Here is a 53,255-nt window from a genome sequence, read left to right as displayed (position 1 = left end):
GCTTGGATACAATCTATCGGCGATACGCAGGAAGCAGCTGATTTCGAATGCATGGCCCATGCCGGGAGCTTCAGGCTTAGCCATTTTTAATCATTCCCGGTTATCATCGCCCCATGAGCGCCACGTAAGCAGTCGCGCCGCCGTGAGCAGATGCAACCGGCCTTCCCGTGCTTTACCGAGGTAAAGCGCAAGGATTTCCTTGAGTCCTTTGAAACGCTTGGAGCCATTTCTTCGAGAGTTGAGTCCGGGTCTTCAAAGGTTGATTCAAGAACCTCCGGCAAAGAATCTAGGCGGCGACAATCCGATTCCGCCCGAAGCCTCAACCCGTTGAAATGGCTGGCGAGAGGCCGGGCGGTGCGGCCTTCACGCTCAGATCGGCTCGCGGACGGCGGCTTTGGTCTCGTAGTCGGCAGCGATCCGCATTTCGCGCAACGGACGCACCCGCTCGATGGAGCGCTGATAGTTGGGATGAGCCTTGTAGGCGGCCAGCGCCGCCTCGTCGTCGAATTCGCCGTACACAACCAGATCGACGTCGGTTCCGAGCTGATCGGTCTTCACGTTCGCGCCGATCTCCAGCAACCGCGCATGTGGAATGGCCGTCAGAATCGAGAGGCCGGAGCGAACCTCCTCAAGGTTGGCGCGATCAGGAACGGTGAAGAAGACGATATGGCGGATCACGCGGCGGCTCCTTGTTCATATGCGGAAGCATGGCGCGATATCATGCACGCAGGTTCAATTCAATGAACGGACCGCTCCCTTGCGGGGCCGTTTCGTCGCAGGCCATGCGCGCCTCCATTACCGTGTGGCTATGGAGCGTGATATTATCGCCGCCATGACGGACGAGGAACTCGTGACCATTGCCCTCGGCCTGCCGGAAGCGACGGAGGGCTCTCATTTCGGAACCCGCGACTTTCGCGTGCGGGGCAAGATCTTTATGACCCTTCCGGGTTTGGATTTCTGCGTCGTCAAGCTGACACCCGATCAGCAGCAGATGGCATTGGCGACCATGCCTGGCCACGTTGCGGCCGTGCCGGGCGGCTGGGGCCTCAAGGGCTCTACACGGCTTTTTCATCACGCTGCCGCTCCGGACGCGATCGAGACGCTGGTGCGAAGGGCATGGCGAAACGCGGCGCCGAAATCTATGGCTTTGCCGGAGGATTAGGCTCCATGTCGTCTTCGACCGTCAGCGGCCAATCGACGACGTAGTCCTCGAAATCGTCAAGATCGACGTCGTTTTCGCTGACCGTGCGCCCGCGGGCGGAAACACGGGCGATATGCACCGTTTCCGGATCGCCCGAGATCAACGGATGCCACCAGTAGAGATCGCGGCCATCATTGACGAGGCGGTAGGCGCAAGTGGGCGGCAGCCACTCCAGTTCCGACACCTTCTCCGGCGTCAGCTGAACGCAGTCCGGCACGAAATCCCAGCGGTTCGGATAGCTCGTGCAACGACAGCTCTCGCCATCCATCAGCTTGCAGCGGATCGAGGTGAAATAGACATCGCCGCTATCCCACTCCTCCAGCTTGTTGAGACAACAGAGACCACAGCCGTCGCAAAGGCTTTCCCACTCGGACGGGCTCATTTCCGTCAGGGCCTTGCTTTTCCAGAAAGGTATCTCGTCTGTCATCATCGTCGTCCTCGCCACCCGACGGAAGGGGGAATTCGGGCTGCGGCATGCATGTCTCTTGTTCTTTTCTCTAAATCAACCAATTATTCAATTCGCCGTTCTATGAGATAATGGGCTTTGCGTGTGCCACAAGCAAACACGCAGCAATATTGTGGTCGGGAAGTAGAGCGTGGAAGACCCATCCAATCCAGAAAACGGGCCGAAAGCGGAGCCCGAGACGCGGAAGGACAGCGGGGCCGAAAAGCCGCGGCGGCGGAAACGCTATTTCTTCCTGCGCCTTGATTCATGGATCGACTCCACCCTCTGGAACGCCGGTTTCCGTCTTGCCGAAGCCTGGGAAGACATCACCATTTTCTTTCGCCGCTTCCGTGTGCGCGGCTGGAAACGCATCGTTTTCGAACTGCTCGGCGAAGGCCTGACGCTGGGTGCCGCCGGCTCCGTCGTCATGCTGATGCTCGCCATGCCGGCCTTCGAGGCGACGCAGGGCGACTGGCGCAATCGCGGCAACTTCGCCGTCACCTTCCTTGACCGCTATGGCAACGTCATCGGCCATCGCGGCATCATTCACGAGAATTCCGTGCCGGTCGACCAGTTGCCGGATTATTTCATCAAGGCCGTGCTTGCGACCGAGGACCGGCGCTTCTTCGATCATTTCGGCATCGACGTCATCGGCCTGTTCCGCGCCGTGACCGTCAATGCGCAGGCGGGCGGGGTCGTCCAGGGCGGCTCGACGCTGACGCAGCAGCTCGCCAAGAACATCTTCCTCAGCAACGAGCGCTCCATCGACCGCAAGATCAAGGAAGCCTTCCTGGCGATCTGGCTCGAAGCCAATCTCTCCAAGAAGGAAATCCTGAGCCTCTATCTCGACCGCACCTATATGGGCGGCGGCACGTTCGGCGCGGCGGCGGCCGCCCAATTCTACTTCGGCAAGAGCATTACCGACGTCAACCTGGCCGAGGCGGCCATGCTGGCCGGCCTCTTCAAGGCGCCGGCGAAATATGCCCCGCATGTCAACCTGCCGGCGGCGCGCGCCCGCGCCAACGACGTGCTGTCCAATCTCGTCCAAAGCGGCCTGATGACCGAGGGCCAGGTGATTGCCGCGCGGCGCAACCCCGCCTCCGTGGTCGATCGCGCCCAGATCGAATCTCCCGACTATTTCCTCGATTGGGCCTTCGATGAGGTCCAGCGGCTCGCCGTGAAGTTCCCCGAGCGCTCGCTGATCGTGCGCACCACCATCGACATGGGATTGCAGAAGGCAGCCGAGGATTCCGTCCAGTCCAGCCTGATGGAATTCGGCGAGCGCTACCACGCCAAGCAGGGCGCGAGCGTCATCATCGAAAACGGCGGCGCCGTGCGCGCCATGGTCGGTGGCAGCGATTACGGCGAAAGCCAGTTCAACCGCGCCACCAAGGCGCTGCGCCAGCCGGGCTCGTCGTTCAAGATCTATACCTATTCCGTGGCGATGGAGAACGGCATGACGCCGACGTCCACCATCGTCGACGCGCCGATCACCTGGGGCAACTGGAGCCCGCACAATTACGAGAACCGCTACGAAGGCAAGGTGACGCTGACGCAGGCGATCGCGCAGTCGATCAACACGGTGCCGGTGCGTCTCGCCAAGGAGAAGTTCGGCATCCAGCCGATCCGCGACATGGCCAAGGCCCTGGGCGTGGAGACCCCGATCCGCAACGACAAGACCATTCCAATCGGCACGTCGGAAGTGACGGTGCTCGACCAGGCTACGGCCTACGCCGTCTTTCCGGCCGACGGCATGCAGTCGCGGCGGCACGGCATCGATCAGATCACCAGCTACGGCGGCAAGGTGCTCTACGATTTCAATCGCGACGAGCCGGCCGCCAAGCGGGTTCTCAGCGAAAAAGCCACCTCCTACATGAACCAGATGCTGACGCAGGTTCCCGTGATCGGCACCGGCCGCAAGGCCGCGCTCGACAACGGCATCGTGATCGGCGGCAAGACCGGCACCACGCAGGCCTATCGCGACGCCTGGTTCATCGGCTTTACCGGCAACTACACCTGCGCCGTCTGGTTCGGCAACGACGACTACACGTCCACGAACAACATGACGGGCGGCACGCTCCCCGCCATGACCTTCAAGAAGATCATGGATTATGCGCATCAGGGCGTCGTGCTGAAGCCAATACCGGGCATCAGCAACCCATTCCCGGTGCAGAAGCCGCAAGCCGTCGCGGCCAAGAAGCCGGCGGATGCAGCCAATGGCGGGCTGCCGCCGCTCGTGCGTCCGCGCTCGCTCTCGGTCGATTCCACGAATATCCTGCGTGATATCGGTGAACGGCTGAAAGCCGCGGCACCGCTCGGTGCGCAGAAGGTGGCGACGGCCGAATAGCGATCATCCCGGCAAGGAAGAAAACGGAGAGCGTATCGGCGCCCTCCGACCACTTTCCAACGACGATATCAGGCGATCCGCCGCGTCGTGTCCAAACCGGCCGAGAGGCCAACGAGGCGATGACGACGGGGGTTTCGACCGTGGAATGCCGTGCCCGGCCATCGATGACACTCTGTATGGAGGTCGCCTGAAAGCACCCTGCCCTTCCCCCTGTGGTCAGAATCAGGAATAAATCGATACTGATTTGTCACGAGGACGATCCCAGGGTGTTCCGAGTTCCCCTTCTTGTCGCGCTTTCGCTTCTCATCGCCTTTGGCGGCGGTATCGTGTTCACGCTCTTGGCGCTGGACGCGACCTCCGGCTTCGGCGCGATCAAGCTCGGCGCCTGGCAGGCTTTTCCGGAAATGCAGACGGCGGACGCGGATCCCTATGCGAAATCCCACAGGGCCCGTGCGGGACGGCTGCTCTACGGCACGGCGGAGGGGCTGGTATTCACCGCTTCCGACGACGATGCCGGCGCGCGCCTGACGGCAGGCTGCAGCTATCGCATCAGCGGCCAGACACCGCCGGCAAGGCTCTGGACCTTGTTCATCGCTGGCAATGACGGCCGGCCGATCGAAGGGCTCGCCGGGCGCCCTTCCACGATCAATTCGTGGGTTGTGCTGCGCAATCCGGACTCGAGCTTCAGCATTACGGTTTCACCCAATGCTCAGGCGGGCAACTGGCTCGCCTTGCCTTCCTCCGGTAATTTTCGCCTGGTCTGGACACTGCTGGATTCGCCGGCGGCCAGCAATTCCGGCCTGATCGATCTCAGTATGCCGAAACTCGAAAAGATCGGGTGCGGCAATGTTTAGATTTGTTTTCGCAATCCTCACCGGCATATTCGGCGCAGCGCTGCTGCATATCGTCATTATATTGTCGCTGCCCCACTTTTCCGACCGCGACGCCTATACGCGGGTATCGGACGAAGGCGACGAGAACCATTTCTACATGCTCGACGACAAGGACGACGAGGCGGGGCTTTCCAACACCGATCCCTATATCCGCACCGCCGTCTGCGCGTTCGACATCGAGGACAAGCCCGTTCACCTGATCGCCAAGGGCAAGGTGCCGTTCTGGTCGCTCGCCGTCTACGATGCTGCGTCGAACGAAGTGTTCAGCATGAGCGATCGCACGTCGGTCGGCGGCGCGCTGGATCTGCTTCTCGCTTCCCCCGTCCAGCTGACGGGCATCCGCAAGGCCCTGCCGCCGGCCCTCGCCCAATCGATTCTGGTGGAAGTGCCGCGTGCCCAGGGCTACGCAGTGCTGCGCACGATGGCGCCTCAAACGAGCTTCGATGACGCCGCCCGAGAGTTTCTCACGGAAGCCGGCTGCGACGAATTTAACAATGACTGAAATCCGCCCCTGACATGGGCTGCCGCGAAAGCGGGACAAGGCATCCCCATAAGTCGCGACGGTGCGATAGGAAACCCGCCGGCTTGCCGCAGCAATCGGCGACTGCCGCCTCGGCGCGTATAGGGCCGCATATGACGGGCGCTATTTTCCCTTTGCCCGCTTCGATCCCGTTCCGGGACGATGGTCGGGCGTATCCAGGTGTTCATAGCGTACGCCGGTGAACAACAATATCTTTGCTTCCACCTGCTCCTTTCGGACGCGCGGCGGCATACGCAATCGCCAATCCGAAAGAGATATGATCTTTGCCATTCTCGTCTCCATCGACATCTCGAGACGGATGAACCTGCGACTTGATTTCACCCTGCCCGTCCCTGAAACGGGCTAGCGCTTCCCTCCATCCCAGCCCTGTTCTTTCGGCTGCAACAGAGGCATTTACGCCTTCTCACGGCATTTCCTGCACACCGTGGCATGGGCGCCGCTTCCGGCTTCCATGCTGTCATTACACTCGAACACATTCTGCCAATCGCTGCTTTCATCGGAATTCAGACATATCGCAGTTAACAGAATGCTAATTCTCGTCGCACCTCGTCCTTGGCATGAAGCTGTCATACTCTATTAACGCTGATGGAGCGGTTTTGGTTTCATCGGCCATGGAAAAATCGGCGAAAACAGTTTCGCCATGAAATCAAGCAATATCATATTCTTAGGTAAACAAATCACGCTGCGGGCGAATAGATCGAAAATGGCAGCGTTGCATAAAAGCGTCACGCAAATATTATTTGCGCTCACAAAAAATTAACGTATTGTGAGGCGCGAATCGAGGGCGATCAATGTTTGCAACGGGCAATTCTATCTTCTCTCCAGAGGATGTCATCGTCCTGCGCGACGCGCTGGACGAATGGTGCCAGGAGAAGCGGGTCGATATCAAAAGCGCCGAAGCCCAGTTCGCGGCAACGGCGGCGCTCGGTCTCTTTCAGTCCGGCTACAACACCTCGGAAAAGCTGCTTGCCGCCATGCGCGAGCACCGAGGCATCTGAGAGATTTCCGACCTCAGCAGAACGCCAGCCGATGCTGGAAGCACGCTTCCCGAGCGGGACGGCATGCCCTGCGGCTAACTTTTCAGCAAAACTCTCATAGGTTGAGTATCGATTTGGACGCGCGTCCGGGGAAAGGTTGTCCACAGGAGGCCTAGCCCATGAAACCAGGGCGGATGCGGCCAACATCCGCCTGATGTTCCCACGCAAGCTTAACGCGCAATTTTTATTCGGATTTTAATAAAGTTTTCACGAACCGTTAACTCTGACGGCCTTAGTCTCCTGGTGAAAGCCAGATAAGGACGACCGTGTCCAAACCCGTTTCGACAATCGCCGCCAGAGAAGCCCTCTCCAAACAAAGGGTCGTTCGGCACGACCCGAACGGGGGGCAGCGGGATCCATGGTCGACCATCCGGCTCCCTGCTTTTTTGTTCAGCGTATCAGTATGGGTGTTGGCGTGCGTGACCGGTTTCGAGACCTTGAAGAGCCTGCGACTGTCCGTAAGAAAGACGTGGTTCTGATGGCGACGATCACCAGCTTCGAAGGCATGGGACACCCATCCAGATCCGAACTCCGCCAGTTCGCCGAGCTTTTCACCCCCGTCTTCCAAGCGTCCTCGGAGGAGGCGAAGCGACAGGCGGTCGCTGCTCTTTCCCAATGCGCGACCGTGCCGCAAGCGGTTGCCCTCTTCATCGGCTGTCAGCCGATCGCCATCGCCGCTCCGTTCCTCACCAGCTCGCAAGCGATCGACGACGATACGCTCATCACCATTGCCCGCACGCAAGGGGCCGCTCATGCGCGGGCGATCGTCGGCCGGCCGGCACTCTCGCCCAAGGTCATCGACGCTCTCGTCGGCCTGCATCAGGCAGAGCCGGAACGCGGCATGACGGTGCAGGAAGAGCGGGCAGAAGCCGTATCGACGCTCGCCGAAACGGTGGAAACCGAACGGCTGTCGCGCGAAGAGGTCTTGCGCCAGCAGATCAAGCAGGCCGCCCGTCATCTGGCGCGCGACGACAAGGATCGGCTCGGCCTGCGCAGCCTCAGCGAAACGCAGGAAGCCCTGCTTGTTCGCTTCGCGCGCGAGCGCGACGCGATACAATTTGCAACGACGCTGGCCGACGCGCTTTCCTCCAGCTACTGGCTCGCCGAACGCATCCTGCTCGACACGTCGGGCCAGCAGCTCGCCGTCACGCTCGTCAGCCTCGGCATGAGCATTGCGGATGCCGTCTACTCGCTCGAGCGTTTCTATCCGCATCTGGCCGAACGGCACGGCAGCGTGAGCCGGGCGTGGCTGGTGCTGGACGGCATCGACGCCGAAGAGAGCCAGGCCCGCGTCGAGGCGTGGCGCCGCGCCGACAACTATACCTACCTGCCGCAGGAAAAAATTGCCCAGCGTCCGGCAACACCGCTGTTCGGCGCGAAATCGGGTTCCATCCGCGAATTGCGGGTGGCAAACCGGCGGTAAGGACGGCTCAATCCAGCGGATTGCCGCGCAAACCGGCTAAAGGGACGATATCGCCGATATCGTCCGTCTCCAGCTCGACGATCCACAAATCCGGATCGAATTTCAGTTCGCGGTCGAGGGTCGCGCGGATGTCCTGCGCGTCCTTGCGCTCGATCCGGATTTCGAAGAGCCGCATTCCGCTCTCCTCCTCGTCGAACAGGCTTTGCGGAGCGGGCCCATAAAGGGTTTCCAATCCGTCACGGAAACGCTGTCGGATGAAGATCGCGCCGGCGTGTTCCTCGCCTTTGCGCTCGACGGCGGCAAAATCGCCGCGGGCGAACAGGCGGCGGACAAGAGCGGAAACAAAGATGTCGCTGCGCAATCTCATATGCGAGCTATAGCGGCGCCCGACGGCCAAGGCAATTGAAGCCGCCGTAAAGCGCTCGGCAATCCTCAGGTCGAACCCTGCGCTTCAGGTTCCCTGATCTACGGCATGTCATGCAAAGCTCTGCGCGGCATCGTCAAAGCGCGCCGATATCCTGCAGCTTCCTGAGAACCGCCATGTTCGGCTCCCCGGTTTCCGGCAGGCGATAGTGCTTCTGGAACCGGCGGATGGCCGCTTTCGTCTGCTCTCCGGCAACCCCGTCGATGCTGACATTGCTGTAGGCAATGTTGCTGAGGCCCTTCTGGATCTGCATGACGATGTTGACCTTGTCGACCGCATCGCTCGGCCCAGCCTTCGCCGCAACGGCACCGGTCCTCAGGTTCTTGTCGGCATTCTGGATGGCGGCCGCGACCGGGTCTATGGCATCGGCCGTGGCGGAAACGTTGACAGGGCGCTCGGCAGGGACGGCGGCGGCCGTGCTGGTCCTGCCAGTCGCAGGCGGGGCGCTGGCGGCATTGCTGGCCTTCAGAGCCGCCAGAAGCTCCGGCGTCGGCACACCGGTCTGCGCCAGGCCGGACGCTTCCTGGAAGAAGAGAATGGCTGATGTCGTGCGCGACCCCGGCTTTCCATCGGCGGCGCCGTCATAGAGGCCGTGACGGATGAGCTCGGCCTGCACGTCGGCGACCAGCTTCGATGGAGCGGCGGACGGCTGCGTCGCGGCCGGGTTTGCAGGCTGTCCCGCCAGCGCGGGCGTTGCGGGATCGGAGACCGAATCCTGCCTTTCGATCCGGAAGGTGGTGACGTTGCCGGCATCGGCCTGCTGCGCATGCAGGAAGGATTTTCGACCGGGAATCTGGTAGGGCGAGCCGGGATCGCGGGTGCGCAGAATGGGCGACGGATGCGTGCCCGTCTGATACCAGAGCGCGTTGGCGGTCACGAAGCCGAAAATTCCGAAGAAGAGAGCGACACCGCCGACAATGGCGGGATGGCGGCCGACCGCGCCGCCGACAAGACCCGCGAGCGCACCCACGCCGCGAAGACCAAGGCCGCCCAGCGCAGTGCTGCCGCGCAGGCTCAGGCTGCCCAGGGCAACCGCTCCACGGGAAGCGAGGCCGGGCTGCTTGCGCTTGCCCTTTCCTCTTCCCTTAGGCGATTTTCGCTTTTGCGGGGCCATTCATCCCTTCCTTGTTTCGCCCTTCATCTATCTCCACAGTATGTTTCAGGCGCGGCGGAAAATCGACAGTGCGATTGACATCCACAGGCTGCATCGCCGCGACACCGGAGCCGTCGAATGGAATCAAGATGGTAATGACCGTGCCCTCGCCCGGCGCACTGGCAATGGAAAAGCTTCCGCCGTGCAGGCCGACGAGACCCTTGACCAGCGACAGGCCGAGACCGGTGCCGGCGTACCGGCGGGTATAATCGTTCTGGATCTGCACGAATGGCTGCCCCAGTGAGGCCAGCCGCTCGCTTGCAATCCCGATCCCGGTATCGCCGATCGACAGCTTCAGCATGCCATCCGTCAGAGCCGCATCGATGGTGATCGCGCCGCCGGTGTCGGTGAACTTGATGGCGTTGCCGACGAGGTTGATGAGGATCTGCTGCAGGGCCCGCTGGTCGGCGACAATGTCACCGAGACCGCGCTGGATGCGGCTCGTCAGGGTCAGCCCTTTTTCCTTCGCCTGCAGGCCCAGCATGGCTTCGCAGGTTGAGATCGAATCTTCGATCGAGAAGGATTCGAGCAGCAGCTCATAGCGACCTGCCTCGATCTTGCTCATGTCGAGCATGGTGTTGACCACCGACAGCAGATGCGCACCCGACTGGCGGATCAGGCCGACATATTCGCGCTGGCGGTCGTTTTCCAGCTTGCCGAAATATTCGCCGCTGAGAATATCCGAGAAGCCGAGGATCGCATTGAGCGGGGTGCGCAGTTCATGGCTGACGGCGGCCAGGAAACGCGACTTGGCGTCATTGGCCGATTCCGCCTCGGCGGTCTTGCGCGCCGCGTCCTCGCGAAGCTTCTGATCCTGTGAAATATCGCGCAGCTGGGCGATGATCGCCGTCAGGCGCCCCTCGCCGTCCCGACGGGCGGTCAGCTCCATGCGAATATGGACGAACTGTTCGTCGCCGCCAACGACCGCGGACCGCTCCAGGCGCAAATCGGCGCCATAGGCATCCCTGCCCTGGCGCAGCACATCGATCGCCTGCAGGAAGACGATTCTGTCGGAAACGTGGATCTGCTCGACGAAGCCGCGCCCCGTCGGATCGTGCATCCAGCTGAGGAATTCCGCGCGATCGCGACCGCCGACGGTGGTCACGTTGCCTTGGGGATCGAGCAGCAGAACGAGACCGAATGCGGCTTCGAGCATAAGATCCCGATGCTCGACAACGACGGCCTCCGGCGAACGGGCGAGTGGCCGCTGGCGCGACAGCGCGATGCTGCCGACGGCCGAAAACAGGAAGCCGGCGCAAACGGTGGCCACGCCGGCAGGCAGGGCAACCGCGGGGCTGGTGATGAAAGAAAGCCCGGCCGGAACGACGAAGAGCGCGACCGAGGAGATGAGCGCGAGCCGGCGCAAGATCGCCAGCTCCTGTCCACGGACCTTGCCATTGCCGCTCGTCCGGGAGAGCCAGCTTTGGCCCACACGGTCAACGAGGGCTGCGGCCCCGACAGAAATGTCACTCAATACGCGCACACGACTATCCGTCAAAACGGTCTCTTATTGGACTGCACAATAGGCCTTGCGGACTTAAGGAAAGAATAAAGACAGAACGGGCCGGCCGGCCGAAAAGGCGGCAAAATCCCGTTTTGGCGCAGAAAGCGGGACCTTTGTTTTTTGTGGTTAACAGCGGGTAAGCAACGGATTTTATTCGTATTTCCGTCACTCGTTAACTTTTGCGGCAAAGCCATCCGCCGCAAAGCCCTGCTTATCAACAGCATCGAGCGAGACATGCTTAACATCAATCGCTACAATTTGAACCAAATGCTGCTCAAAGTCGGAAAGCTAAAATTTGAATCAAAATTGCCGAAAATGCCGCCGAGTTTTGAAAAGCGCTGTTGTCCTCTGCCGGATAGGGTTCGAACCAGATCGGACAAGCAAGTCCGAATCGGCGAGCGAGCCGAGCGACGAAGAGGATGGGCTAGGCAATGTGGTTTCTGATTAGAACAGGGTTCTGGTTTTCGCTGGTTCTCATGTTTCTGCCGATCTTTGCGAAGCCCGAGGGCGCCCCGCGGCCGGCCAGCGAAACGACGCTACAGGTTTCCGACGCAATTTCAGCCGCTTCCGGCGTCGTTCAATATGTCGGCGCCATGTGCAGCGAAAAGCCGGACGTCTGCGTGAAGGGTGGCGAAACGCTGACCGCTCTCGGCAATCAAGTCGGCGACGGTGCTCGCGTCGCCTACGATATGCTCGGCCGTCACTTCAAGGATCAGCCCTCAAACCTCCAGGCCGACGCAGCAACTGTACAAGCAAACACCGCCCAGGTTGCCGCGCTGGTCCAGCCGATGCCGGCCAAGCGCGTGATCGGCACGGAAACGGCCGATGTCGTCATCACCGGCACCGTCAAGCTGCCATCCTCCATTCCGCTGCCGATGCCCCGTCCGCGCAGCTAAGACTTCTTCATTGGCCCAACTTCAGCGCCGCAGACCTGTCGATGGTCGGCGGCGTTCTTTATTGTCGCGGGTTCAAATCGCGCGTCGTTTGGCCTATATCCAACACAATGGACAATCTGGACTGTTGCAATGACATCGCTTGACAAGATCATCGAGGACTTTTCCTTCCTGGACGAGTGGGAGGATCGCTATCGCTACGTGATCGAACTCGGCAAGGAGCTGCCTGACCTGCCCGAGGACAAGCGGACGCTGCAAAACAAGGTGCAGGGCTGCGCCAGCCAAGTCTGGCTCGTAACCCATGCCTCCGGCAACCCTGAAAACCCGATATTGACCTTTGAAGGCGATTCCGACGCGCATATCGTGCGCGGGCTGGTGGCGATCGTGCTTGCCACCTATTCAGGAAAACCGGCTTCGGAAATCGCTGCCCTCGATGCGCTCGACGTATTCGGTAAGATCGGCCTGGTCGAACACCTCTCCTCGCAGAGGGCGAATGGATTGCGTTCGATGATCAAACGCATTCGCGAGGAAGCCCGGATCAGGGCGGCTGCCTAATTTTGCAAAAGCAGCGGTAAGACAAAACCCGGCTCGAAAGCCGGGTTTTTCTTTAGCTCAACGGTGGAACTCTCAGCGGCTGCCACGCTTGCGGCGCTGACCGAGGCCCATTTCCTTTGCAAGGCGCGAACGCGCTTCGGCATAGGCGGGCGCCACCATCGGATAGTCGGCGGCCAGATCCCATTTCTCGCGATATTCTTCCGGCGAGAGACCATGGTGGGTCATGAGATGGCGCTTCAGCGACTTGAAGCTGCCACCACATTCCAGGCAAGTGATCTGGTCATCCTGCACGGATTTACGGACGGATACGGCCGGCTTCTGCTTTTCGACCACGGTTACGGCAGGAGCCGGAGCCGAGGTGTTGCTCAAGGCGGAATGTACGTCGGAAATCAAGTTCGGAAGGTCGCTGACCGGTACGACATGGTTGCTGACATAGGCCGCTACGATGTCGGCAGTCAGTTCAACCAGTAACTCCTGCCCGTTGCCAAGGGCCGCATCTGTCATTGTGTTCTCCTGTTCATCGGCTTGCTTGCTGCGCCGCGCCTCCGCGGAGCGCGCAGGGCACAACGTTGCTATATGATCTGCGCTTGGCTACGGAAATCTGTTGATTTCGATGTTTCCCAGCGCCGGGCAATTCGCGCGAACGTATTGCTCGTATTCGTAGCAGCCATCAGCAAGAAAACGGTGCATAACGCCACATTTCTTACTGCATGAAATCCACCCCTAGATCTCATGCAAGGGAAAAACCGCCTCTTGCCGCCCGATGTCAGAATTAGCGACCACGATAGCGATCTTTAATCGCTTACCGGAAGAAAGTTTTGCTCAGCTTTTCATCAAAGAAAGATAAAAGCATCGAGAGCTTAAACCCGGTCGAGACTAACTCAACATCAGAACTCTACTTGAATCTGAATTAGCACTCTTTACCCAAATGTCCAGTTTTTAATCCCGACATTTCTTTGCAAAAAATTCATCTACTAAAAAATAGATAACTAATAACGCGAATAGCTATTCCTTCCTTAACAATCTGCGCGTTTGTTAGCCCCTTTTTCTATACCCGCCTTTCGCGATTCGCTCCCGCTGCAGCAATTCATCTCGCACCGAAGGCGGCGTCAACCGATGTCCGGCCTTGTGAGCGGCCCGTGCGAGAAGATGCGCCGAAATCGGTGCCGTCAGCACGAAAAAGACGAATCCTGCCAGTGCTCGTGCCAATATCGACAAGTCCTGCGAGTGAATACCGACTGCAAGTAGCAATAGGCCGGAACCGACCGTACCCGCCTTCGAAGCCGCATGCATGCGGCTGTAGAGGTCAGGCAGACGAACGATGCCGATCGCGGCAATGAGCGAGAACAACGCACCTGCCAGCAGGAGCAACGTTACTATGACGGCCCAAAGCATATCCATCATTGCCCGCCCTTCTGTCGCTTGTTGCGTTTGTGCGCCTTCCTCTCCTTCGGGACACGGTCGTTGTCGTGGCCGGAAACCATTGGCTTCGGGGCATCGGATGGCGCCTGCGTCAGTATAAACCGGGCGAAGGCGACGGTGGCGAGAAAGCCGACAAGGCCCAGCGAAATGGCGATATCGATATAGAGCGTGAAGCCGGTCTTGATGGCGATGACGGCAATGAAGCCGATGGCGATCGCCACCAGCATGTCGAGCGCCAGAACCCGGTCCGGCAAGGTCGGACCGGCCACGACGCGATAGACCGTAAGCAGGAAGGCAATACTTAGAATTCCGAGTGCCACCATTGCGGCGGCCGAAACGACGGAAGCCGCGATCATCGGAAAGCCTCCAGGATCCGCCGTTCGAAGCCGTCGGCTATGCCGCGCCGGATGGCGTCCGGATCGGAACAATCGAGCGCGTGAACATAGAGCGTCTTGCGGTCATCGGAGACGTCGACGGACAGCGTGCCGGGCGTCAGGGTGATGAGATTGGCCAGCAGCGTGATTTCGAAATCGCGGTCCACCGTCAGCGCAAAGGCAAAAATGCCAGGCTTCACATCCATTTTCGGGCTCATGACGGCGACGGCAACCGCCCAGGCCGATTTGGCGAGCTCGCACACGAAGAGCAGCAGAAGCGCAAGAATCCGTCGGACGCGTCCGAGGTAGAGCACGCCGCCATAGGATGAACGAACAATCGCCAGCGCGATCGCCGCGAGGATAAAGCCGAACAGCAGATTGAGGAAGGAAGCGCTGCCGGTGATGGCGACCCAGACGACGGCAAGCAGCAGATTGAAAACGAACAGGATCATTGGGCGCCTCCCGCCGTGGGAAAGACGGAGCGAAGATAGGCCGACGGCTGTTCGAGACCGGCAGCGGCCGCCTGCGTCAGGCGCAGGAGCGGTTCCGGAAACAGGCCGAAGCCCACGACAAGCACGGAAAGGGCAAGAAGCGGCAGTGCCGCCTGCCATGTGATCGGCCCCGCCACCATGGCGTTGCCTGCCGACGGGCGCCAGTAGGCCAGCAGGAACACTCGCCCGAAGACGATCGTCGTCAAGAAACCGGTCAGGAGGATTGTTGCCGCGAGCGACCAGGCGCCGGACGCAAGCGCCGCCTTGACCAGCACGACCTTGGGCCAGAAACCGGAAAAGGGCGGCAAGCCGCTGACCGCAAAGAACAGCACCAGCGAAAGGCCGGCAAACCAGCCGCTGCGCCGATAGAGCCCGCCGAGGGCCGCGAGCGAAAAGCTGCCGCAGAGCCGCGCCGCCTGTCCCGCCAGCAGGTAAAGCGCGGTCATCAGCACCATCGAATGAAGCGCATAGAAGATAGCGCCGCTGAGGCCATCGGCATTGCCGAGGGCGACCCCTGCCAGCATCGTGCCGATGCCTGAGATGACCACATAGCCGAGCATACGCCGGATATCGTTGGCCCCGAGCGCGCCGACCACGCCGACAAGCATGGTGGCGATGGCGACGATTGCCACGAGCGGCCCAAGCCCCGCCCGTTCGACGGGCAGCAGCATGACCAGAACCCGGATGAGCGCATAGATGCCGACCTTCGTCAGCAGGCCCGCGAACAGGGCGGACACGGTGACACGCGGCGTATGATAGGAGGCCGGAAGCCAGAAATTGACCGGAAAGGCAGCCGCCTTCATGCCGAAGGCCAGGAAGAAGAGGCCGGCAAGCGTCATCATCGGCGCCGTATGGTCACTCGTCCTCGCCTTCACGGCGATATCGGCCATGTTGAGCGTGCCGAAGACGGCATAGAGATAGCCGACGGAAACGAGAAAGAGCGTGGTGGCGATGAGATTGAGCACCGCATATTTCAGCGCACCGTCGATCTGCTCCGGCTCCGAACCGAGGATCAGCAGCCCGAAGGACGAGATCAGCAGCACCTCGAACCAGACATAGAGATTGAAGACGTCGCCCGTCAGAAAGGCGCCGCTAACGCCGGCCAGCAGCAGCATCAGGAAAGGAAAGAAGCCGTATCGCCGGCCGCTCACGCTGATTTCGCCGAGCGAATAGACACTTGCCGCCAGCGCCACGACAGCAGCCGTCAAAGCCATGAGCGCGCCGAAGATATCGACGCTGAAGGCGATGCCGAACGGCGGAAGCCATCGCCCCATGACCATGGTCACGGCTCCGTCGCCGACGACCTTGCAGAGCAGGACGACGTCGATCAGCACGAGCACCACGAGGCCGGGTATGGCGATCCAGGCATGCCACTCCGTGCGGTTTCGCAGCATCAGAAGCAGAGCGCCAAGACCGATGCACAGGGCGACCGGCAGGATGACCAGCCAATGCCCCATCGGCACAGGTGCGGCGACGAGCGCGGCGGAGAGGTCGACTGCGGTATCGGTCGGGCTGGCCATGGCGTCAGTATCCCAAGGGCGGCAAAGGCCGCTCGTCCGGTTCCGCCACCAGCATATCGCCTGTGTCGTCCGTCTTGAGATCCTGATAGGCGCGGTAGGTCAGGACGAGCAGAAAGGCGAGGAACGAGAAGGAAATGACGATCGCCGTCAGGATCAATGCCTGCGGCAACGGATTGGCGGCAGCGTTATCGAGCGTGCTCGCTCCCTTCCGGATGATGGGCGGCACTTCGGGCGTGATCCGGCCGGCGGTAAACAGCAGGAGATTGACGGCATTGCCGAGGATGGCGATGCCCAGCATGATGCGGATCGAGAATCTCGACAGCATCAGATAGATCGCGGCGGTAAAGAAGATGCCGACGACGACGGCAAAGACGGCCTCCATCAATCCACCTCCCGCTCTTCGAGCGCAAGCGCGATCGATGTGATGGCCCCGACGACGACCAGATAGACGCCGATATCGAACAGCATGACAGTGGAAAGCGCCAGCTCGATGCCGAACAGGTGCGGATAGATCCACAGACCCGTCATGAACGGCACGCCGGCAAAGACGGATAGAAAGCCCGCGACGGTCGAGGCCAACAGGCCGAAGCCGGCAATCGCCAGCGGATGAAAGACGATTGCGCGCCGGACGGCAGTCACGCCGCAGGCGATGCCATAGATCGCCAGCGCCGAGGCCGCTATCAAGCCGCCGATGAAGCCGCCGCCGGGCTCATTGTGGCCGCGCAGCAGCACGAAGACGGAGAAGAGCAGCATCAGGGCGGTCAGGAACGGTGCGGCGGTGCGGAAGATCAGCGTATTCATGTGCGCTCGGCCTCCATTCCCTTGCCAAGACCAGGCTTTTCCTCAAGATCGGGGTCGTTCGCCGCAAGCTTGCGCTCGCCACCGGCGCGGATGCGGATCAACGCCAGTATCGCCAGGCCTGTGATGGCGACGACGGCGATCTCGCCCAGCGTGTCCGTGCCGCGGAAATCGACGATGATGACATTCACCACATTGTCGCCATGCGCGATCAGCTTCGAATATTGATTGAAGAAGGCGGTCAGCGTCAGGTCGAACGGCGACTGGGTCGCCTTCAGCAGGAGAAGCGAAAAGCCGATGCCGCAGGCAATGGCGAGCATGGCATGGGCGATCCTCGTCAGCGGCGGACGACGATCGGACGGCGAAAGGCGCAGGCGTGTCATCACCAGCGCCAGGATCACGACCGAAAGGGTCTCGACCATGAACTGGGTAAAGGACAGATCCGGGGCGCCGAACAACAGGAAGATCAGAGCGACTGCAAAGCCCTGGATGCCAAGCGAAACGATCGCCGTCAGCCGGTCCCGGGCAAACACGACCGCGGCCACGCCGACGATGGCGATCAGGAAGATCGTCGCCTCATGCCATTGCAGGTTCGGCCATGCAGGCACGGCAGGCAGTTCGCCGTGGATCATGAGAGGGATCAGCAGCATCGCCGCCAGGCAGACGAAGGTGACGGTAACATAGATTTCCAGCCGGCCGGGCTGCAGCAGACGCGATACCGCGTGCGACAGCTGCACCAGACCGGAGACGAAGCCATCGAAACCGCGATCCGGCCCCGGCCCGAGGGAGCGCAGGACGACGGACATCAAGAAGCGGGCGCGATCGAGCTGCCGGTAAACGACAATGCCGATCAGCACGGTCACCAGCGAAAGCGCCAGGGGCAAGCCGATATGCGGGACCAGCGAAACCGATATCGCCAGTCCCTTGCCGCCGACGGCGCTCGCCATCGGCGAGGAGAGATAGCCATGCCACGGGCCCGAGAAAAAGGCCGACAGAATGCCGAGCAGAGCGAGCACCACCGGCCCGAGCCAGAGCAAGGGCGGCGCTTCGTGCGGATGACGCGGCGTCTCGGTCTGTGGCCCGACAAAGGGCTTCAACGCCACGGCAAAGGCGATGGCGAACATCAGCGCATTGCCGGCCACGACGATGACCGTCAGGACGATCGCACCCGGCGATGCCTGTGCCAGCGAGGCATAGATCTCTTCCTTGGCAAGAAATCCGAAGGCAGGCGGCAAGCCGCCCATCGAGACAGCGGCGAGCAGGGCTGCCGCAAAGGTCAGCGGCATGGCGGAGCGCAGGCCGCCCAGCCGGGTGATGTCGCGCGTTCCCGTCTCGTGATCGACGATGCCGGCGACCATGAACAGCGCGCCCTTGAACAGCGAATGCGCCACCAGATAAAGGACGGCGGCTTCAACTGCGTAATCCGTGCCGAAGCCGGTCAGCAGCACGAGCAGGCCGAGAGAAGAAACCGTCGTGTAAGCGAGCTTCAGCTTCAAATCGGTCTGGCGGATCGCAAGCAGGGTTCCGACCAGCAGCGTCACGGCGCCAAAGACCGGCAGGATGGTGTGCCAGGCCACCGTACCGCCCATGACCGGATTGAGCCGCATCAGCAGATAGACGCCAGCCTTCACCATGGTTGCCGAGTGGAGATAGGCCGATACCGGGGTCGGCGCTTCCATGGCGTTCGGCAGCCAGAAATGAAACGGAAATTGCGCCGACTTGGTGAACGCACCACCAAGAACGAGGATCAGCGCGGCAAGATAGAGCGGGCTGGCGCGCAAGACATCGCCGGCCTTCAGGAGCTCGGACATCGAGCCGATGCCGGTGATCTGCCAGATCAGCAGCAGGCCCGCGAGCAGCAGCAGCCCTCCTCCTCCGGTCACCACCAGCGCCTGCAATGCCGCCCGTCGCGATGCCTCTCTTTGATGATCGAAGCCGATCAGGAGGAAGGAGGTGATCGAGGTCAGCTCCCAAAAGACGAAGAGCGTCAGAAAGCTGTCCGAAACGACAAGGCCCAGCATCGATCCCATGAAGAGGAAGATGAAGGAGAAGAAGCGGCCGAGATCGGGGTGCCCTTTCAGATAGCCCCCGGCATAAAGGACGATCAGCGTACCGATGCCGGTGATGAGCAGAGCAAAGGTCAGCGAAAGGCCGTCGAGCATCCAGGAGAAGCGCAAATCCAGGCTCGGCACCCAGTCGAAACCGCCATGCTCAAGCTGCCCGTCCGCGATGGCGGGAAGAAATCCAAAAAAATGGAGAAAGGCGAGAGCGGGAAGCAACGCCAAGGGCCAAGCCGCATTGTGACCCAGCCGCCGAACGGCGACAGGCGCGATCAGCGCGCCCAAAAAAGGCAGACATAGAGCCAGGAACGTCAGGCCCGCGGCGGCGGCCATATATCCCCCCTGCTGAACGATCACGCGGAATCCGGCAAGGCCGGAGCGGTGTCAAAGGGATAGGCGAAAGGGCACACCGTCTCAAGGCCTGGACGAGGAAAACCGGTCGTAAACCACCGAAATCGGCACTCCATGGGTGTACCGTCAAGGGTTATGGGATATCGCCGGGCGATTCAGACGTCGGCCCGCCCTTCCGGGCGTCATAAACGCATAGACGACATTGCCAATCCTGCATGGCTCGCAATGAAGCTGTAACGAATTCGAGCTAATTTGCGTTAGCCGTTCGAATAGTGTTGGAATTTTCGCTGAAAAATGCGCTATTCTTGATCGGTTTGCAGCTCCAGCCTCCCGGAAACCGCAATGCTCGCCCGCCTGCTCGCCCTCCTGCTTCTTTCGCCGACCTCGGCCCTCGCCGCGGACTGGTGGTCCTATGACGATGCAGGCCTCGGCTATGCGATCGAGCTGCCGTCGGAATTCCACCTTGCCGCCCCTGCCGACGACGCCAACCGGCTCTCGCTGTGGCCGGCAGACCGGTCCGCGAGCCTGCAGGTTTTCGGCACCGTCGTCGCCAATGGCGACTTCACGACCGAAGCAAACGGGCGCGTAGCCCTCGCCAGGGATGAAGGCTGGAAGATTTCCTACGCCAAATCGAATTCGCGCGGCATCAGCTTTTCCGGCACCAGGCAAGGCCGCATCGTCTATGTGCGCGGCGTCGCGCTTTGCAACGGGGCCGCCGCCTTCTTCCAGATGGACTATTCGAAAACGGATATGCAGCGCTATGACGCCATCGTCATGCGCCTGGTACGCAGCCTGCGCTCGACCAGAAAATGCACGCCGACGGCACAGATCGTCAAAAGTTTTCCGGCGACAGGCTGAAGCAGGTCAGCACGGCCGAATAATGCACTGCGGCGGCGGCGATGACGAAGCCGTGCCAGATCGCATTCTGGAAGCGCAGCTTTTCCCAGACATGAAAGATCACGCCGAGCGAATAGATGACGCCGCCGATGACGATGAGCAGCAGGGACGCGAACGGAATGTAGTCCGAGATCGGCTTGGCGACGAGGACGCCGCTCCAGCCCATCGCCAGATAGAGCAGAATCGCCAGCCGATCGTAACGCCCGGGAAAGAGACACTTCAGGACGATACCGAAGGCGGCAAAAACCCAGACGGCAATCAGCACGCCAAGCAGCAACGGATCCTCGGCCCCTCGCTCGAGAAAGGGCGTGTAGGTGGCGGCAATCAGGACGTAAATGAAGGAGTGGTCGAAGCGCCGGAGAAACCATTTCGTCCGGGATACGGGCCAGAGATTGTAGGTGAAGGACATTCCGAGCGTCAGCACCAGGCCGACGCCGTAAATCCAGGCGGCGGCCATGCCGCCATAGGAACTCCAGACCGTCGCGTAAAAGATCAGCACGGTCGCGCCGATCAGCGCGAAGACCACGCCGACGCCATTGACGATGCTATCGGCAATGATCTCATATCGGTCGTAGGCCCACCGGATGCCTCTGTATTCGGTCATTTCGCCCGGTTCCGTTTCCGTGTAAGTTCGATCCTTGCACCGGAACGGCAAGGACGCAACTGCGCCAAACGCGCGCATCGATCAATCTTCGTGAACGGATGCGCCTCTCTCGCCCGTCAATGGAAAGCGAACGCTCAATCCGCAATTTATAGTCTTCTGTGAACAATCGAAATCCGCCATATGAATATGCAAGTACAGCGGGCCAGAGGATATCGAAAAGGCATATCAACCGGCAAAAACCCTCCCGCCCGCCTCTGGCGGCCACAGTGCCGCCAACGCCGGTTGCCTTTTTCAAGACTATCGAGGTTGGAACTGACCATATGACCGAAACCGCCCCTTCCTACGCACTGACCCGCCCGGCCTATGTCGGCCAATCGCATCTCGTCGTCACCGACCTGCCGCAGGTCTCGCGCTTCTATCAGGACATGCTGGGCCTGAAGGTGATCGAAAAAACGGCAAGCGGCGAGGTTCTGGGCGTTGCCGGCCATCCCCTCCTGACGCTGACGACGGACCGGGCCGCGACGCGCGCGCCGAGCACGGCCGCCGGCCTGTTCCATACCGCCTTCCTGCTGCCGAGCCGCGCCGAACTCGCGCGCTGGCTTCGCCATGCCGCGCATAACAACGTGGTGCTCGACGGCGCATCGGATCATATCGTCAGCGAAGCCATTTATCTGTCGGACCCCGAGGGTAACGGCATCGAGATCTATGCCGACCGGCCACACGAGGAATGGACGTTCCACGATGACGGCACGGTCGAGATGGCCACGCTGCGGCTCGATCTGCAGAGGCTTTACGAGAGCGCCCCGCAAGATCGCTGGGACGGCTTGGCGGAAGGCTCGGCCATCGGCCACATCCACCTGCAGGTCGGCGATGTCGCCGAAGCCAACGCCTTCTATCGCGACGTGCTCGGCATGAAGGTCATGGCCGCGCGCTATCCCGGCGCGACCTTCCTTGCGACCGGCGGCTACCACCATCATCTCGGCGCCAACACCTGGAACAGCCGCGGCGCGGGCGTGCGCTCCGAGCACATGACCGGCCTTTCCGACTATACGCTGCGCTTCAACGACAAGGCCGCGCTCGACAAGGCCGTCGCCGCCCTGGAGCAGCACGAGATCAAGACCGAGAAGCGCGACGGCGGCGTATCGTTGCGAGACCCCTGGGGCATCGGGCTGAATCTCATCGCCTGAGCCTGCTTCTTGCCGATTATCGGACTTAAAGAGACCCGTTGCGGAACCGCAACGGGCTTTTCGCGTTTGAGTAGCGAGGTAATTCTGCCTTCGGGGACGTTCTGGGCATGGAATTCGACAAGATCGCTGCCGGCCGGCCGGATGCTGCAAGAGCGCAGGACGCTGGCGCAGGCTCCGCCAGAAACATGTCGCGTACGCTCGGCGACGAAGCGGAGAACCTCGACCTCTCCGATGAAGCCGGCCGAGCCAAGCTCGGCACGGCTTCCGCCTGGGCCACCATAGGCATCTTCCTCATACTGGCGCTCGCCGGCGTCTACATGATGTCCATCATCCTCATTCCTGTGACGCTCGCCATCGTCGTCGGCATGATCCTCGGCCTTGCGGCGGAGAAGCTGAGCAAGCTCGGCGTGCCCCGCATCCTGAATGCCGTTCTCCTGTCGTCGGCCGTGGCGCTGGTGATCTTCCTTATCATCAATGCGCTCGCCGGGCCGGTGGCCAAGCTCGCCCAGGAAGCGCCGGACTTCTTCCAGCGCACCTCGGATCGGCTGATGCCCTATCTCGATCGGTTCAAATGGCTGCACATTTCGCCCGAGACCCTTCAAGGTGGCTCGATGTCGGCCAGCACCCTGCTGGAAAACAGCGGCAATGTGCTGCATGTCGTATCCAACAGCCTGACGCCGGCGATCGTGCAGATCCTGATCTTCTTTGCGGCGCTGCTGCTGTTTCTCGCCGGCCGGATCAGCTTGCGCAAGACGATCATCATGACCTTCTCCAGCCGGACATCGCGGCTGACGGCGATCCGCATCATCAATGCGGTGGAACGGGTGCTCGGCTTCTATTTCGCGACCGCATCGCTGATCTATGCCGGCATCGGCGTCGCGATGACGATCATCGCCTATGTCGGCGGCATGAGCGTGCCGCTGCTATGGGGCGTTTTCGCCTTCGTCGCCAGCTTCATTCCATTCCTTGGGGTCACGACGATGACGATCGCGCTGGCCATCGCCGGCATCATTACCCATTCCGACATCATCTTCGCCCTCGCGCCGGCGGCGGCATTCTTCGCTGTGCACATGGCGGTCGAAAACCTCGTCTTTCCCGCGATCATGGGCCGCCAGTGGGAGCTCAATCCCTTCGTCGTCTTCCTTGCCATCATCTTCTGGACATGGATGTGGGGCGCCGTCGGCGCCATGCTGGCTCTGCCCTTGTCGCTGATCGTCATGGCCGTCGTCGACGAGCTTTTCATCGAGGAAAAGACCCAGCCGCAATTGCCGGGCTAGCCGTTCCGATCACGCGGCTCCCGGCAGTCAGTTCGTCGTGCCGTCATCGCCCTTTTCGGGGATATCCTGCAGGCGGACGAACTCTACGCCCTTCGCCTTCAGCGCAAGGATGCTTGCCGCAACCCCCTCGCCCGCCGCATGTGTCGGCTGGTTGATGTGGGAAATGATGACATCGCCGTCCTTGGCGGAGGCATATTGCTTCTCGACCATCTTGGCCGGCAGAAGCGAGCCGCTATCGCCGTTGATCGAATAGCCGGCGATCCGGTAGCCCATGCCCCGGATCTGGGCGATGGCGGAAGGGCTGTACTTTGCGGTCGCGCCGCGAAACCAGCGCGGCTGCGGAATACCGGCGGCAACCATCGCATCGGCGCCGCCCTTGACTTCCTGGGCGACCGCCTGCGGCGAGCCGGCGGCGGGAATGCCGTAGACCTTGGTCGGGGCATCGACGGCCGGGATATGGTTCTGACCGTGGTTTTCCAGCTCGAAAAGATCGGGATGGGCCAGGAAGACGGCAAGCGCATCGGGATTGGTGCGCAGCCAGCGCGCGGTGACGAAGATCGTCGCCGGAATGCGCTGATCGACAAGGGTGCCCAGGATACGCGGATCGGTCTTGCCCATGCAGGCATCGAAGGTAAGCGCTATACGGGGGGCTCCGGCGCCTGCCCGGTTGACATGAAGATGCGGCTCGACGAGCTTGATCTTCGAAACGGGCGCCTTGGGCGGCAGCTGCGGCCAACCGGCCGGCGGTTGCTCCGGCTGCGTGGCAAAGGCGGCCTGTGCCGCAAGCAGGATCAGGGATGTCAGCAAAAGACGTTTCATCGGGCGGCCACCGGGTGGATCAAGCAAACGGAATCTGGCGGACGGAACGCACCATTGCCGTCCGGCCTCAGCGCCCGCATCATCCGGCAACACGCCGGAAATATGGCGAACCGGCCGATATCGTGTCTATTTCACATCACAAGTGCGCCAGGCATGAAAGCCGCCAAGTCCGGGCTTCAACCTGACCGCGTCTATGCTACGATTGATATGAGGTTGCCGTAGCACTATCTGCGTATTTTTCCGTGCTCCCAAAGAGAGACATGCATGAGTCGCGATCCCTATGAAGTTTTAGGCGTGAAGCGGGACGCCCCGCAAAAAGACATTCAAAGCGCCTATCGCAAGCTTGCCAAGAAGCTGCACCCCGATCTCAACCCCGGCGACAAGCAGGCCGAGGAAAAATTCAAGGAGGTCTCCTCGGCTTACGGCATCCTCGGCGACGAGGAAAAGCGTGGGCGGTTCGACCGTGGCGAGATCGACAGCAGCGGCGCCGAGCAGGCGCCGCGCAACTACTACCGCGATTACGCGGCGCAGGAGGGCCAGCATGGCCCTTACCAGAATGCGGGCGGCTTTGCCGATTTCGGCGACGCCGACGACATATTTTCCAGTTTCTTCTCGCGGCGCAGCCGAGGCCAATCCCAGATGCAGGGTCAAGACCGTCACTATTCGATGGAGGTCGACTTTCTGGACGCCATCAACGGCGCAAAGAAGCAGATCAGCCTGCCGGACGGACCGGCGCTCGACGTCCAGATTCCGCCGGGAACGCGCGACGGGCAGACGCTTCGCCTCAAGGGCAAGGGTGAGCCGGGCTTCGGCGGCGGCGCTGCCGGCGATGCGCTGATTGCCGTGCATGTGCGCCCGCACCGCTTCTATACCCGCGATGGCGACGACATCCGGATGGAACTGCCGATCTCGCTGACGGAAGCGGTGCTCGGCGGCAAGATCCGCGTCCCCACCCCTTCGGGCGCGGTTACCGTCACGCTGCAGCCGAACTCCAATACGGGCAAGGTGTTGCGGCTGAAGGGCAAGGGCGCCCCTGTGCGCGGCAAGGAGAACGGCGATGCCTACGTCTCCCTGAAAATCGTCCTGCCGGATACGCCGGATCCCGATCTGACGCGCTTCGTTTCCGATTGGGAGGCAGGCAAGACGCAAGATCCCAGAAAGACCATGGGAGGATAAGCGATGAACGAGAGCGAGTTCCGACTGCACCTCCGGATCGAGACCACGGTGCTGGAAATCTGGATATCACAGGGCTGGGTCGTGCCCGAAGTCACGGATGAGGGCCGCAGTTTCCGTGAGGCCGACATTGCGCGCGGCCGGCTCATCCTCGACCTCAGCAAGGCAATGGGCGTCAACGAGCCAGGCGTCGATGTCGTCATGGATCTGGTGGACCAGCTTCACAGCCTCAGAGCGACGCTACGTGACCTGGCGGATGCGGTCCGCCGGCAACCGCCCGACGTGCAGGAGCACATCCTGTCAGAGCTGACCCGCGTGGAATCGCTCAAATGGCGGTAGCGCTTGAGCGCACCGGCCTCTGGCGATCACAAGACGCGCTGTGATCGCCACGGTTTCCTTCCGGAGCAAATCCGGAGCGCTTAGTCGTAGAGATAATGTTCCTGCCAGGCACCGCGCGGCACCTTGTCGCCGATCTGATAGCTCAGTTCCCGTACATGGATATGCTGCGGACCGGTGATGCATTTGTACGAGAGATGATACCAGTCCCCCTTGCTGCGAAAGACCGCGCCGGGCGCATCCATGGCATCAGGCTTCATATCCGGGTCGCCGAACGTATAGGCGATGACCTTATCCGGCCTGAAGCCGGTCTTGTCCGTGCCGATGCGCTTCATGGCCTCGGCATCGCATGCCTGCTCCATCCGTTCCGACGGATCGAGCTTTTCCAGTTGCTTCTTCATGGCCGGATCGACGGCGAAGGCGGAGGTGGCGACGCAAGCCAATGGAATAATGATGGCAAAGAGTTTCAGCATGAAGACCGGTCCCTTGCATTGTTTTGGATTTGAGCGCGTCCGTTCCATCAGGGAAGGCGCTTGACCGCCTTTATATCGACGCACTGCATGCCGACTTCGGTAAAGAATGTGGTCTCATCAAGGCAACACCCTATGCGGCTTCCCCACGCTGCCTGTCCGATCGAAACTAATATCGACGGCTTGCATGAAGCTTGCCGATCCGACTTGCCGCTTGAACCTCACGTCGGCGCCCTCTATTTCTCTCTTCACTTCACATCCGACTTTCACACCAGAGAAAGCGCTCCAGTGTCAGTTTTCAAGAATCTCCCCACCCCGCCTGCCGCCCCGAAAAAGCCGCTCTCGGACACACGCCACGGCATCACCCGCACCGACGACTATGCGTGGCTGCGCGCCGACAACTGGCAGGCAATGTTCAAGGATCCGTCGATCCTGGCGCCGGAGATCCGGTCGCATCTGGAAGCCGAGAACGTCTATATGAATGCCGCAATGGCGGACACGAAGGATCTGCAAAAGATTCTCTTCGGCGAAATGAAGGGGCGCATCAAGGAAGACGACAGCTCCGTTCCGATGAAGGACGGCCCTTATGCCTACGGCACGTTCTTCGTCACCGGCGGCGAGCAGCCCCGCTTTTTCCGCGAGCCGCGTAACGGCGGCGACCGCAAGCTGCTGCTGAACGGCGACAAGGAGAATGAAGGAAAATCCTATTTCCGGCTTTCCGGCCTCGACCATTCCTCCGACCATAGCCACGGCATCTGGGGCTATGACGACAAGGGCTCGGAATACTTCACGCTGAAGATCCGCAACTTCGAGACCGGCGAGGATCTCGGCGACGTGATCGAGAATACCGGCGGCGATTCCATCTGGGCGCCCGACGGCAAGAGCTTCTTCTACACCCTGCAGGACGAGAATCATCGCCCCTCGAAGATCTTCCACCATATCATCGGCACGCCGCAGTCCGAGGACCGGCTTGTCTACGAGGAAGAGGATCCGGGCTTCTTCATGGGCGTCGGCGGCTCGCTGCTGGACGACTACATCTTCATCGATATCCACGATCACGAAACCAGCGAATACCGCATCATCCCGACCTCGGACCTGACCGCCGAGCCCAAGATCGTCGCCGTGCGCGAAACGGGCATCGAATATGAGATCACCGAGGGCGGCGACGTCTTCTACATCCTCACCAACGACGGCGACGCCAAGGATTTCAAGATCATGGAGACGCCGGCCGAGGCGCCGGGCAAGGAGAACTGGCGCGAGGTCGTGGCGCACAAGCCGGGCACGCTGATCCTCAGCCATCTCGCCTATGCCCGCCATCTGATCTGGCTGGAGCGCAAGGACGGCCTGCCGCGCATCATCATCCGCGACCGCCGCAGCGGCGAGGAACATGCGATCGCCTTCGAAGAGGAAGCCTATTCGCTCGGCCTGCAGGGGGCGGCGGAATACGACACGGATGTCATCCGCTTCTCCTATTCATCGATGACGACGCCGAGCCAGCTCTACGACTACAACATGGAGACGCGCGAGCGCACCCTCTTGAAGACGCAGGAAGTGCCTTCGGGACACGACCCGGCCGATTATGTGACGCGCCGCGTCTTCGCGCCGGCCTGGGACGGCGAGCGGGTGCCGGTGACGCTGCTATACCGCAAGGATACGCCCCTGGATGGCTCCGCGCCCTGCCTGCTCTATGGCTACGGTGCCTATGGCGTCACCATTCCCGCCGGCTTCAACACCAATTGCCTGTCGCTCGCAGATCGGGGCTTCATCTATGCCATCGCCCATATCCGTGGCGGCAAGGACAAGGGCTTTGCCTGGTACGAAGACGGCAAGATGGAAAAGAAGACCAATACGTTCAAGGACTTCATCGCCGCGGCCGACTATTTGAATCAGGAGAAGTTCACCTCCTACGCGAAGATCATCGCCGAGGGCGGATCCGCCGGCGGCATGTTGATGGGTGCCGTCGCCAACATGGCGCCGGAGAAATTCGCCGGCATCATCGCAGCCGTGCCCTTCGTCGACGTGCTCAACACCATGCTCGATGACACCTTGCCGCTGACGCCGCCGGAGTGGCCGGAATGGGGCAATCCGATCGAGAGCAAAGAGGAATACGAGCAGATCGCCGCCTATAGCCCTTATGACAATGTCGGCGAGAAGCCCTATCCACCGATCCTGGCGCTCGGCGGTCTCACCGACCCGCGCGTCACCTACTGGGAGCCGGCGAAGTGGGTCGCGAAGCTGCGCGACAAGACGACGGGCAACGCCCCTATCCTGCTGAAGACGAACATGGATGCCGGCCATGGCGGCGCATCCGGCCGCTTTCAGCGTCTGGAGGAAGTGGCGTTCGAATATGCCTTCGCCGTCAAGGTCGCCGAGAAGATGTAAGCCGAACGGCAGGAGTGAGCCATGACCGTGTTCGTCGCCCTGCTGCGTGCCGTCAATGTCGGCGGCACCGGCACATTGTCGATGGCGGACCTGAAGGCGCTCTGCGAGGGGATCGGCTTTACGGATGTGAGCACCTACATTCAGAGCGGCAACGTGCTTTTCCGCGCCGGGGAGGACGAGACAACGGTCCGGACCCGGCTGGAACAGGCGCTGGCGGAGAAAATGGGCAAATCCCCCGGCGTGATCCTGCGTAGCCGCGAGGCACTGGAAAGGGCGGCGGAAAATTCGCCCTTCCCGCACGCCAAGCCGAACTACCTGCTGGTCACCTTCCTGCCGGATGCGGCGCCGAAGGATGCGCTGGACAAGCTGGTCGCGCCCGGCGGCGAAGAAGTACACATCGCCGGCAGGGAGATCTACGTACACTACCCCGATGGCTCGGGACGCTCCAAATTGAAGCTGCCAGCGTTGAAGGCGGGAACGTCGAGAAATCTCAATACCGTGCGGAAGCTTGCGGAGATGGCGCGGGAACTGGAGAAGGACTAGGCGCGCGTCACGAGCGTTGCGTAGTCTCTGCTGCCGAAGAAGATGTTGGTAATGCGCACGCGTTCCTCCTCGACGACATAAAGAATAACAATGCTCCGCTCGAAAACGGCCATCCGTAATCCGGGTCCGAGATCGAACCGGGCAATGCCGCCGAGAGGCGCATCGCCAATTCTTGCGCATTTGTTTCGTATGCGCTTGATATAAGCGAGCGCTGTATCTCTGCTTTTGCTTTGGTCCAACACGTAGTTGAATATTGACTGAAGATCGGCTTTGGCCGTTTCACGAAATACGACAGAGTATCGCTTCATGCGGTTATTGTTTTTTCGCAGCCAGCGCCTCGATCCAATCGTCTATATCCCGCAAGTTCAAATCCGGTCTGGGATCATCAAGCGATGCCTCGACCTTTTGCCTGATTACCGCGATCCGTTGCTGATATTCCTCTTCCTCCCGCAGCCAGACCCGGATGGCAGCGCGCAGCACCTCGCTGGTGGAGGCGTAAGCGCCAGCATCGACGCGAGCCTTGATTGCAGCGACCATTTCACTGGGGAGCGAAATACTCAGTTTCTCGTTCATCACAAAATCCTCGTCGGCGGTAGGATAAAGTAGGATATTATCCTACCTCGGGCAAGGACCTTGCGCCTCCCCCTCGCCGGCCCTACCTTAAAGCCATGAGCTCACCTCTTCACGATGATAGCGCGCTTCAGGCACCGCCGGTCGCATTCGACAACAGTTATGCGCGCCTGCCGCCGCAGTTTTTTGCGGATCAGGCGCTGACACCCGTTGCCGCGCCGAGGCTGATTAAATTCAACGAGGCGCTGGCGCGGGAGCTCGGGCTCGACGTGGATGCGCTAAGCCAAAACGCTGCCGCGCTCTTTTCCGGAAACGAGCTGCTGCCCGGATCGCAGCCGATCGCCATGGCCTATGCCGGCCACCAGTTCGGCAATTTCGTACCGCAGCTCGGCGACGGCCGGGCGATCCTTCTCGGCGAGGTGAAGGACCGCAACGGCAGGCGCCGTGACATCCAGCTCAAGGGTTCGGGGCCGACGCCGTTTTCCCGCCGCGGTGACGGGCGGGCGGCACTCGGCCCGGTTTTGCGCGAGTATATCGTCAGCGAGGCCATGCATGCTCTCGGCATTCCGACGACCCGCGCGCTTGCCGCGGTGACCACCGGAGAACCTGTCTATCGTGAGGAAGTCCTGCCCGGCGCGATCTTTACGCGCGTGGCGGCGAGCCATATCCGCGTCGGCACGTTCCAGTTCTTTGCCGCGCGCGGCGATACGGAAAGCGTGAAGACGCTGGCGGATCACGTCATCGCGCGGCACTACCCGGACATCAGAGACCGGGCGAACCCCTATCTCGCACTGCTGGAAGCCGTGGCCGAGCGGCAGGCGGCGCTGATCGCGCGGTGGCTGCATGTCGGCTTCATCCACGGCGTGATGAACACCGACAACATGACGGTATCGGGCGAGACAATCGATTTCGGTCCCTGCGCCTTCATGGACGCCTATGATCCTGCGACCGTTTTCTCGTCGATCGACCGCAACGGCCGCTATGCCTATGCCAACCAGCCGGCCATCGGCCAATGGAACCTCGCACGCCTCGGCGAAACTCTCATTCCGCTGATCGATCCGTCCGCCGATACAGCGATCGACCTGGCAAACGTTGTCATCAAATCCTATGGCGAGCGCTTTCAGGCCTATTGGCTCTCGGGCATGCGGGCCAAGATCGGCCTTGCGAGCGAGGAGGACGGCGACCTCGAGCTGATCCAGTCGCTATTGGCGACGATGCAGCAGCAGGGTGCGGATTTCACGCTCACCTTCCGCCGCCTTGCCGCTCTCGCTGCGGACGAGGATATTACCGACTTCGCCGCCACCTTTCAGGATCCGCAATCCGTCGCGCCATGGCTTGAACGCTGGCGCGAGCGCCTCGACCGCGATGCCCAAACGCAGGCAACGCGTGCGGCAGCCATGCGCAGGGTCAACCCGGCCTTCATTCCCCGCAATCACCGAATAGAACAGGCCATCGTTGCCGCAGTCGAAGACGATGATTTTTCCCTGTTCGAGGCATTGCTGAAAGTGCTCGCAACACCCTACCAGGATCAGCCTTCCTTCGCGCCCTATGCCGAACCTCCACTGCCGACGGAGCGGGTGCTGCAGACGTTCTGCGGCACCTGAGGGGTCATCGGCATAAGCCCCGGGCAGGCTTGCAGAGTCATCGTCTCCTCAACCCGCAGGGAGATATGACGATGAAAGTGCATCACAGCACCCAGAACTATTTCAGCACGCCGATCCGCAGCCAGCAGAGCAGTGACAGCGATGACAGCACGCCTTTCACGCTGCCCGACGATGGCGGCGATCAGCAGGACGACCAGCCGGGACCTTCCATTTCCTCCAGCGGCGTCTCCTCCTCCATTTCGTCCGCTCTCTGGCTTAGCCAGTTTGGCGACTCCTCGTCCTCGTCTTCGGCAGCGGATTCCACTGACGACCAGTCGGACTCGAGCTCGTCCGGCAGCAGCTCGACGTCGTCGAGCGAGCAGTCCAACCAGGATATCCTCGACGAATTCGCCAAATGGGCGAACATGACGCCGGCCCAGAAAATCCGCGCGCAATATCTGGAAGCGCACGGCCTGACGGAAGATTCGTTCAAGGCCCTCTCCGCCGACGACCAGAAAGCGATCAACGACCAGATCGCCGATGAGATCAAGCAGAAGCTTGGCGCCGGCAACAGCCAGGGCGACAGCGACAAGGAAACGGACAGCGCAGCCTCGGCGCTGTCTCTCGTCTGAACAAGCTGCCAGATTAGGTGAAGACGATACGATCCTGATTCATATCTTGATCATATCGTCTTGTTTTTACTCTCGAAATTTCAGCTATTGCCCGACCATTCCGGTTACGATCTTGCCGACTTCGGCAAAGACTGCCTCCACGTCTTTCGCAGACGCGGTTGCCTCGGCAACGAAAGTCGTGACCAGGACAGGGCCGCGCTCCGGCGGCCAGATGACGGCAATGTCCGCATAGGAGCCGTTATTGCCTGTACCGGTCTTGTCGCCGACCTTCCACTCCGTCGGCAGGCCCGCGCGAAGGCGGTTGTTGCCCGTCGTATTGCCGACCAGCCAATTGATCAGCTGATCCCTCGATGTTTCCGACAGGGTGTTCCCGAGCGTCAGAAGGCCGATCGTATCCAGCATCGCATCCGGCGTCGTCGTATCGCGCGGGTCGTCCTTGACGGCCTGGTTGACATCGGGCTCATTGCGATCGAGGCGGGTTTCGGTGTCGCCGGTGGTGCGCAGCCACGAGGTCAGCGCGGCAGGGCCGCCAAAGCTTTCGAGCAGCAGATTGCCTGCCGTATTGTCGCTCAGCGTTATGGCTGCGCCGCACAGCTCGGCCACGGTCATGCCATCGGTGTCGGCATGTTTTTCAGTCTCCGGCGAATAGGTGACGACCTTGTTCTTGCCGTAGGTGACGCGACGGTCGAGCTTTTCCGTGCCCTGGTCGACACGCGCCAGCACGAAGCCGACGGCAAGCGCCTTGTAGGTGCTGCACAGGGGAAAGCGCTCTTCTTCGCGGTTGCCGAGGGAGATGTTGGTCTCGGTGTCGAGCACGGAGACGCCGAGCCGGCCGCCGGTCTTCTTTTCCAGGTCCGCAAGCTGCTTGTCGACATCGTCGGACAGCTGCGAATTGTCCGGCGTTCCGCCGCTATCTTCCATTCCCTGGCCGCCGCCGTCAGGCGCTGCCGAATTATCCGTTGCAGGCGGCGTCTGTGGTGACGCGCCGCTATCCTGCGCGAACAACGCTTCGGGGCCGAGTGTCAGGGCGGGAAGGAGCAGCGCCGAGCCTGCCATGAGACGGCGGCGGGTGAGCAATGTGGGCATGCGAAGGGCCTCCAGCGGAATCGGGCAGATTGTGGGCTATGCGAGGAATATGGCAAGCCTCCGACCTTTCCGATTGCTAGCGGATTTTATGCCGCCTTGTCGACGGTAACTTCGACGGTCACATGGGAGAGCTCGTGGATGTCGGCGAGCCGCGCCTTGTAGAAGGAGGGATCGCGCGAAACGGGCGTTGCGACCGCGACGATGGCGGCATGATGCCCAGGGCCTACCTGCCAGACATGAAGATCGGTGATCCGATCCTCATCCGTTTCGATCGCCTCGCGGATCTCTTCCGGCAAATCCTCGCCCTGCGGGATGAAATCGAGGAGAACGGCGCCTGACATACGCAACAGGCTCCATGCCCATTGCAGGATCACCAGCCCACCGACGATGCCCATGACCGGATCGAGGAATGTCCAGCCGAACCGGCTGCCGAGCAGCAGGGCAACGATGGCAAGAACCGAGGTCATCGCGTCAGCGATGACATGGACATAGACGGAGCGCAGATTGTTGTCCCTGCCGCCGCTGTGGTCATGATGGTGATCGTCGTCATGCTCGTGACCATAGGCGTGGGCGTGGGCATGACTGTGCCCATGATGATGGCCGTGATCGTCGCGCAGAAGCCATGCGCTGACGAGATTGACGACGAGGCCGACCACTGCGATGGCGATGGCTTCCCGGAAGTTGATCGCCACCGGGTCCAGCAGCCGCAACACGCTCTCCCAGCCCATGATGAGCGCGATCAGCGCCAGCACGATGGCGCTGGCGAAGCCTGCGAGATCGCCGAGCTTGCCGGTGCCGAAGGTGAAGCGCGCATTGTGCGCATGCCGGCGGGCATAGAGATAGGCGAGAGCCGAAATCAGCATGGCGCTGACATGGGTCGACATGTGCCAGCCATCGGCGAGCAGCGCCATCGAACCGTAGATCGTGCCGGCACCGATCTCGACCACCATCATCACGGCGGTCAGCGCGATGACGAGCCGGATGCGGCGCTCGTTGCGCTCGTGATCGGAGCCCAGAAAGACGTGGCTATGGCCCATCTCGGGGGAAATACTCATGACATCGGTCTCCCGTTGAACGCGCCGAAGCTGGTCACCGCAGATAGGTCTTCAGCACGTCGGCTATCTCATCGACCGCCTGCCGGCGGGCCTCTTCGTCTTCGGCATGAAGCACATGCTCATGCAGGTGATCTTCCAGGACCTCCCCGGTCAGCCCGGTGAGGGCGCCCCGAATGGAGGCAAGAAGCTGCAATATCTCTCCACATGGGCGTTCGGCCTCTAGTGCCCGTTCCACCGCCTCCATCTGCCCCTTGAGACGGCGGATGCGGGAAAGAAGCTTGGCTTGCTGACGAATGGTATGGGACATTGCGGCCTCGAATTATAATATAGGGGGGTATACTATTCTTAGCAACGAAATGGAAGTGCGCCCTGGACGCGATGATATGCGGGATCCTGGACCGCCCAGGCAGCCCGTGCCGGCTAGCTGACTCCGCCTGCTCTTGCAAATCCTGCAAGAGACCGCATATATAGCTATAGAGACTAGAGCTATAGAGAGGATATCCGATGCTGACGATCGGCGATCTGTCCAGACGTACCGGCGTGAAAGTGCCGACGATCCGCTATTACGAGCAGATGGGCCTGATCTCGGAGCCCGAACGCAGCGAAGGCAACCAGCGGCGCTATTCCAAGGGCGACCTGGAGCGGCTCGCCTTCATTCGGCATGGCCGCGATCTCGGCCTGACGATCGATGCCATCAAGGAGCTGATCTCGCTCAGCCAACACCCCGACCGCCCCTGCGTCGGTGCAGACCGCATCGCCAAGGAGCATCTGGAGGACGTGCGCATCAAGATCGCCCGACTGAGGAAGCTGGAGCATGAGCTGGAGCGCATCGTCTCGCATTGCGACGGCCACAGCATCGAGGACTGCTATGTGATCCGCGCGCTTTCCGACCACGGGCTATGCGAAGGGGAGCATTGAGCCCCCCCATTGACAAACGCGCTGAACGGGATCATTGATGCGCCCATGATCACGCACGCGCTCCACAATTGCTCGTATTTTTGGCTGTACCTGTAAAGGGCGGCCAAGACAGATCATAATGTCAACAAGCCGCCGTCAGGCGGCTTTGTTGTATCGGCAGCGTCCTGACGGCTCATTGAAAAACAAGGACGCAGAATGCCATGCTAGACGATAGCGAAATTTCACTCCTCCGCCCGCCGGTGTTGACCATCCGCAATGCGCAGCCGCGCGACCTGCCGGAGCTGAACGACATGATCCGGCTGCTTGCCGCCCATCATGGCGACCCCTCGGGCACGACGCCGGAGCAGCTAGAGCGCGATCTCTTCGGCCCGGTGCCCTGGATCACGGCGCTGGTTGCCGACGGCGAACACGGCCTGCTCGGCTACGCCATCCTCGTGCCGCTCTACAAGGCGCAGGAAGGGCAGCGGGGCATGGACCTGCATCATCTCTTCGTGCGTGACGGCCATCGCGGCCATGGTGTGGGACAGCATCTCGTCGACCGCGCCCGCGATATCGCCCGCAAGGCCGGCTGCAGCTACCTTTCGGTCGGCGCCGCGACAGGCAATTTCCAGGCCCATCGCTTCTACGAAAACATGGACTTCAAGCCGCGTCCGGTCACCGGCATGCGCTACCTTCAGGCATTGGCCTGATGCCGGCCTTTAACAGGATCGCCGTCGACTGCTCCAAGCTTTAGCGATCGATGGCGATCCCGCGGCCTGCAAAGAACCTTTCGAACGTCTGCAACGGCATCTCCGCATTTTCTCGCGTCTCCGCGATGTGACCGGACGGATTGTGGAAGCGGATCCTGTTTCCACTGACGGCCGTTACCAGCACCAGATGTCCGCCCTTGGCCGGCGGCTCGGTCTCCGGCCAGCGAATGGAATGGTGCACCGACGCGATGAAGAATTCCGATTGCGTGAGGATATCGGCGATGTCAGCGACGGAAATCCCGGTGACGACCCTGGCATTCAGATCGAAGCGATCCCGGACGAAGGGCACGAACGGCGCATAGATCAGCCCCTTGATCCTGCCATCCGGCTCCTCGACATAGCCGCCGTAATCCCTGCAGCCCATGGCCAGATCCATGATCGGCACCGTTTTGCCGGTGCGGGCGGCAAGAACCATCTTCAGGCAGGCCATGCCGCAAAGATTGGCGGCCCAATGGGCATATTCCTCAACATTGCGAGCCCCGGACGACGCCCAGAGCGGATCTCGGAGCAAAGCAGTCTGCGCGCCTTCGGCCACCACCGCCAACGTCATCTCAGGCGTTTCCCATTGGCTGAAATAAGGAACCCTTTGCGTCACCCCTGCGTCCACGACCACCCTCTCCCGTTTCCGAATCCCGTGCCATTGCCGCTACAGGCTTTATCGGAAATGCGCTAGAAAAAAGGCTGCGGGCTCTGATCTGCGACTGGAGGTGCGCCTTGGAACAGCGGTTTACATTCGATGGCGTCGCCAGCCTTTATAACAATGCCCGCCCCACCTATCCCGATAGGCTCTTCGACGACGTGATCGCCTTCGCCGGTCTCAACGACAGGGATGAGATCCTTGAAATCGGCTGCGGCACGGGACAGGCGACTGAAGGTTTTGCGCGGCGGGGTCTTTCCGTTCTCGCGCTCGATCCAGGCAAGGAATTGATCGCGGTCGCGCGGAAAAGTCTGGAGAAGTTTCCAAAGGTCCGCTTTGCGCAGACCACCTTCGAAGCATGGCCGGGGGCAGCGGCGAGCTTCAAGCTGATAGCGGCGGCGCAATCGTTCCATTGGGTTTCACCGGAGCTGCGCTTCGCCAGGACAGCCGCCTTGCTGCAGCCGGAAGGAACGCTTGCCGTCTTCGGCAGTGTGCCGATGCCGCCCGAGCCGCCGCTTGCCGGAAAATTCGCTGAAATCTACGCCCACCATGCGCCGCAGCTTGCGGGCCCGCCGGCAGAGGCATGGTATCTGCCCGACGGCCCGGTTGCCGAGCTGCTAAGACAGTCCGACCATTTCGAAGCGTCAGGACAACACTGCTATCGCTGGAGCCGGGCGCATACCGCACAAAGCTACGCCGATCTGCTGCGCACGCTCTCAAGCTATCGGGTTCTGCCTGACGGCCAGAGAGAGACGTTGCTTTCCGCGCTCGCCGGGGCGATCGCGGCTGAAGGCGGCAAATTCGAGCTGCATTACGAAACGCATCTCTATCTCGCCAGGCGCTCGCCCATCAGCTGAGTATCTTCCCGGTCTACTTCGCCGGCAATGCCTTCAGATACGCCGCGATCGCCTCGCGATCAGTACCCGGCAGGTGGGCGATGTTTTGCTGGACTTCGGCCATCGAGCCACCGGCGGAATCATAGTCCGGGGTGAAGCCGGTTTCGAGGTAGTTGGCGATGTCGCCGGCGCTCCAGCTGCCGATCGCCTTGGAGCCGGGCGTGATGTCGGGGATCTGGCCCTTGCCTTCCGGATTGGGCGCTCCCGCCAGCCATTGGCCGCTCAGGAAGCCGCCGAGGCTGTCGCGCGGCGTGTGGCATTCGCCGCAATGGCCCGGCCCTTCCACAAGATACTGACCGCGCTTGATCTTCTCGTCGGCTTTGGCGAGAACGACGCGCGGCTGGTCGTTGAGATAGAGGAACTTCCAGCCGCCAAGCGCCAGCCGGATGTTGAACGGAAAGGGCAGCTCGTGCGGCGGGGCGACATTGTCGCTCTTCGGCAGCGTCTTCAGGAAGCCCCAGAGGTCGTTGATGTCCTTGTCGCTCATGCGGGTATAGGAGCCGTAGGGAAAGGACGGATAGAGATGCTCGCCGTTCTTGCCGACACCGCGCTTCATGGCATTGCCGAAATCGGCAAGGGTCCAGCTGCCGAGCCCGGCTTTCTCGTCCGGCGAGATATTCGGCACATGAAAGGTGCCGAAGGGGCTGTTGAGCGCCAGGCCGCCCGAAAGCACGAGCTTGGCATCGCCCTGCGCACCGGACGCCGCGTGACAGCTTGTGCAGCCGCCGGCCCAGAAGACCATCTCGCCATTCTTGAGATCGGGATCGCCGAGATTGGCCCAATGGCTTGCCGGCAAGGGCGATGGCGCGGTGATGACATAAAATGCGCCACAGCCGAGGACGATCACGCCGAACAGACAGAGCAGCCACCGGATAAATCGCGCCATCACACCTACCCCCTTGCCTTGGCTCTAAAGCCACAAGGCTCCGTACCGGCGGCAAGACCGGGGCGGATGCCAGAACGGATTTTCCGAACCTCTTCGCGTTTCTTCGAATCGCGAAGAGGCTCCAGGCTTTTGCTTTTGCGCAATTCCGGGCGGAAAATCGCGACGCGCTTTTCTGGAATTGCTCTGGACGAGGCCGACCTACCGCTTAGTCTTTCTTGATGCGGTAGGCCTGATGACAGGCGCCACAGCTGCCGCCGAGGGTCTTCAACGTCGCACCGACACCGGCATTGTCGGCCGGAAGCTGGGCGAGCGCCGTCTCGGCATCGGTGGAAAGCTTCGCGGCCTTGGCCTTGAAGTCATCGAAATTATCCCAGATCTTCGGATTGACCTCGGCATCGGCCTTGTCGCTCTGCGGATTGAACTGGTCCGGGAAAGCCTTGGCCGTCTCGGCAATGGTCGTCAGCGATGCCTTGACGATGTCGGCATCATAGGGCTTGTCGCCCTTTGCAATCGCGCCGAGAGCCCCCGCGGCGCCGCCGATCTTCTTCATCAGCCCGATACGGGAGTCATGCGTGCCATCGGCCGCCACGACAGAACCCAGGGCGATGCTGGCCAGAGCCGTTGCCGCCACAATCGCTTTCCACTTCATTTCGTTCTCCTACCTCTTTCAAGTGATCAAGACCGCATGTGCGGCCGGCGCATGATTACGAGCGACATGTTTGCCGGTTTCCCTTCCGGCAATGAAGTCACAAAGTGGTGAGAACCAAGTGAAATCAGTGTCATGCTGCAGACACACTCATTCGCCGCATCAGCCCTCACGCCATTTTGAGGCCTTCCCACACCGTAAACACCGAAACCGCGACGAGCAGCAGCCCGGCCGCGCGGCCCGCGAAGGCCGTTGCACGCGGATTGGCGACCAGCAGATCGCGGCTACGTCCGGCAGTAATGGCAAGACCTCCGTAGACGGCAAACTGCGTTGCGACGGTCATGGCTCCCATGATGACGGCCTGCATCCAAACCGGGCCGTAGTCCGGCCTCAGGAACTGCGGGTACACGGCAAGGATGAAGAGATAGGCCTTGGGATTGATCAGGCAAGTGACCGCTCCCTGACGAAAGGCCTTCCAGGCGGACCGGCTGCCCGCAGGACCGTCATGGCCGACGGTGATTGAACTGCGCATCAGCGTGAAGCCGATGAAGGCCATGTAGGCGCCACCGGCAATCAGCAGAGGATTGAAGAGAATGGGCACGAAATGCATCAGCAGGCCGACGCCGATGGCGCCATTCAAAGAATGGACCACGCCGCCAAGCATGATGCCGCCCGTCGCGGCAAGACCGCGATTGCTGCCGCCGGTCAGGGAATTGGCGAGCACGAACAGCATGTCCATGCCCGGAACGATGATGATGCCTAAGAGAAGGAGAAAGAAAAGCCAGAGATTTTCCGCGTAGCCCATGTCAGTTGCCTATCGTCCTCTCTATTGAAACAGCAGAGGAAATGGTTGATTTTCAAGTCGATAGGCGATCTTATAAATCGAGCCAACTGACGGGGTGTTGTCAGTAGCCTTCGGCATTGGAGCAAGAAATGCGCAAGGCGTCGCGTCTGTTCGAGATCATCCAGATCCTGCGGCTGGCCAAGAGGCCGGTCACGGCGGCCGACATTGCCGGCCAGTTGGAAGTGACGGTACGCTCGGTCTATCGCGATATCGCGGCGCTCCAGGCAATGCGGGTGCCGATCGAGGGCGAGCGCGGCATCGGCTATATCCTGCGACCCGGCTTCGATCTGCCGCCACTGATGTTCTCGATCGAGGAAATGGAGGCGATCGTGCTGTCGCTGGCACTGCTGGAGCGCACCGGCGACGCCGAACTGAAGCAGGCCGCCAAGCGCGTGAGCGCCAAGATCGCCGGCGCCGTGCCGCCGCCGCTGCGCCAGACCCTCGATGCGAATGCGCTGCATGCCTGGGGCTTTGCAGCACCTTCGGCCTCGGCAATCGATCTGGCGCTGGTGCGCCGCGCCATCCGCGACGAGGAAAAACTCGATCTTGCCTATCGCGACGAATTCGGCCGCGCCACCGACCGCATCATCCGGCCGATCGCGCTGATCTACTACGCGGAGACGGCCAATATCGTCGCCTGGTGCGAGTTGCGGCAGGCGATTCGCAATTTCCGCAGCGACCGGATCGAGGATTGCCAGCCGGCCGGCCTATGGTTCAAGGGCGAAGGCGACGGTCTGCGACAGATCTGGGTGAACGGCTGGCAGACGAACACCCCAGCCGCGGCCGGCTGAGGTGTTGCAACAGGCCAAGATGTGACCGGATTTTAGAGAATCATGCCGCCCGAGACTTCGATGCGCTGGCCATTGACCCAGCGATTGTCGTCCGACAGTAGCGAGGCGATCATCGGGCCGACATCGTCGGGCAGGCCGGCGCGGCCGAGCGCCGTCATGGACGCGACCATCTTGTTGACCTCCGGATTGTCGCGAACGATGCCGCCGCTGAAATCCGTCTGGATCGCACCCGGCGCCACCGTGTTGACGGTAATGCCGCGAGGACCGAGCTCCTTGGCGAGATAGCGCGTGAGCACTTCGACCGCCCCCTTCATCGCGGCATAGGCCGACGAGCCCGGATTGCTGAAGCGGGCAAGGCCGGAGGAAATGTTGACGATGCGGCCGCCATCATGGATGTGCGGCAGCAGCTTCTGCGTCAGAAAGTACACGCCCTTGAGGTGGATATTATAGAGCGTGTCGAACTCGGCCTCCGTCGTTTCCGCGAAGGACGCATGATAGGACGTACCGGCATTGTTGACGAGGAAATCGAAACGATCGCGGCCCCAACCCTGCTGTAACGCCTTGCCGGCTTCGGAAACGAACGCGTCGAAGGACGCAGTATCGCCGGCATCGAGCCGCAATGCCACGGCCTTCCGACCGAGAGCCTCGATCTCGGCGACAGCGCTGTCGGCTTCTGCCTTATTTGAGTTGTAGGTCAGAATGACGTCGCCTCCACGGCGGGCGAGATGAATGGCCGTGTTGCGGCCGAGACCACGGCTGCCGCCGGTGATGATCGCGATCTTTGCCTTTGATTTATCGGTATTTTCCGTTGTCATTGTCGTTCTCCAAGGGACGCCTGATGACTGAAAATTACGCCTTTGGCACCGTTTCCTTGAATGCCGGAATTCTCGAATTTCTTGCCTATTCCTCCAACCGACTTGTTCGCGGATGCCTCCCTGCTATGATGATGGAAGAGTACCCTGCCCTGGAGACCGCCAATGTCGTCTGCCCTCAAGGATGCGATTACGCAATTCATCGACGCCGGCGACGGCGGCGACAACGGGCTATTTCCGACGGGTATCGACGGCCTGCACATCATGCGCTCGACGGAATTGAAGATGCCGCATGCAAGGGTCTACCGACCGGCGCTTTGCGTCATCGTCCAGGGTGCGAAACAGCTGATGCTGAACGAAAAGGTGATCGACTATGCCGAAATGCAGGCCCTGATCATCAGCATCGAGCTACCGGCGTCCGGCCGGGTGATCGAGGCAAGCGAGGAGAAGCCTTACATGGCGATCTCCCTCGAATTCGATGTCGGCATGATGCGCGAAGTGATGGAACAGCTCGATACGCCGCCGAAGCCCACGGGCAGCGCCCGTCTTGGCATCTTTGTCGAGGATCTCAGCCAGCAGCTCGCCGATTGCCTCGTGCGATTGACGCGCTTGCTCGCGACGCCAGGCGCCATTCCAGTGCTTTATCCGGCGATCATGCGGGAAATCTGCTTCTGGCTGCTCACCGGCCCGAATGGCGGCGAAGTCTGCAAGCTGGTCTTGCCTGACGGGCAGACCCGCCGCATTGCCGATGCCATCCGCCTGTTGCGGGACAATTTCGCGGAGCCGGTGCGGATCGAGCAGCTGGCCGCCGCAGCGCGCATGAGCCCCTCCTCCTTCCACCAGCATTTCAAGACGCTGACATCGATGACGCCGCTGCAATATCAGAAACAGATGCGGCTGCTGGAAGCGCGCCGGCTGATGGTTGCAGGCCATGCCAATGTCGAAACCGCCGCCTACCGGGTCGGCTACGAAAGCGCCTCGCAGTTCAGCCGCGAATATGCCCGCATGTTCGGCACGCCGCCGAAAAGGGATGTTACAGAGATGCGGATGATCGCGGCCGAGTGAGCGTCAGCGCAGGGCCAACGTCCTGTCGATCTCGCGCCCGAAGCCAGTGATCTCGAGCCGATCCGGGTAAACGGAGACGATCGCGTAGGCGGTACTGTCGATCGTGTCGACCATACCCATGAAGTTAACGAAATAGGTGCCGCCGGACACCCCGAAATTGCCGGCGTGATTGTGGCCGTTGAGGTAGGCGACAACGTGATCGTGTTCGGCCAGAAGCGCCAGGATGCGGTCGCTGTCGAGCGCGTTGTGGGCATTGTCCGGGAAGACGGGATAGTGGCTCATGACGATGACTTTCTCGCCGGAGGCCTTCGCTTCCTCGAGCTTGACGACTAGCCAGTCATATTGCGCGCGGCCCATCGCCGCGTTCCAGCGCTGCCCGTTCGGCGCGCCGGCGTTCTCCAGCGCCTTCATCAGCTCCTTCGCCTCCTGCCGGCGCGGGTCGCCTTCCGGCGGGGCGAAGACGCTGATCTCATTGCCGTCGAGGGCGATGAAACGATAGCCGGAAAGGCCGAAATCGTAGTAGGCCGACGGCATGCCCACACGGGCCGGCACGCTGAGGAGATGCTCAGGCGCCACGACGAAATCGTGGTTGCCGAGCAGGAAATGCTTGCGATGGCGCAGCGTCTCATAGACCGGCAAGATGGCATCGAAGCTCTTCCACTCGCGATCGATGATGTCGCCGAGCGTGACGACGAAGGCGAGGTCGTGTCGGTTGAATTCCTCTATCGCCTCGCGAAGCTTGACGAGGCTGTTCGCGGGATAGCGATTGAGGGTGAGATTGGGCTCGAGATCGGCATATTGCGGATCGGCGATGACGCCGAAGCGGAAGAGCGGTGCGGATGGCATTCAGCCTCCTTGGGCGGCCTCTTTTGGGGAGGACAAGCGGCACACGGACACATCATTGCAGGCTGGCGGATAAGAAAACACCCGACGCCAGGAAGACGCCGGGTGCGAAAGCCAGCCTATGCGGCAAACCTTACTTCGTCGCGGCTTCGTAGCGCTCCAGGACGTAGTCCCAGTTGATCAGGCTGTCGATGAAGGCTTCGAGATACTTCGGGCGCAGGTTGCGGTAGTCGATGTAGTAGGAGTGTTCCCAGACGTCGACGCCGAGGATCGGGTTGGCGCCGTGAACGAGCGGGTTTTCGCCGTTCGGGGTCTTGGAGATTTCGAGCTTGCCGTTCTTGACGGAAACCCATGCCCAGCCCGAGCCGAACTGCGTTGCGCCGGCAGCGGCGAAATCGGCCTTGAACTTGTCATAGCCGCCGAGGTCGGAGGCGAAGGCTGCTTCGAGCTTGCCCGGCAGCTTGTTGCCGCCGCCGCCCTTCTTCATCCACTTCCAGAAATGGATGTGATTGTAGTGCTGGGCCGCGTTGTTGAAGAGGCCGGCATTGGTGCCGAAGGACTTCTTTACGATCTCTTCGAGCGAAAGGTCTGCAAGACCTGCTTCGGCGGCGAGCTTGTTGCCGTTGTCGACATAGGCCTTGTGGTGCTTGTCGTGGTGATATTCGAGCGTCTCACGCGACATGAAGGGCGAAAGTGCATCGTAATCATAAGGAAGTTCAGGCAATTCGAAAGCCATGGTCATATCTCCTCTTGGCAAAAAATTGCGTCGGCAGGTGAACCGGAACATAGGAGCGGTCGCCTGGAAGAGCAACCGGCGACATGCCAAAAAAGTTGCACGCGGGAGCAAAAATTGCCCTATTTTTCAATCATGTATAGCATAGACTCAGAAGTTTAGCTTTATGTATATGATGACGTCGGAAGACATGGAGCGGCGCAATGCCGAAACGTCGACAAAGCGGGCCGCCGCGGCTAGGCTCGCGGATCGCCGCCCGTTTTGAGGAACGCCTGTGACGATAGCCTGCCTGCATACCGCCGAAAGCAATATCGTCGTCTACGAAGCTGCGGCGAAGGCGCTTGGGCTGCCTGTCGGCGCGCTGCGTCATCATGTCCGCGCCGATCTCCTTCTTACCGTCGAAAAAGCGGGGCGCTTGACGGAAGAGATCGTAGCGGAAACGGCTGCTCTCCTGTGGCATCTGGCCGAGGATGCCGATGCCGTCGTGCTCAACTGCTCGACACTCGGCCCGGCAGCGGCGCAGGTCGCAGCCGGCGCAGCAGCGCCGATCGTCCGGGCGGATGCCATCCTTGCCGAGGAAGCCGTCAGGGCCGGCGGCAAGGTCATCGTCCTCTGCACGGTCGAGACAACCATCATCCCGACGACAGCGCTCTTCGAAGCTGCCGCGAAAACGACGGGCGCCGAGATCGAGGTGCGGCTGATCCCGGGCGCCTGGGCGCACTTTCGGGCCGGCGATCTGCCGGCCTATCTTGCCTCCATCGCCGATGCGGTGAAGGTTGCCCACGGCGAAGGGGCCGTCACGATCGCCTTCGCGCAGGCCTCCATGACCGAGGCCGCACGCCTTCTTCCCGAAGGCGTCCAGCAGCCGCTGAGCGGCCCCGCGACTGCGCTTGCGGCCGCAATGGCGAAAATCACGGGCTGATCCGCTACAGGTTTCGCCCGAAATAGACGTTCACTTCGGCAATACGGTCGCCGGCAAAGCGGATCAATTCGACATTGCGAAAGCTGCCGCCATCCATTTTCTCGGCTCTGTAGCCGACGATCACATCGTCGCCATCGGCCACCAGATGTTCGATATGAATGTCGCGGAAGAGCCTCTCCTTCGGCCAGCAATGCTCGAAATACCGCTTCCGGTCGATATGATCGTCGCGCGGGCTGGAAAAGGTGAAATCCTGCGTCAGCATCGGATCGACGACATCGGGATGCTGGGCGACGTAAGCGGCAAAGAGACGCTTGACCGTGTCACAGCGGGCATTTTCAAGAGAGTTCATGAGGTGCCTCCTCCTTTGCATCAGGGCGATTTTTCAGCCATCCGACTGCAAACCGATCGCAAGGTGCAATCGGTCGATAATATGCGACAGGGCGAACCTCCAAAGCGCTTTGCTGACTTGGCATCGTCACGCCTATCGTTCAAACTCCAGAATACCCCCATATCAGCAGGAAGCCATCGCAGTGTCCGAGGCGCATCATCACATCCTGGAAAAATTGCGCCGTCTGGCGGCAAAGGACAATCGTCCTACGGCCGCACCGAGCGGCATCGGCAGCTATTCGACGCTTTTCACCTTCGTCACCCGCGAACGCGAGCGCATCGCCGGCTCGGCCTTTTCGCAGGTTTCGATCGTCGCCGTGCTTGAGGGCTCCAAGGAAATCGTCAGCATGGGGCGGCAGCGGCATTTTACGGCCGGCACGGTGATCGTATTGCCGGCAGGCTGGAGCGGCGATGTCGTCAACGATCCGGACCCGCAAACCGGCGTCTACCGGGCGATCTTCATTACTTTCCCCGAGGAATTGACGCGGCGGGCCGCAAAAGCCTTTCCGCCCGCTCACATCGCCGCCCAGGCCGAACTGTCGCTGGATCCGCTGCTAGCCGCTGCGATCGACCATGCCGGCGAAGGCATTGCCGCCGGCAACCTGCCTGTTCCCCTGATCGAGCACAGGCTCCTCGAAATACTCATGATCCTCGGTATGCGCGGCGTCCTTCCCGGCTCGCCGGAAACGACCGCCGAGGCGGTGCGCGCGCTGGTACGCTGGCAGCCGGATCGTCCGTGGACGGCCGATCTCATCGCCGCCGAGCTCGGCACGAGCAACGCGACGCTGCGCCGGCGTCTGTCGCGCGAAGGCTCGTCGCTGCGGGACGTGCTGGCGAGCGAGCGCGTGGCGCTGGCGACGACCCTTCTCGCCGAGGACGGTCTGTCGCTGCGTGAAGCGGCCCTTGCCACCGGCTATCGCTCCCCACGCCGCTTCGCCGATCGACTTCGTAGCGCGTGAGCGTTTCAGGCTGAATTTTGAGCGTTTGCGTACGCCGCCGCTCGACATGAATTTGTTAGATCCTGCCCTCGAAGGCTCACAGGAGCCGCAACATGAAAGGGCAACATCATGAAAACCATGCTCAAAGTTCTGAATGCCGCCGTCATTGCCGCAGCCGTCGCCACGCCTGCCCTGTCGGCCGATCTCAAGGTGACGTTTGCAAAGAGCAACGGCCGGATGCTGCTGCCCGAAAACGCTTCCTGCATTTCGACGGCAGCGGACAAGTCCGCGCCCGGCCCCAACAAGAGCCTGGCCGTGTCATGGTCGAAGGGACCCAAGGGAACGCGCTCCTATGCGCTTGCAATGGTCGATCCCGACGTTCCCGCGGATTTCTCGCTGTTCAACAAGGCCGACAAGCCGATCCCGAAGGATTTCAAGCGAATGGAATTCGTCCATTGGGTGCTCGCCGACATCCCGGCCTCTCGCACCAGCCTTGCCGAAGGCACGGACGGGAACGGCCCCTCGGCCGGAGGCCTGCCGCTGGAGCGCACCGCCTACGGACGGCGCGGCCAGAATGGCGCCGGCGGCGGCAACTTGAAGGATGGGCCGCATGGCGGTTATATGGGCGCATGCCCGCCCTGGAATGACGAGCGCATCCACAGCTACCACGTCACCGTCTATGCGCTCGACGTCGACCGATTGAGCCTTCCCGACCTGTTCACCCGTGCCGACCTTCTCGCTGCCGCGAAGGGTCACATCCTGGCATCGGGCAGCCGGGAACTGTTTTACACATTGAACGCAAAGGCCGAGAAATGACCGAGACGAGATGGGATGCAGCCGCACCGGCCGAGCCGGAAACCGCCCATTGGATGCGGAACCTGATTATCTGCCTCGTCGGTTCGTTCACGACGATCGTGGCAATGACGCTGCTGCTTCCCTTCCTGCCGCTCTATGTCGAGGAACTCGGCGTCAGCGACAAGGCGGCAATCGTGCAATGGTCCGGGATCGCCTATGGCGCCACCTTCTTTGCGGCCGCCTTCGTCGCGCCGCTCTGGGGCCGGCTTGGCGATATCTACGGCCGCAAGCTGATGCTGGTTCGCGCCAGCCTCGGCATGACGATCGCCATCTCGCTGATGGGCATGGCCGGCAATGTCTGGCAGCTGGTGGGGCTGCGCCTGTTCACCGGCCTTGCCGGCGGCTATGCCTCGGGTTCGATGGTGCTGGTTGCGGCGCAGACGCCGAAGTATCGCTCGGCCTGGGCGCTGGGCACGCTGTCCGCCGGCATCATGGCAGGCAATCTCGTGGGGCCGCTGATCGGCGGCGCGCTGCCGCCGATAATCGGCATCCGCGGCACGTTCCTGCTGGCCGGCGGCGTGATCTTCTTCACCTTCCTGGCGACGACATTCCTCATCAAGGAGGAGAAATCCACGGCGCGCAAGAAGGCCGCCAAGGCAAGCGGCAGCTGGGCCTCCATTCCCGACAAGCGCCCCGTCATCGCCATGCTGTCGCTCGGCCTGTTGCTGATGCTGGCCAATATGTCGATCGAGCCGATCATAACCGTCTATGTGGCGCAGTTCGTCACCGGCGCGCAGGTGACGATGGTCTCCGGCGTCGTCATGGCCGCCGCGGCGCTGGGCAGCATCCTGTCGGCCTCGTGGCTCGGCAAGCTCGCCGACCGTATCGGCCACTGGAGCGTCATCATGGCGGCACTGGCAGCCGCTGCGGTGCTGCTCATCCCGCAGGCTTTCGTGACCTCGGCCTGGCAATTGATCGCGCTACGCTTCCTGATGGGCGTGGCGCTCGGCGGCCTTTTGCCGTGCATCACCGCCGTTATCCGACACAACGTTCCCGATGCGGCGACCGGCAGCATCCTTGGCCTTTCCATCTCGTCGCAATATGTCGGTCAGGTGGTCGGTCCCGTCGTGGGCGGTTTTGTCGGCGGCCATATCGGCATGCGTGCGGTGTTCCTCGGAACCTGCGTGCTGTTGGCGATCGGCGCCGTCTATTGCTGGTGGGTCAGCCCGAAAAAGGAAGCAGCCCTCTAGGGCCGCGACCGTCATCGTGCTCGGCGTTATTGCCGAGGGCAGATGATATCGACACCGGAACGCGCGATCGCCTCCAGCGTTTCGCGCGTATCGCCTGCGCGCGCCCGCACGGCAAGCGAATGCATGACAGCGGAAGCAAGCCTTGCAAGGGTCGCCGGATCGGCATCGGCCGGGAGCTCGCCACGCGTCTTCGCCAGCTCCATGCGCTCGCTGATCGCGCCGTCAAATTCATTCAGGCTGCGGCCGAGCACTTCCCGCACCCGGGCGTGCTGAATGGCCTCTGCCGTCGCGGTGCTGATCAGAAAGCAGCCCCGCGCAGCGGTCGCGCCGTGCAGATATATCTGCAAAGCCCTGTCATAGATGCGTGCCAGGTTTTCGCGTAGAGGCAAAGCGGGATCCAGCGCTTCCGCCAGCACGTCGAGACTCTCCTCGCGATAGCCTTCCAGCGCATCCAGATAGAGTTCTTCCTTGTCGCCGAACGCGCCGTAGAGGCTCGGCCGGTTCAGCTTCGTCGCGGCACTCAGATTATCCAGCGAGGCCGCGGAAAATCCCCTATCCCAAAAAACCTCCCGCGCCTGCCCGATGACAGCCTTGGCATCGAAGGTCCGCGGGCGGCCCTGCTTTTTCTCGCTCTTCATATTTTTGTACCGTTTCGCATTAAAATCTTGACCGAGGGAATTTTATGCGAAATGGTACAAATATTCAACGCGTGATCGCGCGATGTTTCGTATTCGCGCCCATACAAGGAGGAATTTCCGATGAAACTCTATATGCACGCCGCCGCATGCTCCCTGTCGCCGCACATCGTCAGTCGGGAACTGGGGCTGGATATCGAGCTGGTCGAGGTCGACCGGAAAACGCATCGGACGAGTTCGGGCGAGGATTATCTTGCCATCAACGGCAATGGCTATGTGCCGGCACTGATGCTGGATGACGGCAAGGTGCTGACCGAAGGCCCTGCCATCGTGCAGTTCCTCGCGGAATGCTCACCGGAAGGCGCGCGCGTGCTGCCGAAGGCTGGAACCTATGCCCGAAGCCAGGTTCAATCCTATCTGAATTTCATCACCGCCGAACTTCACAAGCCGATGGCGATGCTGTTCAACCCGGCCTATGAAGGCGCCCACGCCAGCCTCTACGAGCTGGTGTCGAAACGGCTGGACTGGCTTGATGGCCAATTTGCCGGCCCCTATCTGACCGGCGACGACTTCACCATCGCGGATGCCTATCTTTTCGTCTGCCTGAACTGGTCGCCCTGGATCAAGATCGACCTCACCAGAAGGCCGGCATTGCAGGAGTTCATGGCTCACGTCGGCGCAAGACCAAACGTCCGCCGGGCGCTGCAGGCCGAAGATCTCGAAGCTTTCGAGACCGACGGCATCTTCTTTGCGCCGCGGTCCTATCTCGCATCGGCGGGCCGTTCCGGAACACCTGTGCGGCCGTAAACGGCCGCACTCTCACGGCGCGGCGCCCTCTCTTGCGAGACAGGGCCTATTCTTCGCTGGCGCTGCGCCCGTGGGCCCAATTCATATAAAGCTCCAGCGCCTTGCGGGCGACCGGCCCTTCCTGGAACTCACGATCGTCGAGGCGGTTGACGCTGACGACCTTGGAGTAGTTGCCGGTCGTGAAGATCTCGTCGGCGGCCATGAACTGCTCGACCGACAGGGTCTCCTCGCGAACGTCGAACCCTTCCTGCCGCAGCAGGCCGATGACGCGGGCGCGCGTGATGCCGGCAAGGAAGGTGCGGTTGGCGATCGGCGTATAAACGATGCCGTCCTTGACCATGAAGACGTTGGAGGATGCCGTCTCCACGACATTGCCGTTCAGGTCGCGCACGAGCGCATTGTTGAAGCCGCGGTTTCTGGCCTCCAGGATCATGCGGCCGCTGTTCGGATAGAGCGAGCCGGCCTTGGCGTCGGTCGTTGCCGTTTCCGGCGACGGGCGGCGGAAGGGCGAGACGGTGAGCGTGACGCCGCCGGTGCCGCCGAGGGGGGCTTCGAACAGGCAAAGCGCAAAGCGCGTCGATTCCGCGTCGACGGCGACGACACTGCCCGGCGAACCATGCTCGCCCCAGTACATCGGCTTGATGTAGATCGGCGTCTTGCCGTCGAACTTCTTGATACCTTCCCAGGCGAGCGCCTCGATCTCCTCCGAGGTCTTGACTGGCTTCAGCCCCATGGCGACGGCCGAGCGATTGATGCGCTGGCAATGCAGATCGAGATCGGGCGCGATGCCATCGAACCAGCGGGCGCCGTCGAACACGGTCGAGCCGAGCCACATGGCGTGCGAGGTCGGCCCGATCAGCGGCGGATTGCCGGAAAGCCATTCTCCTTCGACATAGGTCCAGGTGGTGGTGCGGGGCGACGTATCGACTGCCATGGTAGTTTCCTCTTTTATGTGGCGAAGAGCAAATAACCGCGCAATCCTGGGGTCAAGCAGAAACTGCGCGGCAAAATCCATTTGCAACAAAGCGCCCGATACCGCATTCATAGCGCAATTTTCATGCGCCGAAACAACAGCTTGACGAATAGGTCCATCAGGAAAAATGATGGGCCGGACAGACCGTCAGGAAATAGCGAGAACTCCCATGAAAGCCATGTATTACGAGTCCTTCGAGGCAACGCCCGAGATACGCACCCTGCCCGATCCCACACCGGGCGAGGACGGCGTCGTCATCGCCGTCGGCGCGACCGGGCTTTGCCGCAGCGATTGGCACGGCTGGATGGGGCACGATCCCGATATCAAGCTGCCGCATGTGCCGGGCCATGAGCTTGCCGGCAAGGTCGTCGCGACCGGGCGTGGCGTCGTGCGTTTCAAGGTCGGCGATCGCGTCACCGTTCCCTTCGTGTCCGGCTGCGGCCATTGCGCCGAATGCCATTCCGGCAACCAGCAGGTCTGCCCCAGCCAGTTCCAGCCCGGCTTCACCCATTGGGGCTCCTTTGCCGAGTATGTCGCCATCGACTATGCCGACACGAACCTCGTTCACCTGCCCGAAACGATCGACGATGCGACGGCGGCGAGCCTCGGCTGCCGGTTCGCAACCTCCTTCCGCGCCGTTGCCGACCAGGCGAAGACGCGGCCCGGCGAATGGATCGCGGTGCACGGATGCGGCGGCGTCGGGCTGTCGGCGATCATGATCGCCAGCGCGCTCGGCGCCAACGCCATCGCTATCGACATTTCCGACGAGAAGCTGGCCTTCGCCCGCGAATGCGGCGCGGTGGCGACGATCAATGCGGGCAGCGTTTCCGACGTGGCGGAGGCGGTGCGCGAGATCACCAAGGGCGGCGCCCATGTCTCGATCGACGCGCTCGGTCACCCCGCAACCTGCTTCAACTCCATCAAGAACCTGCGCCGGCGCGGCCGGCATGTGCAGGTCGGCCTCATGCTCGGCGAGTACGCGACACCGCAGATTCCGATGGCGCAGGTCATCGGCCATGAACTGGAAATCTACGGCAGCCACGGCATGCAGGCCTGGCGCTACGATGCCATGCTCGACATGCTGGCCGCCGGCAAGATCGCGCCGCAAAAGCTCATCGGCCGCAAGATAAGCCTGGAAGAAGCCGTTCCGGCGCTTATGTCTCTGGATAAGGCCGAGGGTACGGGAATCAGCATCATTACACGGTTCTGATATATCCAGGTGCTAGAGCAGCTCTAGGAAAAGTGCTTAGCGATTTTCCGTCCGGAAGTGCGTGAAAACAAAAGGATAGAGCGTTTTCGCGATTCGAGGAAAAGCGGAAAGGCCCTATGCGCAGCGAAGACAACGGCAATCTAGGAAGAGGATACGCTCATGGCATGGTCTGCCGGCCAATATGTAAAATTCGAGGATGAACGCACGCGGCCCGCGCGCGACCTGCTGGCGCAGGTGCCGCTGGAGCGCCTCGAGCGCGCGATCGACCTCGGTTGCGGCCCCGGCAATTCGACCGAGCTGATCGTCGAGCGATACGGCGCCGCCAACGTCTCGGGCCTCGACAGCGACGACAACATGCTGGAAGCGGCGCGCAAGCGCATGCCCGGCACCAGTTTCCTCAAGGCCAATCTTGCCACATGGCGGCCGGAAGAGCCGGTGGACCTGCTCTTTGCCAACGCCGTGTTTCAGTGGCTGCCGAACCATCTCGATATCCTCGACCACCTGATGGACGGCCTGAAGCCGGGCGGCGTGCTCGCCGTGCAGATGCCCGACAATCTGACCGAGCCCAGCCATCTGATGATGGAGGAAACCGGCAAAAGCGGCCCATGGAGCGATGCCTTTGCGAAAAAGAGCGTGCGACGCAATCCCCTGCCCGCCCCCTCGGTCTACTACAACAGGCTGATCGGCAAATCGGCCCGCGTCGATATCTGGCACACGAATTACAATCATGCGCTGGAGAATGCCGCAGCCATCGTCGAATGGGTGAAGGGCACGGGCCTGCGCCCCTATCTCGACCATGCCGGCGCCGGGCATCGCGATGCTTTCACCGCCGAATATCTGAAGCATATCGAGAAAGCCTATCCGCCGCTTGTCGACGGCAAGGTGCTGCTGCGCTTCCCGCGGCTCTTCCTGGTCGCGGTAAGGAAATAGCCCGTTTGCCAATCCCGAAACCCCGGCCGACGGCGGCGCGTCGATCCCATCGACAACCGGCGTCGGCCCGCGCTAGAACACCCTCAGCCAAAGCTGAAACAGCAATAGCTCCGAGGAGATAGTCGATGTCGTCCACAAGCCCCCTTAATGGCCGCCACAAGGAGACGCGTTCATGACCACCCCCGACGTCGCACCGGCCCCGCCGCTGACTTTCGTGATCTTCGGTGCCGCCGGCGATCTCACCCGGCGGCTGCTCGTCCCGACACTCATCAACATGACCCGCAGCGGGCTGGTGGGAAGCGATCTGCATATCCTCGGCGTCGGCATCGAAACCGGCGGCGTCGAGATGCTGCTGGAGCGGCTGGAAGCCTTTCTCAAGACCTCCGGCGACATGGACGATCCGGAACGGCAGGCGGCATGGCAGAGCCTGCGCACGCGCATCAACTATATCTCCGGCGATTTCACCCAGAACGGTGTCTACAAGGAGATTTCGGATTATCTCGGCCATGCGCCGAGTGCCAATGCGGCCTTCTATTTCGCGG

Annotated in this window: 62 protein-coding genes (1 of these 62 cut by a window edge); 30 read left to right on the top strand and 32 right to left on the bottom strand. The window is 61.4% G+C overall.

Features of this window, described 5'->3' with window-relative positions:
- Window positions 1-369: 369 nt before the first annotated feature.
- A complete protein-coding gene (locus ACQZ6J_RS11100) occupies window positions 370-678 on the bottom strand; it encodes a Dabb family protein (RefSeq protein ID WP_163991424.1) in 309 nt (102 codons plus the stop codon).
- A gap of 154 nt (window positions 679-832) precedes the next feature.
- Between ACQZ6J_RS11100 and ACQZ6J_RS11095 the strand changes: the two genes are divergently transcribed.
- A complete protein-coding gene (locus ACQZ6J_RS11095; protein ID WP_449084171.1) occupies window positions 833-1,162 on the top strand; it encodes an MmcQ/YjbR family DNA-binding protein in 330 nt (109 codons plus the stop codon).
- Here ACQZ6J_RS11095 and ACQZ6J_RS11090 read toward each other — a convergent pair.
- Window positions 1,140-1,628: a YcgN family cysteine cluster protein gene (locus tag ACQZ6J_RS11090; RefSeq protein ID WP_449083996.1), complete on the bottom strand. Its 489-nt coding sequence runs from the start codon at window positions 1,626-1,628 to the stop codon at window positions 1,140-1,142. The genes ACQZ6J_RS11095 and ACQZ6J_RS11090 overlap by 23 nt on opposite strands.
- 169 nt (window positions 1,629-1,797) lie before the next feature.
- Here ACQZ6J_RS11090 and ACQZ6J_RS11085 point away from each other — a divergent pair, with 169 nt between their 5' ends.
- From ACQZ6J_RS11085 to ACQZ6J_RS11075, 3 genes are all read left to right on the top strand, one after another.
- Window positions 1,798-3,993, top strand: coding sequence for a transglycosylase domain-containing protein (locus ACQZ6J_RS11085; RefSeq protein ID WP_449083994.1), 2,196 nt, complete (start codon window positions 1,798-1,800; stop codon window positions 3,991-3,993).
- A gap of 266 nt (window positions 3,994-4,259) precedes the next feature.
- On the top strand, window positions 4,260-4,847 hold the full coding sequence (locus ACQZ6J_RS11080; protein WP_449083992.1) for a DUF1214 domain-containing protein: 588 nt from the start codon (window positions 4,260-4,262) through the stop codon (window positions 4,845-4,847).
- Window positions 4,840-5,388: a DUF1254 domain-containing protein gene (locus ACQZ6J_RS11075; RefSeq protein WP_449083990.1), complete on the top strand. Its 549-nt coding sequence runs from the start codon at window positions 4,840-4,842 to the stop codon at window positions 5,386-5,388. Before ACQZ6J_RS11080 ends, ACQZ6J_RS11075 begins: the two co-directional genes overlap by 8 nt.
- Before the next feature lie 141 nt (window positions 5,389-5,529).
- On the opposite strand, the gene ACQZ6J_RS11070 is transcribed toward ACQZ6J_RS11075, so the two are convergent.
- Window positions 5,530-5,697, bottom strand: coding sequence for a hypothetical protein (locus tag ACQZ6J_RS11070; RefSeq protein WP_204326785.1), 168 nt, complete (start codon window positions 5,695-5,697; stop codon window positions 5,530-5,532).
- A gap of 521 nt (window positions 5,698-6,218) precedes the next feature.
- On the opposite strand from ACQZ6J_RS11070, the gene ACQZ6J_RS11065 reads away from it, so the two are divergent.
- Together ACQZ6J_RS11065 and ACQZ6J_RS11060 are read left to right on the top strand one after the other, a co-directional pair.
- A complete protein-coding gene (locus ACQZ6J_RS11065; RefSeq protein ID WP_163991432.1) occupies window positions 6,219-6,425 on the top strand; it encodes a hypothetical protein in 207 nt (68 codons plus the stop codon).
- A 454-nt stretch (window positions 6,426-6,879) separates the two neighbouring features.
- Complete coding sequence (locus tag ACQZ6J_RS11060) at window positions 6,880-7,887, top strand: DUF2336 domain-containing protein (RefSeq protein WP_449083988.1); 1,008 nt, start codon at window positions 6,880-6,882, stop codon at window positions 7,885-7,887.
- Window positions 7,888-7,894: 7 nt separating this feature from the next.
- Here the strand turns inward: ACQZ6J_RS11060 and ACQZ6J_RS11055 are convergent, their stop codons facing one another.
- The 3 genes from ACQZ6J_RS11055 to ACQZ6J_RS11045 form a co-directional block, all read right to left on the bottom strand.
- Window positions 7,895-8,254 (bottom strand): DUF1491 family protein, encoded by a 360-nt coding sequence (locus tag ACQZ6J_RS11055; RefSeq protein WP_163991436.1) that lies wholly within the window; start codon window positions 8,252-8,254, stop codon window positions 7,895-7,897.
- Window positions 8,255-8,387: 133 nt separating this feature from the next.
- Complete coding sequence (locus ACQZ6J_RS11050) at window positions 8,388-9,425, bottom strand: peptidoglycan-binding domain-containing protein (protein WP_449083986.1); 1,038 nt, start codon at window positions 9,423-9,425, stop codon at window positions 8,388-8,390.
- Complete coding sequence (locus ACQZ6J_RS11045) at window positions 9,397-10,947, bottom strand: sensor histidine kinase (RefSeq protein ID WP_449084170.1); 1,551 nt, start codon at window positions 10,945-10,947, stop codon at window positions 9,397-9,399. The genes ACQZ6J_RS11050 and ACQZ6J_RS11045 overlap by 29 nt, the downstream gene beginning before the upstream one ends.
- Before the next feature lie 452 nt (window positions 10,948-11,399).
- Between ACQZ6J_RS11045 and ACQZ6J_RS11040 the strand changes: the two genes are divergently transcribed.
- Window positions 11,400-11,864 (top strand): DUF5330 domain-containing protein, encoded by a 465-nt coding sequence (locus ACQZ6J_RS11040; RefSeq protein ID WP_449083984.1) that lies wholly within the window; start codon window positions 11,400-11,402, stop codon window positions 11,862-11,864.
- A 129-nt stretch (window positions 11,865-11,993) separates the two neighbouring features.
- Entirely contained in the window at window positions 11,994-12,416 is a 423-nt protein-coding gene (locus ACQZ6J_RS11035; RefSeq protein WP_163991442.1) for a SufE family protein, read from the top strand.
- 72 nt (window positions 12,417-12,488) lie between these two features.
- Here the strand turns inward: ACQZ6J_RS11035 and ACQZ6J_RS11030 are convergent, their stop codons facing one another.
- The 8 genes from ACQZ6J_RS11030 to ACQZ6J_RS10995 form a co-directional block, all read right to left on the bottom strand.
- Entirely contained in the window at window positions 12,489-12,920 is a 432-nt protein-coding gene (locus ACQZ6J_RS11030; protein ID WP_047627360.1) for a Ros/MucR family transcriptional regulator, read from the bottom strand.
- 531 nt (window positions 12,921-13,451) lie between these two features.
- On the bottom strand, window positions 13,452-13,820 hold the full coding sequence (gene mnhG, locus ACQZ6J_RS11025; RefSeq protein ID WP_204326786.1) for a monovalent cation/H(+) antiporter subunit G: 369 nt from the start codon (window positions 13,818-13,820) through the stop codon (window positions 13,452-13,454).
- Complete coding sequence (locus ACQZ6J_RS11020; protein WP_163991444.1) at window positions 13,817-14,194, bottom strand: cation:proton antiporter; 378 nt, start codon at window positions 14,192-14,194, stop codon at window positions 13,817-13,819. Before ACQZ6J_RS11020 ends, mnhG begins: the two co-directional genes overlap by 4 nt.
- Window positions 14,191-14,664: a Na+/H+ antiporter subunit E gene (locus tag ACQZ6J_RS11015; RefSeq protein ID WP_449083981.1), complete on the bottom strand. Its 474-nt coding sequence runs from the start codon at window positions 14,662-14,664 to the stop codon at window positions 14,191-14,193. Before ACQZ6J_RS11015 ends, ACQZ6J_RS11020 begins: the two co-directional genes overlap by 4 nt.
- Entirely contained in the window at window positions 14,661-16,223 is a 1,563-nt protein-coding gene (locus tag ACQZ6J_RS11010; RefSeq protein WP_449083980.1) for a Na+/H+ antiporter subunit D, read from the bottom strand. Before ACQZ6J_RS11010 ends, ACQZ6J_RS11015 begins: the two co-directional genes overlap by 4 nt.
- Window positions 16,224-16,227: 4 nt before the next feature.
- Window positions 16,228-16,605 (bottom strand): Na+/H+ antiporter subunit C, encoded by a 378-nt coding sequence (locus ACQZ6J_RS11005; protein ID WP_163991450.1) that lies wholly within the window; start codon window positions 16,603-16,605, stop codon window positions 16,228-16,230.
- Window positions 16,605-17,024, bottom strand: coding sequence for a Na+/H+ antiporter subunit B (locus tag ACQZ6J_RS11000; protein WP_449083979.1), 420 nt, complete (start codon window positions 17,022-17,024; stop codon window positions 16,605-16,607). The genes ACQZ6J_RS11005 and ACQZ6J_RS11000 overlap by 1 nt, the downstream gene beginning before the upstream one ends.
- Window positions 17,021-19,414 carry a putative monovalent cation/H+ antiporter subunit A gene (locus ACQZ6J_RS10995; protein WP_449083977.1) on the bottom strand — a complete coding sequence of 798 codons (2,394 nt, stop codon included), beginning with the start codon at window positions 19,412-19,414 and terminating at the stop codon, window positions 17,021-17,023. The genes ACQZ6J_RS11000 and ACQZ6J_RS10995 overlap by 4 nt, the downstream gene beginning before the upstream one ends.
- Before the next feature lie 360 nt (window positions 19,415-19,774).
- On the opposite strand from ACQZ6J_RS10995, the gene ACQZ6J_RS10990 reads away from it, so the two are divergent.
- Window positions 19,775-20,290 carry a hypothetical protein gene (locus tag ACQZ6J_RS10990; protein ID WP_449083975.1) on the top strand — a complete coding sequence of 172 codons (516 nt, stop codon included), beginning with the start codon at window positions 19,775-19,777 and terminating at the stop codon, window positions 20,288-20,290.
- Here the strand turns inward: ACQZ6J_RS10990 and trhA are convergent.
- On the bottom strand, window positions 20,265-20,933 hold the full coding sequence (gene trhA / locus ACQZ6J_RS10985) for a PAQR family membrane homeostasis protein TrhA (protein ID WP_449083973.1): 669 nt from the start codon (window positions 20,931-20,933) through the stop codon (window positions 20,265-20,267). The genes ACQZ6J_RS10990 and trhA overlap by 26 nt on opposite strands.
- 320 nt (window positions 20,934-21,253) lie before the next feature.
- Here trhA and ACQZ6J_RS10980 point away from each other — a divergent pair, with 320 nt between their 5' ends.
- A complete protein-coding gene (locus ACQZ6J_RS10980; protein WP_449083971.1) occupies window positions 21,254-22,120 on the top strand; it encodes a VOC family protein in 867 nt (288 codons plus the stop codon).
- A gap of 107 nt (window positions 22,121-22,227) precedes the next feature.
- Window positions 22,228-23,397: an AI-2E family transporter gene (locus ACQZ6J_RS10975; protein ID WP_449083969.1), complete on the top strand. Its 1,170-nt coding sequence runs from the start codon at window positions 22,228-22,230 to the stop codon at window positions 23,395-23,397.
- 27 nt (window positions 23,398-23,424) lie between these two features.
- On the opposite strand, the gene ACQZ6J_RS10970 is transcribed toward ACQZ6J_RS10975, so the two are convergent.
- Window positions 23,425-24,216: a polysaccharide deacetylase family protein gene (locus ACQZ6J_RS10970; RefSeq protein WP_449083967.1), complete on the bottom strand. Its 792-nt coding sequence runs from the start codon at window positions 24,214-24,216 to the stop codon at window positions 23,425-23,427.
- 264 nt (window positions 24,217-24,480) lie between these two features.
- On the opposite strand from ACQZ6J_RS10970, the gene ACQZ6J_RS10965 reads away from it, so the two are divergent.
- Complete coding sequence (locus ACQZ6J_RS10965) at window positions 24,481-25,392, top strand: DnaJ C-terminal domain-containing protein (RefSeq protein ID WP_449083965.1); 912 nt, start codon at window positions 24,481-24,483, stop codon at window positions 25,390-25,392.
- A gap of 3 nt (window positions 25,393-25,395) precedes the next feature.
- Entirely contained in the window at window positions 25,396-25,728 is a 333-nt protein-coding gene (locus ACQZ6J_RS10960; RefSeq protein ID WP_163991468.1) for a chaperone modulator CbpM, read from the top strand.
- A gap of 80 nt (window positions 25,729-25,808) precedes the next feature.
- Here ACQZ6J_RS10960 and ACQZ6J_RS10955 read toward each other — a convergent pair whose 3' ends face one another.
- Window positions 25,809-26,198, bottom strand: a complete 390-nt coding sequence (locus ACQZ6J_RS10955; RefSeq protein WP_163991470.1) for a DUF930 domain-containing protein — start codon at window positions 26,196-26,198, stop codon at window positions 25,809-25,811.
- A gap of 285 nt (window positions 26,199-26,483) precedes the next feature.
- On the opposite strand from ACQZ6J_RS10955, the gene ACQZ6J_RS10950 reads away from it, so the two are divergent.
- Together ACQZ6J_RS10950 and ACQZ6J_RS10945 are read left to right on the top strand one after the other, a co-directional pair.
- Window positions 26,484-28,577 (top strand): S9 family peptidase, encoded by a 2,094-nt coding sequence (locus tag ACQZ6J_RS10950; RefSeq protein WP_449083963.1) that lies wholly within the window; start codon window positions 26,484-26,486, stop codon window positions 28,575-28,577.
- A 21-nt stretch (window positions 28,578-28,598) separates the two neighbouring features.
- Window positions 28,599-29,120 carry a DUF1697 domain-containing protein gene (locus tag ACQZ6J_RS10945; protein WP_449083961.1) on the top strand — a complete coding sequence of 174 codons (522 nt, stop codon included), beginning with the start codon at window positions 28,599-28,601 and terminating at the stop codon, window positions 29,118-29,120.
- Here ACQZ6J_RS10945 and ACQZ6J_RS10940 read toward each other — a convergent pair.
- The gene (locus ACQZ6J_RS10940) at window positions 29,117-29,428 is read right to left on the bottom strand and encodes a type II toxin-antitoxin system RelE/ParE family toxin (RefSeq protein ID WP_449083959.1); all 312 of its coding nucleotides are present in this window, start codon (window positions 29,426-29,428) and stop codon (window positions 29,117-29,119) included. The genes ACQZ6J_RS10945 and ACQZ6J_RS10940 overlap by 4 nt on opposite strands.
- A 4-nt stretch (window positions 29,429-29,432) precedes the next feature.
- On the bottom strand, window positions 29,433-29,693 hold the full coding sequence (locus ACQZ6J_RS10935) for a ribbon-helix-helix domain-containing protein (RefSeq protein WP_449083957.1): 261 nt from the start codon (window positions 29,691-29,693) through the stop codon (window positions 29,433-29,435).
- A gap of 95 nt (window positions 29,694-29,788) precedes the next feature.
- Here ACQZ6J_RS10935 and ACQZ6J_RS10930 point away from each other — a divergent pair, with 95 nt between their 5' ends.
- Entirely contained in the window at window positions 29,789-31,294 is a 1,506-nt protein-coding gene (locus ACQZ6J_RS10930; protein ID WP_449083955.1) for a protein adenylyltransferase SelO, read from the top strand.
- A gap of 71 nt (window positions 31,295-31,365) precedes the next feature.
- Window positions 31,366-31,905: a hypothetical protein gene (locus ACQZ6J_RS10925; protein WP_449083953.1), complete on the top strand. Its 540-nt coding sequence runs from the start codon at window positions 31,366-31,368 to the stop codon at window positions 31,903-31,905.
- Between the two features lie 84 nt (window positions 31,906-31,989).
- Here the strand turns inward: ACQZ6J_RS10925 and bla are convergent, their stop codons facing one another.
- From bla to dmeR, 3 genes are all read right to left on the bottom strand, one after another.
- Window positions 31,990-32,991 carry a class A beta-lactamase gene (gene bla, locus ACQZ6J_RS10920; RefSeq protein ID WP_449083951.1) on the bottom strand — a complete coding sequence of 334 codons (1,002 nt, stop codon included), beginning with the start codon at window positions 32,989-32,991 and terminating at the stop codon, window positions 31,990-31,992.
- A gap of 86 nt (window positions 32,992-33,077) precedes the next feature.
- The gene (dmeF, locus tag ACQZ6J_RS10915; RefSeq protein WP_449083949.1) at window positions 33,078-34,046 is read right to left on the bottom strand and encodes a CDF family Co(II)/Ni(II) efflux transporter DmeF; all 969 of its coding nucleotides are present in this window, start codon (window positions 34,044-34,046) and stop codon (window positions 33,078-33,080) included.
- Between the two features lie 34 nt (window positions 34,047-34,080).
- Window positions 34,081-34,353 (bottom strand): Ni(II)/Co(II)-sensing transcriptional repressor DmeR, encoded by a 273-nt coding sequence (gene dmeR / locus ACQZ6J_RS10910; RefSeq protein WP_163991487.1) that lies wholly within the window; start codon window positions 34,351-34,353, stop codon window positions 34,081-34,083.
- A gap of 197 nt (window positions 34,354-34,550) precedes the next feature.
- On the opposite strand from dmeR, the gene ACQZ6J_RS10905 reads away from it, so the two are divergent.
- Complete coding sequence (locus ACQZ6J_RS10905) at window positions 34,551-34,964, top strand: MerR family transcriptional regulator (RefSeq protein WP_449083947.1); 414 nt, start codon at window positions 34,551-34,553, stop codon at window positions 34,962-34,964.
- 200 nt (window positions 34,965-35,164) lie between these two features.
- The gene (locus tag ACQZ6J_RS10900) at window positions 35,165-35,653 is read left to right on the top strand and encodes a GNAT family N-acetyltransferase (protein ID WP_163991491.1); all 489 of its coding nucleotides are present in this window, start codon (window positions 35,165-35,167) and stop codon (window positions 35,651-35,653) included.
- Between the two features lie 40 nt (window positions 35,654-35,693).
- Here the strand turns inward: ACQZ6J_RS10900 and ACQZ6J_RS10895 are convergent, their stop codons facing one another.
- A complete protein-coding gene (locus tag ACQZ6J_RS10895) occupies window positions 35,694-36,344 on the bottom strand; it encodes a C39 family peptidase (RefSeq protein WP_449084169.1) in 651 nt (216 codons plus the stop codon).
- Between the two features lie 83 nt (window positions 36,345-36,427).
- Between ACQZ6J_RS10895 and ACQZ6J_RS10890 the strand changes: the two genes are divergently transcribed.
- Window positions 36,428-37,207, top strand: a complete 780-nt coding sequence (locus ACQZ6J_RS10890) for a class I SAM-dependent methyltransferase (protein WP_449083944.1) — start codon at window positions 36,428-36,430, stop codon at window positions 37,205-37,207.
- 13 nt (window positions 37,208-37,220) lie between these two features.
- Here the strand turns inward: ACQZ6J_RS10890 and ACQZ6J_RS10885 are convergent, their stop codons facing one another.
- The 3 genes from ACQZ6J_RS10885 to ACQZ6J_RS10875 all read right to left on the bottom strand — a co-directional run bounded on the left by ACQZ6J_RS10885 (window position 37,221) and on the right by ACQZ6J_RS10875 (window position 39,583).
- Complete coding sequence (locus ACQZ6J_RS10885) at window positions 37,221-38,135, bottom strand: c-type cytochrome (protein ID WP_449083942.1); 915 nt, start codon at window positions 38,133-38,135, stop codon at window positions 37,221-37,223.
- 202 nt (window positions 38,136-38,337) lie between these two features.
- Entirely contained in the window at window positions 38,338-38,781 is a 444-nt protein-coding gene (locus ACQZ6J_RS10880) for a c-type cytochrome (RefSeq protein ID WP_449083940.1), read from the bottom strand.
- Window positions 38,782-38,947: 166 nt separating this feature from the next.
- Window positions 38,948-39,583, bottom strand: coding sequence for a LysE family translocator (locus ACQZ6J_RS10875; protein WP_449083938.1), 636 nt, complete (start codon window positions 39,581-39,583; stop codon window positions 38,948-38,950).
- Window positions 39,584-39,711: 128 nt separating this feature from the next.
- Here ACQZ6J_RS10875 and ACQZ6J_RS10870 point away from each other — a divergent pair, with 128 nt between their 5' ends.
- Window positions 39,712-40,413: a helix-turn-helix transcriptional regulator gene (locus ACQZ6J_RS10870; protein WP_449083936.1), complete on the top strand. Its 702-nt coding sequence runs from the start codon at window positions 39,712-39,714 to the stop codon at window positions 40,411-40,413.
- A gap of 32 nt (window positions 40,414-40,445) precedes the next feature.
- On the opposite strand, the gene ACQZ6J_RS10865 is transcribed toward ACQZ6J_RS10870, so the two are convergent.
- Window positions 40,446-41,228, bottom strand: a complete 783-nt coding sequence (locus ACQZ6J_RS10865; protein WP_449083934.1) for an SDR family NAD(P)-dependent oxidoreductase — start codon at window positions 41,226-41,228, stop codon at window positions 40,446-40,448.
- A 162-nt stretch (window positions 41,229-41,390) separates the two neighbouring features.
- Between ACQZ6J_RS10865 and ACQZ6J_RS10860 the strand changes: the two genes are divergently transcribed.
- Window positions 41,391-42,290 carry an AraC family transcriptional regulator N-terminal domain-containing protein gene (locus ACQZ6J_RS10860; RefSeq protein WP_449083932.1) on the top strand — a complete coding sequence of 300 codons (900 nt, stop codon included), beginning with the start codon at window positions 41,391-41,393 and terminating at the stop codon, window positions 42,288-42,290.
- A gap of 3 nt (window positions 42,291-42,293) precedes the next feature.
- On the opposite strand, the gene ACQZ6J_RS10855 is transcribed toward ACQZ6J_RS10860, so the two are convergent.
- Window positions 42,294-43,136 (bottom strand): metallophosphoesterase, encoded by an 843-nt coding sequence (locus ACQZ6J_RS10855; protein WP_449083930.1) that lies wholly within the window; start codon window positions 43,134-43,136, stop codon window positions 42,294-42,296.
- A 130-nt stretch (window positions 43,137-43,266) separates the two neighbouring features.
- The gene (locus ACQZ6J_RS10850; RefSeq protein ID WP_112340320.1) at window positions 43,267-43,869 is read right to left on the bottom strand and encodes a superoxide dismutase; all 603 of its coding nucleotides are present in this window, start codon (window positions 43,867-43,869) and stop codon (window positions 43,267-43,269) included.
- A gap of 271 nt (window positions 43,870-44,140) precedes the next feature.
- On the opposite strand from ACQZ6J_RS10850, the gene ACQZ6J_RS10845 reads away from it, so the two are divergent.
- Window positions 44,141-44,788: an Asp/Glu racemase gene (locus ACQZ6J_RS10845; RefSeq protein WP_449083928.1), complete on the top strand. Its 648-nt coding sequence runs from the start codon at window positions 44,141-44,143 to the stop codon at window positions 44,786-44,788.
- A gap of 4 nt (window positions 44,789-44,792) precedes the next feature.
- Here the strand turns inward: ACQZ6J_RS10845 and ACQZ6J_RS10840 are convergent, their stop codons facing one another.
- Window positions 44,793-45,137, bottom strand: a complete 345-nt coding sequence (locus tag ACQZ6J_RS10840) for a nuclear transport factor 2 family protein (protein ID WP_163991511.1) — start codon at window positions 45,135-45,137, stop codon at window positions 44,793-44,795.
- Between the two features lie 181 nt (window positions 45,138-45,318).
- On the opposite strand from ACQZ6J_RS10840, the gene ACQZ6J_RS10835 reads away from it, so the two are divergent.
- The 3 genes from ACQZ6J_RS10835 to ACQZ6J_RS10825 all read left to right on the top strand — a co-directional run bounded on the left by ACQZ6J_RS10835 (window position 45,319) and on the right by ACQZ6J_RS10825 (window position 48,158).
- On the top strand, window positions 45,319-46,134 hold the full coding sequence (locus ACQZ6J_RS10835) for a helix-turn-helix domain-containing protein (protein WP_163991513.1): 816 nt from the start codon (window positions 45,319-45,321) through the stop codon (window positions 46,132-46,134).
- A 108-nt stretch (window positions 46,135-46,242) separates the two neighbouring features.
- On the top strand, window positions 46,243-46,929 hold the full coding sequence (locus ACQZ6J_RS10830; protein ID WP_449083925.1) for a YbhB/YbcL family Raf kinase inhibitor-like protein: 687 nt from the start codon (window positions 46,243-46,245) through the stop codon (window positions 46,927-46,929).
- The gene (locus ACQZ6J_RS10825; RefSeq protein ID WP_163991517.1) at window positions 46,926-48,158 is read left to right on the top strand and encodes an MFS transporter; all 1,233 of its coding nucleotides are present in this window, start codon (window positions 46,926-46,928) and stop codon (window positions 48,156-48,158) included. Before ACQZ6J_RS10830 ends, ACQZ6J_RS10825 begins: the two co-directional genes overlap by 4 nt.
- Before the next feature lie 26 nt (window positions 48,159-48,184).
- On the opposite strand, the gene ACQZ6J_RS10820 is transcribed toward ACQZ6J_RS10825, so the two are convergent.
- Entirely contained in the window at window positions 48,185-48,796 is a 612-nt protein-coding gene (locus ACQZ6J_RS10820; RefSeq protein ID WP_449083923.1) for a TetR/AcrR family transcriptional regulator, read from the bottom strand.
- 120 nt (window positions 48,797-48,916) lie between these two features.
- On the opposite strand from ACQZ6J_RS10820, the gene ACQZ6J_RS10815 reads away from it, so the two are divergent.
- A complete protein-coding gene (locus tag ACQZ6J_RS10815; RefSeq protein ID WP_449083921.1) occupies window positions 48,917-49,600 on the top strand; it encodes a glutathione S-transferase N-terminal domain-containing protein in 684 nt (227 codons plus the stop codon).
- Between the two features lie 46 nt (window positions 49,601-49,646).
- Here the strand turns inward: ACQZ6J_RS10815 and ACQZ6J_RS10810 are convergent, their stop codons facing one another.
- Window positions 49,647-50,534 (bottom strand): branched-chain amino acid aminotransferase, encoded by an 888-nt coding sequence (locus ACQZ6J_RS10810; RefSeq protein ID WP_163991522.1) that lies wholly within the window; start codon window positions 50,532-50,534, stop codon window positions 49,647-49,649.
- Window positions 50,535-50,742: 208 nt separating this feature from the next.
- Here ACQZ6J_RS10810 and ACQZ6J_RS10805 point away from each other — a divergent pair, with 208 nt between their 5' ends.
- From ACQZ6J_RS10805 to zwf, 3 genes are all read left to right on the top strand, one after another.
- Window positions 50,743-51,783, top strand: a complete 1,041-nt coding sequence (locus tag ACQZ6J_RS10805; RefSeq protein WP_449083919.1) for a zinc-dependent alcohol dehydrogenase family protein — start codon at window positions 50,743-50,745, stop codon at window positions 51,781-51,783.
- 159 nt (window positions 51,784-51,942) lie between these two features.
- Window positions 51,943-52,713: a trans-aconitate 2-methyltransferase gene (tam, locus tag ACQZ6J_RS10800; RefSeq protein WP_449083917.1), complete on the top strand. Its 771-nt coding sequence runs from the start codon at window positions 51,943-51,945 to the stop codon at window positions 52,711-52,713.
- A 172-nt stretch (window positions 52,714-52,885) separates the two neighbouring features.
- Window positions 52,886-53,255, top strand: partial view of a glucose-6-phosphate dehydrogenase gene (gene zwf, locus ACQZ6J_RS10795; protein WP_163991528.1) — the beginning only. Its footprint extends 1,151 nt past the window's final position; only the first 370 of its 1,521 coding nucleotides appear in the window; it begins with the start codon at window positions 52,886-52,888; the stop codon falls past the right edge of the window.

The organism is Rhizobium sp. A37_96, from assembly GCF_053521765.1.
Note: the sequence above shows the minus strand (reverse complement) of the source record. Positions and strands in the feature narration are given on the sequence as shown.

Excerpts from the sequence above, each read along its gene's own strand:
- ACQZ6J_RS11095 (WP_449084171.1), top strand. The coding sequence starts at position 833 with ATGACGGACGAGGAACTCGTGACCATTGCCCTCGGCCTGCCGGAAGCG.
- ACQZ6J_RS11090 (WP_449083996.1), bottom strand. The coding sequence starts at position 1,628 with ATGACAGACGAGATACCTTTCTGGAAAAGCAAGGCCCTGACGGAAATG.
- ACQZ6J_RS11075 (WP_449083990.1), top strand. The coding sequence starts at position 4,840 with ATGTTTAGATTTGTTTTCGCAATCCTCACCGGCATATTCGGCGCAGCG.
- ACQZ6J_RS11070 (WP_204326785.1), bottom strand. The coding sequence starts at position 5,697 with ATGGCAAAGATCATATCTCTTTCGGATTGGCGATTGCGTATGCCGCCG.
- ACQZ6J_RS11065 (WP_163991432.1), top strand. The coding sequence starts at position 6,219 with ATGTTTGCAACGGGCAATTCTATCTTCTCTCCAGAGGATGTCATCGTC.
- ACQZ6J_RS11055 (WP_163991436.1), bottom strand. The coding sequence starts at position 8,254 with ATGAGATTGCGCAGCGACATCTTTGTTTCCGCTCTTGTCCGCCGCCTG.
- ACQZ6J_RS11050 (WP_449083986.1), bottom strand. The coding sequence starts at position 9,425 with ATGGCCCCGCAAAAGCGAAAATCGCCTAAGGGAAGAGGAAAGGGCAAG.
- ACQZ6J_RS11040 (WP_449083984.1), top strand. The coding sequence starts at position 11,400 with ATGTGGTTTCTGATTAGAACAGGGTTCTGGTTTTCGCTGGTTCTCATG.
- ACQZ6J_RS11035 (WP_163991442.1), top strand. The coding sequence starts at position 11,994 with ATGACATCGCTTGACAAGATCATCGAGGACTTTTCCTTCCTGGACGAG.
- ACQZ6J_RS11030 (WP_047627360.1), bottom strand. The coding sequence starts at position 12,920 with ATGACAGATGCGGCCCTTGGCAACGGGCAGGAGTTACTGGTTGAACTG.
- mnhG (WP_204326786.1), bottom strand. The coding sequence starts at position 13,820 with ATGATGGATATGCTTTGGGCCGTCATAGTAACGTTGCTCCTGCTGGCA.
- ACQZ6J_RS11020 (WP_163991444.1), bottom strand. The coding sequence starts at position 14,194 with ATGATCGCGGCTTCCGTCGTTTCGGCCGCCGCAATGGTGGCACTCGGA.
- ACQZ6J_RS11015 (WP_449083981.1), bottom strand. The coding sequence starts at position 14,664 with ATGATCCTGTTCGTTTTCAATCTGCTGCTTGCCGTCGTCTGGGTCGCC.
- ACQZ6J_RS11010 (WP_449083980.1), bottom strand. The coding sequence starts at position 16,223 with ATGGCCAGCCCGACCGATACCGCAGTCGACCTCTCCGCCGCGCTCGTC.
- ACQZ6J_RS11005 (WP_163991450.1), bottom strand. The coding sequence starts at position 16,605 with ATGGAGGCCGTCTTTGCCGTCGTCGTCGGCATCTTCTTTACCGCCGCG.
- ACQZ6J_RS11000 (WP_449083979.1), bottom strand. The coding sequence starts at position 17,024 with ATGAATACGCTGATCTTCCGCACCGCCGCACCGTTCCTGACCGCCCTG.
- ACQZ6J_RS10995 (WP_449083977.1), bottom strand. The coding sequence starts at position 19,414 with ATGGCCGCCGCCGCGGGCCTGACGTTCCTGGCTCTATGTCTGCCTTTT.
- ACQZ6J_RS10990 (WP_449083975.1), top strand. The coding sequence starts at position 19,775 with ATGCTCGCCCGCCTGCTCGCCCTCCTGCTTCTTTCGCCGACCTCGGCC.
- trhA (WP_449083973.1), bottom strand. The coding sequence starts at position 20,933 with ATGACCGAATACAGAGGCATCCGGTGGGCCTACGACCGATATGAGATC.
- ACQZ6J_RS10980 (WP_449083971.1), top strand. The coding sequence starts at position 21,254 with ATGACCGAAACCGCCCCTTCCTACGCACTGACCCGCCCGGCCTATGTC.
- ACQZ6J_RS10975 (WP_449083969.1), top strand. The coding sequence starts at position 22,228 with ATGGAATTCGACAAGATCGCTGCCGGCCGGCCGGATGCTGCAAGAGCG.
- ACQZ6J_RS10970 (WP_449083967.1), bottom strand. The coding sequence starts at position 24,216 with ATGAAACGTCTTTTGCTGACATCCCTGATCCTGCTTGCGGCACAGGCC.
- ACQZ6J_RS10965 (WP_449083965.1), top strand. The coding sequence starts at position 24,481 with ATGAGTCGCGATCCCTATGAAGTTTTAGGCGTGAAGCGGGACGCCCCG.
- ACQZ6J_RS10960 (WP_163991468.1), top strand. The coding sequence starts at position 25,396 with ATGAACGAGAGCGAGTTCCGACTGCACCTCCGGATCGAGACCACGGTG.
- ACQZ6J_RS10955 (WP_163991470.1), bottom strand. The coding sequence starts at position 26,198 with ATGCTGAAACTCTTTGCCATCATTATTCCATTGGCTTGCGTCGCCACC.
- ACQZ6J_RS10945 (WP_449083961.1), top strand. The coding sequence starts at position 28,599 with ATGACCGTGTTCGTCGCCCTGCTGCGTGCCGTCAATGTCGGCGGCACC.
- ACQZ6J_RS10940 (WP_449083959.1), bottom strand. The coding sequence starts at position 29,428 with ATGAAGCGATACTCTGTCGTATTTCGTGAAACGGCCAAAGCCGATCTT.
- ACQZ6J_RS10935 (WP_449083957.1), bottom strand. The coding sequence starts at position 29,693 with ATGAACGAGAAACTGAGTATTTCGCTCCCCAGTGAAATGGTCGCTGCA.
- ACQZ6J_RS10930 (WP_449083955.1), top strand. The coding sequence starts at position 29,789 with ATGAGCTCACCTCTTCACGATGATAGCGCGCTTCAGGCACCGCCGGTC.
- ACQZ6J_RS10925 (WP_449083953.1), top strand. The coding sequence starts at position 31,366 with ATGAAAGTGCATCACAGCACCCAGAACTATTTCAGCACGCCGATCCGC.
- bla (WP_449083951.1), bottom strand. The coding sequence starts at position 32,991 with ATGCCCACATTGCTCACCCGCCGCCGTCTCATGGCAGGCTCGGCGCTG.
- dmeF (WP_449083949.1), bottom strand. The coding sequence starts at position 34,046 with ATGAGTATTTCCCCCGAGATGGGCCATAGCCACGTCTTTCTGGGCTCC.
- dmeR (WP_163991487.1), bottom strand. The coding sequence starts at position 34,353 with ATGTCCCATACCATTCGTCAGCAAGCCAAGCTTCTTTCCCGCATCCGC.
- ACQZ6J_RS10905 (WP_449083947.1), top strand. The coding sequence starts at position 34,551 with ATGCTGACGATCGGCGATCTGTCCAGACGTACCGGCGTGAAAGTGCCG.
- ACQZ6J_RS10900 (WP_163991491.1), top strand. The coding sequence starts at position 35,165 with ATGCTAGACGATAGCGAAATTTCACTCCTCCGCCCGCCGGTGTTGACC.
- ACQZ6J_RS10880 (WP_449083940.1), bottom strand. The coding sequence starts at position 38,781 with ATGAAGTGGAAAGCGATTGTGGCGGCAACGGCTCTGGCCAGCATCGCC.
- ACQZ6J_RS10875 (WP_449083938.1), bottom strand. The coding sequence starts at position 39,583 with ATGGGCTACGCGGAAAATCTCTGGCTTTTCTTTCTCCTTCTCTTAGGC.
- ACQZ6J_RS10870 (WP_449083936.1), top strand. The coding sequence starts at position 39,712 with ATGCGCAAGGCGTCGCGTCTGTTCGAGATCATCCAGATCCTGCGGCTG.
- ACQZ6J_RS10865 (WP_449083934.1), bottom strand. The coding sequence starts at position 41,228 with ATGACAACGGAAAATACCGATAAATCAAAGGCAAAGATCGCGATCATC.
- ACQZ6J_RS10860 (WP_449083932.1), top strand. The coding sequence starts at position 41,391 with ATGTCGTCTGCCCTCAAGGATGCGATTACGCAATTCATCGACGCCGGC.
- ACQZ6J_RS10855 (WP_449083930.1), bottom strand. The coding sequence starts at position 43,136 with ATGCCATCCGCACCGCTCTTCCGCTTCGGCGTCATCGCCGATCCGCAA.
- ACQZ6J_RS10850 (WP_112340320.1), bottom strand. The coding sequence starts at position 43,869 with ATGGCTTTCGAATTGCCTGAACTTCCTTATGATTACGATGCACTTTCG.
- ACQZ6J_RS10840 (WP_163991511.1), bottom strand. The coding sequence starts at position 45,137 with ATGAACTCTCTTGAAAATGCCCGCTGTGACACGGTCAAGCGTCTCTTT.
- ACQZ6J_RS10830 (WP_449083925.1), top strand. The coding sequence starts at position 46,243 with ATGAAAACCATGCTCAAAGTTCTGAATGCCGCCGTCATTGCCGCAGCC.
- ACQZ6J_RS10825 (WP_163991517.1), top strand. The coding sequence starts at position 46,926 with ATGACCGAGACGAGATGGGATGCAGCCGCACCGGCCGAGCCGGAAACC.
- ACQZ6J_RS10820 (WP_449083923.1), bottom strand. The coding sequence starts at position 48,796 with ATGAAGAGCGAGAAAAAGCAGGGCCGCCCGCGGACCTTCGATGCCAAG.
- ACQZ6J_RS10815 (WP_449083921.1), top strand. The coding sequence starts at position 48,917 with ATGAAACTCTATATGCACGCCGCCGCATGCTCCCTGTCGCCGCACATC.
- ACQZ6J_RS10810 (WP_163991522.1), bottom strand. The coding sequence starts at position 50,534 with ATGGCAGTCGATACGTCGCCCCGCACCACCACCTGGACCTATGTCGAA.
- ACQZ6J_RS10805 (WP_449083919.1), top strand. The coding sequence starts at position 50,743 with ATGAAAGCCATGTATTACGAGTCCTTCGAGGCAACGCCCGAGATACGC.
- tam (WP_449083917.1), top strand. The coding sequence starts at position 51,943 with ATGGCATGGTCTGCCGGCCAATATGTAAAATTCGAGGATGAACGCACG.